At 29.0% G+C, this 57671-nt stretch carries 56 protein-coding genes (2 of these 56 only partly in view); 6 read left to right on the top strand and 50 right to left on the bottom strand.

Annotated elements, in window-relative coordinates; genetic code table 11:
- The 3 genes in view from mltG to dapF are tightly spaced (at most 29 nt apart) and all read right to left on the bottom strand, a layout consistent with a single transcriptional unit that may run on beyond the window.
- Positions 1-616: the 5' portion of an endolytic transglycosylase MltG gene (gene mltG, locus ABNT14_RS07845; protein WP_101902784.1), read on the bottom strand. The gene continues 413 nt to the left of window position 1, outside the view; 616 of the gene's 1029 nt are visible here — the first part of the coding sequence; its start codon is at positions 614-616; the stop codon falls past the left edge of the window.
- A gap of 29 nt (positions 617-645) precedes the next feature.
- Positions 646-1182, bottom strand: coding sequence for a GNAT family N-acetyltransferase (locus tag ABNT14_RS07840; RefSeq protein ID WP_101902785.1), 537 nt, complete (start codon positions 1180-1182; stop codon positions 646-648).
- Between the two features lie 6 nt (positions 1183-1188).
- Positions 1189-1962 (bottom strand): diaminopimelate epimerase, encoded by a 774-nt coding sequence (gene dapF, locus ABNT14_RS07835; RefSeq protein WP_101902786.1) that lies wholly within the window; start codon positions 1960-1962, stop codon positions 1189-1191.
- Positions 1963-2099: 137 nt separating this feature from the next.
- On the opposite strand from dapF, the gene ABNT14_RS07830 reads away from it, so the two are divergent.
- The 3 genes from ABNT14_RS07830 to ligA all read left to right on the top strand — a co-directional run bounded on the left by ABNT14_RS07830 (position 2100) and on the right by ligA (position 7116).
- The gene (locus tag ABNT14_RS07830; RefSeq protein ID WP_101902787.1) at positions 2100-3488 is read left to right on the top strand and encodes a trypsin-like peptidase domain-containing protein; all 1389 of its coding nucleotides are present in this window, start codon (positions 2100-2102) and stop codon (positions 3486-3488) included.
- A 91-nt stretch (positions 3489-3579) separates the two neighbouring features.
- Complete coding sequence (locus tag ABNT14_RS07825; RefSeq protein ID WP_101902788.1) at positions 3580-5022, top strand: glyceraldehyde-3-phosphate dehydrogenase; 1443 nt, start codon at positions 3580-3582, stop codon at positions 5020-5022.
- Positions 5023-5118: 96 nt separating this feature from the next.
- The gene (gene ligA / locus ABNT14_RS07820; RefSeq protein ID WP_101902789.1) at positions 5119-7116 is read left to right on the top strand and encodes an NAD-dependent DNA ligase LigA; all 1998 of its coding nucleotides are present in this window, start codon (positions 5119-5121) and stop codon (positions 7114-7116) included.
- A gap of 171 nt (positions 7117-7287) precedes the next feature.
- Here the strand turns inward: ligA and ABNT14_RS07815 are convergent, their stop codons facing one another.
- Entirely contained in the window at positions 7288-7884 is a 597-nt protein-coding gene (locus tag ABNT14_RS07815) for a hypothetical protein (protein ID WP_101902790.1), read from the bottom strand.
- Between the two features lie 90 nt (positions 7885-7974).
- Between ABNT14_RS07815 and ABNT14_RS07810 the strand changes: the two genes are divergently transcribed.
- Entirely contained in the window at positions 7975-8625 is a 651-nt protein-coding gene (locus tag ABNT14_RS07810) for a lysoplasmalogenase (protein ID WP_101902791.1), read from the top strand.
- 26 nt (positions 8626-8651) lie between these two features.
- On the opposite strand, the gene ABNT14_RS07805 is transcribed toward ABNT14_RS07810, so the two are convergent.
- Both ABNT14_RS07805 and ABNT14_RS07800 read right to left on the bottom strand, forming a co-directional pair.
- On the bottom strand, positions 8652-9146 hold the full coding sequence (locus ABNT14_RS07805; protein WP_101902792.1) for a hypothetical protein: 495 nt from the start codon (positions 9144-9146) through the stop codon (positions 8652-8654).
- 25 nt (positions 9147-9171) lie between these two features.
- Positions 9172-9714 (bottom strand): mechanosensitive ion channel domain-containing protein, encoded by a 543-nt coding sequence (locus tag ABNT14_RS07800; RefSeq protein ID WP_101902793.1) that lies wholly within the window; start codon positions 9712-9714, stop codon positions 9172-9174.
- A 232-nt stretch (positions 9715-9946) separates the two neighbouring features.
- Here ABNT14_RS07800 and ABNT14_RS07795 point away from each other — a divergent pair, with 232 nt between their 5' ends.
- Both ABNT14_RS07795 and buk read left to right on the top strand, forming a co-directional pair.
- Positions 9947-10855, top strand: coding sequence for a bifunctional enoyl-CoA hydratase/phosphate acetyltransferase (locus ABNT14_RS07795; RefSeq protein WP_101902794.1), 909 nt, complete (start codon positions 9947-9949; stop codon positions 10853-10855).
- Between the two features lie 4 nt (positions 10856-10859).
- Positions 10860-11924, top strand: a complete 1065-nt coding sequence (gene buk / locus ABNT14_RS07790; RefSeq protein ID WP_101902799.1) for a butyrate kinase — start codon at positions 10860-10862, stop codon at positions 11922-11924.
- Positions 11925-11967: 43 nt separating this feature from the next.
- Here buk and ABNT14_RS07785 read toward each other — a convergent pair whose 3' ends face one another.
- The 44 genes from ABNT14_RS07785 to ABNT14_RS07570 all read right to left on the bottom strand — a co-directional run.
- Positions 11968-12129: a hypothetical protein gene (locus ABNT14_RS07785; protein ID WP_214984021.1), complete on the bottom strand. Its 162-nt coding sequence runs from the start codon at positions 12127-12129 to the stop codon at positions 11968-11970.
- 20 nt (positions 12130-12149) lie between these two features.
- Positions 12150-12608, bottom strand: a complete 459-nt coding sequence (locus ABNT14_RS07780) for a helix-turn-helix domain-containing protein (RefSeq protein WP_214984020.1) — start codon at positions 12606-12608, stop codon at positions 12150-12152.
- 223 nt (positions 12609-12831) lie between these two features.
- Positions 12832-15459: a carboxypeptidase-like regulatory domain-containing protein gene (locus ABNT14_RS07775; RefSeq protein WP_101902279.1), complete on the bottom strand. Its 2628-nt coding sequence runs from the start codon at positions 15457-15459 to the stop codon at positions 12832-12834.
- On the bottom strand, positions 15459-16295 hold the full coding sequence (locus tag ABNT14_RS07770) for a GLPGLI family protein (RefSeq protein ID WP_159459524.1): 837 nt from the start codon (positions 16293-16295) through the stop codon (positions 15459-15461). Before ABNT14_RS07770 ends, ABNT14_RS07775 begins: the two co-directional genes overlap by 1 nt.
- A gap of 58 nt (positions 16296-16353) precedes the next feature.
- Positions 16354-16566 (bottom strand): hypothetical protein, encoded by a 213-nt coding sequence (locus ABNT14_RS07765; protein WP_101902281.1) that lies wholly within the window; start codon positions 16564-16566, stop codon positions 16354-16356.
- A 234-nt stretch (positions 16567-16800) separates the two neighbouring features.
- Positions 16801-17805, bottom strand: coding sequence for an IS30 family transposase (locus tag ABNT14_RS07760; protein WP_214986491.1), 1005 nt, complete (start codon positions 17803-17805; stop codon positions 16801-16803).
- A 614-nt stretch (positions 17806-18419) separates the two neighbouring features.
- The gene (locus ABNT14_RS07755) at positions 18420-19268 is read right to left on the bottom strand and encodes an IS3 family transposase (protein WP_348719405.1); all 849 of its coding nucleotides are present in this window, start codon (positions 19266-19268) and stop codon (positions 18420-18422) included.
- Positions 19214-19672, bottom strand: a complete 459-nt coding sequence (locus ABNT14_RS07750) for a helix-turn-helix domain-containing protein (protein ID WP_214984020.1) — start codon at positions 19670-19672, stop codon at positions 19214-19216. The genes ABNT14_RS07755 and ABNT14_RS07750 overlap by 55 nt, the downstream gene beginning before the upstream one ends.
- A 205-nt stretch (positions 19673-19877) precedes the next feature.
- A complete protein-coding gene (locus ABNT14_RS07745) occupies positions 19878-20630 on the bottom strand; it encodes a hypothetical protein (protein WP_101902748.1) in 753 nt (250 codons plus the stop codon).
- A gap of 1049 nt (positions 20631-21679) precedes the next feature.
- Positions 21680-22288, bottom strand: a complete 609-nt coding sequence (locus ABNT14_RS07740; RefSeq protein WP_101902156.1) for a TIR domain-containing protein — start codon at positions 22286-22288, stop codon at positions 21680-21682.
- A gap of 4 nt (positions 22289-22292) precedes the next feature.
- On the bottom strand, positions 22293-22949 hold the full coding sequence (locus ABNT14_RS07735; protein WP_101902157.1) for a hypothetical protein: 657 nt from the start codon (positions 22947-22949) through the stop codon (positions 22293-22295).
- Between the two features lie 235 nt (positions 22950-23184).
- Positions 23185-23331, bottom strand: a complete 147-nt coding sequence (locus ABNT14_RS07730) for a hypothetical protein (protein ID WP_180947639.1) — start codon at positions 23329-23331, stop codon at positions 23185-23187.
- A 294-nt stretch (positions 23332-23625) separates the two neighbouring features.
- Positions 23626-24021 carry a hypothetical protein gene (locus tag ABNT14_RS07725; protein ID WP_101903798.1) on the bottom strand — a complete coding sequence of 132 codons (396 nt, stop codon included), beginning with the start codon at positions 24019-24021 and terminating at the stop codon, positions 23626-23628.
- On the bottom strand, positions 24022-24831 hold the full coding sequence (locus tag ABNT14_RS07720) for a hypothetical protein (protein WP_101903799.1): 810 nt from the start codon (positions 24829-24831) through the stop codon (positions 24022-24024).
- Positions 24832-25129: 298 nt separating this feature from the next.
- Complete coding sequence (locus tag ABNT14_RS07715) at positions 25130-25276, bottom strand: hypothetical protein (RefSeq protein ID WP_180947639.1); 147 nt, start codon at positions 25274-25276, stop codon at positions 25130-25132.
- Between the two features lie 121 nt (positions 25277-25397).
- Entirely contained in the window at positions 25398-28313 is a 2916-nt protein-coding gene (locus ABNT14_RS07710) for a UvrD-helicase domain-containing protein (RefSeq protein WP_348719379.1), read from the bottom strand.
- Positions 28314-28470: 157 nt separating this feature from the next.
- Positions 28471-29274 (bottom strand): hypothetical protein, encoded by an 804-nt coding sequence (locus tag ABNT14_RS07705; protein ID WP_101902729.1) that lies wholly within the window; start codon positions 29272-29274, stop codon positions 28471-28473.
- A gap of 682 nt (positions 29275-29956) precedes the next feature.
- A complete protein-coding gene (locus ABNT14_RS07700) occupies positions 29957-30103 on the bottom strand; it encodes a hypothetical protein (protein WP_348719363.1) in 147 nt (48 codons plus the stop codon).
- Between the two features lie 1187 nt (positions 30104-31290).
- A complete protein-coding gene (locus ABNT14_RS07695; RefSeq protein WP_348719378.1) occupies positions 31291-31797 on the bottom strand; it encodes a lecithin retinol acyltransferase family protein in 507 nt (168 codons plus the stop codon).
- A gap of 74 nt (positions 31798-31871) precedes the next feature.
- Positions 31872-32681, bottom strand: coding sequence for a hypothetical protein (locus tag ABNT14_RS07690; protein ID WP_348719377.1), 810 nt, complete (start codon positions 32679-32681; stop codon positions 31872-31874).
- A 665-nt stretch (positions 32682-33346) separates the two neighbouring features.
- The gene (locus ABNT14_RS07685) at positions 33347-34678 is read right to left on the bottom strand and encodes a hypothetical protein (RefSeq protein ID WP_348719376.1); all 1332 of its coding nucleotides are present in this window, start codon (positions 34676-34678) and stop codon (positions 33347-33349) included.
- 608 nt (positions 34679-35286) lie between these two features.
- Positions 35287-35643 (bottom strand): helix-turn-helix domain-containing protein, encoded by a 357-nt coding sequence (locus ABNT14_RS07680; protein WP_101902747.1) that lies wholly within the window; start codon positions 35641-35643, stop codon positions 35287-35289.
- 1 nt (position 35644) lies between these two features.
- A complete protein-coding gene (locus ABNT14_RS07675) occupies positions 35645-35938 on the bottom strand; it encodes a type II toxin-antitoxin system HigB family toxin (protein WP_101902746.1) in 294 nt (97 codons plus the stop codon).
- Positions 35939-36146: 208 nt separating this feature from the next.
- Positions 36147-36599, bottom strand: coding sequence for a hypothetical protein (locus ABNT14_RS07670; protein WP_101902745.1), 453 nt, complete (start codon positions 36597-36599; stop codon positions 36147-36149).
- A 1375-nt stretch (positions 36600-37974) separates the two neighbouring features.
- Entirely contained in the window at positions 37975-38457 is a 483-nt protein-coding gene (locus ABNT14_RS07665; RefSeq protein WP_348719375.1) for a hypothetical protein, read from the bottom strand.
- Between the two features lie 600 nt (positions 38458-39057).
- Positions 39058-39435: a helix-turn-helix domain-containing protein gene (locus tag ABNT14_RS07660; protein ID WP_101902713.1), complete on the bottom strand. Its 378-nt coding sequence runs from the start codon at positions 39433-39435 to the stop codon at positions 39058-39060.
- A 15-nt stretch (positions 39436-39450) separates the two neighbouring features.
- Positions 39451-39747: a type II toxin-antitoxin system HigB family toxin gene (locus ABNT14_RS07655; protein ID WP_058885311.1), complete on the bottom strand. Its 297-nt coding sequence runs from the start codon at positions 39745-39747 to the stop codon at positions 39451-39453.
- 715 nt (positions 39748-40462) lie between these two features.
- Complete coding sequence (locus ABNT14_RS07650) at positions 40463-40747, bottom strand: addiction module antidote protein (protein ID WP_101902711.1); 285 nt, start codon at positions 40745-40747, stop codon at positions 40463-40465.
- Between the two features lie 3 nt (positions 40748-40750).
- Complete coding sequence (locus tag ABNT14_RS07645; protein ID WP_101902710.1) at positions 40751-41050, bottom strand: type II toxin-antitoxin system RelE/ParE family toxin; 300 nt, start codon at positions 41048-41050, stop codon at positions 40751-40753.
- 726 nt (positions 41051-41776) lie between these two features.
- Positions 41777-42370 (bottom strand): hypothetical protein, encoded by a 594-nt coding sequence (locus ABNT14_RS07640; protein WP_101902743.1) that lies wholly within the window; start codon positions 42368-42370, stop codon positions 41777-41779.
- A gap of 1088 nt (positions 42371-43458) precedes the next feature.
- Entirely contained in the window at positions 43459-44307 is an 849-nt protein-coding gene (locus tag ABNT14_RS07635; protein WP_317192776.1) for an IS3 family transposase, read from the bottom strand.
- Positions 44253-44711: a helix-turn-helix domain-containing protein gene (locus ABNT14_RS07630; protein ID WP_251007500.1), complete on the bottom strand. Its 459-nt coding sequence runs from the start codon at positions 44709-44711 to the stop codon at positions 44253-44255. Before ABNT14_RS07630 ends, ABNT14_RS07635 begins: the two co-directional genes overlap by 55 nt.
- A 194-nt stretch (positions 44712-44905) precedes the next feature.
- On the bottom strand, positions 44906-46006 hold the full coding sequence (locus tag ABNT14_RS07625; protein WP_101902740.1) for a serine/threonine-protein kinase: 1101 nt from the start codon (positions 46004-46006) through the stop codon (positions 44906-44908).
- A 149-nt stretch (positions 46007-46155) separates the two neighbouring features.
- Positions 46156-47859, bottom strand: a complete 1704-nt coding sequence (locus ABNT14_RS07620) for an ATP-dependent nuclease (RefSeq protein WP_101902739.1) — start codon at positions 47857-47859, stop codon at positions 46156-46158.
- A gap of 156 nt (positions 47860-48015) precedes the next feature.
- Complete coding sequence (locus ABNT14_RS07615; protein WP_159459534.1) at positions 48016-48711, bottom strand: CPBP family glutamic-type intramembrane protease; 696 nt, start codon at positions 48709-48711, stop codon at positions 48016-48018.
- Positions 48712-48873: 162 nt separating this feature from the next.
- Positions 48874-50271: a GmrSD restriction endonuclease domain-containing protein gene (locus ABNT14_RS07610; RefSeq protein WP_101902737.1), complete on the bottom strand. Its 1398-nt coding sequence runs from the start codon at positions 50269-50271 to the stop codon at positions 48874-48876.
- A gap of 161 nt (positions 50272-50432) precedes the next feature.
- A complete protein-coding gene (locus ABNT14_RS07605; RefSeq protein WP_101902736.1) occupies positions 50433-52397 on the bottom strand; it encodes a DUF2075 domain-containing protein in 1965 nt (654 codons plus the stop codon).
- Positions 52398-52558: 161 nt separating this feature from the next.
- On the bottom strand, positions 52559-53368 hold the full coding sequence (locus tag ABNT14_RS07600) for an abortive infection family protein (RefSeq protein WP_101902735.1): 810 nt from the start codon (positions 53366-53368) through the stop codon (positions 52559-52561).
- A gap of 124 nt (positions 53369-53492) precedes the next feature.
- The gene (locus ABNT14_RS07595) at positions 53493-54341 is read right to left on the bottom strand and encodes an IS3 family transposase (protein ID WP_348719404.1); all 849 of its coding nucleotides are present in this window, start codon (positions 54339-54341) and stop codon (positions 53493-53495) included.
- Positions 54287-54745 carry a helix-turn-helix domain-containing protein gene (locus ABNT14_RS07590; protein ID WP_348719374.1) on the bottom strand — a complete coding sequence of 153 codons (459 nt, stop codon included), beginning with the start codon at positions 54743-54745 and terminating at the stop codon, positions 54287-54289. Before ABNT14_RS07590 ends, ABNT14_RS07595 begins: the two co-directional genes overlap by 55 nt.
- 234 nt (positions 54746-54979) lie before the next feature.
- Complete coding sequence (locus ABNT14_RS07585) at positions 54980-55303, bottom strand: type II toxin-antitoxin system PemK/MazF family toxin (protein WP_101902429.1); 324 nt, start codon at positions 55301-55303, stop codon at positions 54980-54982.
- Complete coding sequence (locus ABNT14_RS07580) at positions 55294-55539, bottom strand: AbrB/MazE/SpoVT family DNA-binding domain-containing protein (RefSeq protein WP_101902430.1); 246 nt, start codon at positions 55537-55539, stop codon at positions 55294-55296. The genes ABNT14_RS07585 and ABNT14_RS07580 overlap by 10 nt, the downstream gene beginning before the upstream one ends.
- 198 nt (positions 55540-55737) lie before the next feature.
- Positions 55738-57222 (bottom strand): S41 family peptidase, encoded by a 1485-nt coding sequence (locus ABNT14_RS07575; RefSeq protein WP_101902431.1) that lies wholly within the window; start codon positions 57220-57222, stop codon positions 55738-55740.
- A 156-nt stretch (positions 57223-57378) separates the two neighbouring features.
- Positions 57379-57671, bottom strand: the 3' end of a protein-coding gene (locus tag ABNT14_RS07570; RefSeq protein ID WP_101902432.1) for a DUF4917 family protein. It continues 763 nt past the right edge of the window; only the last 293 of its 1056 coding nucleotides appear in the window; the start codon falls outside the window, past its right edge; the stop codon is at positions 57379-57381.

Below are 57671 nucleotides of genomic sequence, written 5' to 3'. Positions count from 1 at the left end.
CCAAGGTACTCACTTCTTTTTTTGATAAGTTTAATTTTTTCGCTTTTTCTAATCTTGATGAGTTCCAAAAACGCTTGTATTCACGCAATATTTTATTGCGAAATTTTTCAGCAGATGTATTCCAATAAAATTCATAGCTGTTAGGAATGTACATTGCTAAGGCATTTTTTTGATTAAAATTATTTTCTGATAAAAAAGTAGCATCTGTCATTGCGTTTACTAAAGAAACCGAGTCAGCTTCAATTTGTTGGGCAATTCTTCCAGCTAATTTTTCTAAGGAATCTTGGTTGTTAAAAGACAGTTTTATCGGTGTTTGATTTCCGCTTCTAAGTAAATTTACAAGATTGTTTAAATTCATGCCTTTTTTCAGCTGATATTTTCCACCTTTAGGTTTTGTAAACTTTTTGATGTTGGCAACCCAAATAAAATGTTGAGGTTTGGCAATATAAGTAGCAAGCTGTTTTTTTACATCTTCAAAAGTATCGGTATTTTTTATATAAATAGCCCCATTTTTAGTAATTGCTTTTGCGTAAATTTTCTGATAAAGATTAAAACCAATAAATCCACCGATTAAAAATATCGAGGCGATAATTCCGTATATTATTTTTTTTTTCATAGTTGTTTTTGATAAAATTATTTCTGAAATTATATATGAATTAATTGAAATAAAATTTCGTCTTTATAAGTTCCGTTAGTAAAAATCCACTCTTTTTTGATGCCGATTTGTTTAAAATTATGTTTTGTAAACAGCCGAATACTATTTTTGTTATCCGCAGTAATATTTGCATATAATTGATGCAATTGCAAATGTGTAAAACAATAGTTTATTAATAGTTTTAGTGCTTCAAAGGCAAGTCCTTTTTTTTGATACTTCGGATGAATTAAAATACCGACACCCGCTCTTTTATGCTGCGGATTAAAATCAAAAAGATCAATCATTCCGATAGCTTCTTTTTTATCTTCACTTTTAGTACTTACTTCAATAACCAACCGCAATTGCTTTGCCTGATAAATATCTAAATGTGCATTTTCGAGATATTGTTTTAAAATAAATCGTGAAAATGGCGCTTGTGTGTGGCTAACTTCCCAAAAAGACTCGTTGTTTTCTATAGCAAAAAGAAAGGCTAAATCTTCGGGTTCGATGGCTCTTAAATTTAGAACATCGCCTTTTAAAGTTGTCATTTTAAATTAAATTTTAATTGCTCCTTTAAAAACCAATTCGGCTTTTCCTTTTAAGAAAATATCGGTATAATTTCCGTCTTTTTCATTAAAACTAACTTCTAATAAACCACCTTGAACAGGTAAGCTAATTATATTATCTGTAGTTTTTTTGGTAGCGTGCATAGCAATGGCAACAGCCGTAACACCTGTTCCGCAAGCTAAGGTTTCATCTTCTACACCTTTTTCGTAGGTTCGAACTCTAAAAGTATTCTTGTTTATTTGCTGTACAAAATTTACGTTAGTTCCTTGAGCTCCGTAGTCGTTATATCTGATTTTTTTACCATTTTCAAAAACAGGGTAATTGTCTAAATTATCGACTAACTCAACATGATGTTGCGTACCAGTATTGGCAAAAACAGCATGTTGTTTGATAATAATTTCATTTACATTTATCATCTGTAAAGAAACGATACCGTTATTTATTTGGGCATAATGTTCGCCATCAAAAGCGGTAAAAGTTGTTTCTGTATCAATAATACCTAATTCTTTGGCAAAAGCGACTGCACAGCGTCCGCCATTTCCACACATGGTTTGGCTTGCATCGGCATTAAAATAAAACATTTTAAAATCGGTGATAGCATCATTTTCTAGAAGAATAACACCATCGGCACCAACACCAAAATGTCGATGACATAGTTTGCTAATTAATTTTGCATCGTTTTTAGGGAAATTCTCGTTTCGATTATCGATAATAACAAAATCGTTTCCTGTTCCTTGGTATTTGTAAAATTGTAAATTCATAGAAAGCAAATATACATATTTTATCAACTAAATAGAAGTGTTAAATACAGGTTAAACTCCGTTAAAATGACGTTAAACAGATTTGTTGCAGTTGTTTAAATCTTATCTTTGGTATAAACATTATACGCATAAAAAAGATGATAAAAACACTTAAAACCTTAGGGATAGCAGTAATAGGCGGTGTAATAACACTTGCAGGCTATAAAATAGTACTTGAACAGCAGTTAATAAATACTGCCGAAAATAAAATTGAAAATCAAGCAGAAGCTTTACAAACAACGCCTGTAAATTATATGCCAACAGTGGTTAATTCAATAGCAGCTCCAACCGATTTTACTCAGGCAGCATCAAAAACGGTACATGCTGTGGTGCATGTTAAAAATACGGCGGTAAGAACACAACGCAATCCGTATGCGCAACTTTTTGGAAGAAATGAAACACAAAAATATCAGCAAGTAGGAACGGGTAGCGGGGTTATTATTTCGCCAGATGGCTATATTATTACCAATAATCATGTAATAGCAGGTGCTACAGATATTGAAATTACCCTAAATAATCGAAAAAAATTAAAAGCAGTTTTAATTGGTGCCGATAAAAGCAATGACATCGCCTTGCTAAAAGTTGAAACGGATGAAGCGTTACCTAATTTAGCTTTCGGAAATTCCGATAATGCCAAAATAGGCGAGTGGGTTTTAGCCGTTGGTAATCCATATAATTTAACATCGACTGTAACGGCAGGAATTGTAAGCGCCAAAGGGCGTGATTTAGACGGAAATAAAAATATTGAAGCTTTTATTCAAACCGATGCGGCTGTAAACCCAGGAAATAGTGGAGGAGCTTTGGTAAACACTCGTGGTGAATTAATTGGAATTAATACGGCAATTTCATCAAAAACAGGTTCTTTTATAGGGTATTCGTTTGCTGTACCTTCTAATATTGCTAAAAAGGTGGTAGATGATTTATTAGAATTCGGAATTGTACAACAGGCAATATTAGGCATCAGTATTGATGCAACTGTTAAAGATATTGAAGGCGTAAAAATAGGCGCAATTACAAATAATAGTGAGGCTAAAAAAGCAGGTTTGCAACAGGGCGATATTATCACCAAAGTAAATGCTGTTAAAATAGCGAAGTTTTCTGATTTAAAAGGACAATTAACGGCAAAACGACCAGGGGAATATGTGAGTGTAACCGTACTTAGAAATGACAAGGTTTTAACTAAAAATGTAAAATTAGGTAAAAAAGATACTTTTACATCGCTTTCTTTTGGGGTGCAGCTAAAGGATTTAACATCCGAAGAAAAAAAGAAATACAAGCTAAAAAGTGGGGCGAAAATAACAAGGACAAATAATAAAGGATTTCAATATTATAAAGTAGGCGAAGGGTATATTTTAACAAAAATAAACGGAAAAGAGGTGCAGGGAGCTTCGCAGGCGGTTTCAATATTAGATACCTATACAGGCGAAGCGCAAATGTATTTAGAGTTATTAAGCCCTAGTGGAAAAATTGAACGCTATCGTTTTTAAAAGATGTTTTTATTTTATAAAACCCTAAGTAAGCCATTTGAAATTCTTATTTTTGTAGGAAATTTTTTTAAAATTTAGTTAACACACAACTATGTCAACAATAACAAATTACGAAAAAGAAGTAGTAGATCAAGCGCAAGTAAGACGTGCTACCGTTGAATTTATTAATATCGTGAACGATTTATGGTACGATAAATCAATCGAATTAGTTTTATTTAGAAATCCTTTAGTAGATAAAAGAGCGAGTGAGGTTTTAAACTTAATCGACTATGCTAAAGAGTTTGTAGCAAAGCCAATTTCAATTAACGATGCTCTAGAAATAGCAAAAGCAATACAAAATATTGAATTACCAGCATCAAAATTAGATATCGGTAAATTAGCGTACGAATATCATTTACAAGATGATGCGACTACTGATAAATTATCTTTTGTAAAAAATAAATTAAAAGATGCAACAAAAGCATCAGAAATTGCACCAAAGGATGTTGTTTTATACGGTTTTGGACGTATCGGACGTTTATTAGCACGTGAGTTAATGAGCAAAATGGGTAAAGGTTCTCAGTTAAGATTAAGAGCTGTTGTTACTCGTGGCGAAATTAACGAAGCAGTTTTACAAAAAAGAGCGTCGTTATTAAGTATCGATTCTGTTCACGGAGATTTCTTAGGAACTGTTGAGGTAGATACCGATAACAATGCCTTAATTATCAATGGAACTACCGTATATATGATTTCTGCTGGGAAACCAGAAGATATCGATTATACTGCTTACGGAATTAACGATGCCTTAATTATTGATAACACAGGAGCGTTTAAAGATAAAGAAGCATTAAGCCGTCATTTAACTCCAAAAGGAGCTAGTAAGGTATTATTAACTGCACCAGGAAAAGGAATTCCTAATATTGTTCACGGTGTAAATCACGAAGAAAATAATCCTGATGTTGTTGATATTTTCTCAGCAGCTTCATGTACTACCAATGCAATTACACCTGTTTTAAAAGTTTTAGAAGATAACTTCGGAATTAAAAAAGGACACTTAGAAACGATTCATGCGTATACGAATGATCAGAACTTAGTAGATAATATGCACGGTAAATACCGTAGAGGTAGAGCAGCAGCTTTAAACATGGTAATTACTGAAACAGGTGCAGGAAAAGCAGTTGCAAAAGCATTACCAGCTTTAGAAGGTAAATTAACTTCGAACGCAATTCGTGTACCAGTTCCTAATGGTTCGTTAGCTATTTTAAACTTACAATTAAATACTACAACAACTGTTGATGCGGTAAATGCTATTATGAAGCAATATGCTTTAGAGGGTAATTTAGTAGAGCAAATTCAATATTCAATGAATAACGAATTAGTTTCTTCGGATATTGTTGGAACTACAGCTCCTTCAATTTTTGATAGTAAAGCAACCATCGCTGATGGCGATACAATTGTTATCTATGTATGGTACGATAACGAATACGGATATTCGCACCAAGTAATGCGTTTAGCAAAACATATTGCTAAAGTTCGTAGATTTACTTATTATTAATGGTTTATATTAATAAATAATAAAAAAACCGAAACTTTTGTTTCGGTTTTTTAGTTTAAAATACTCTTGTAAATATACTTTGTAAATTGTAAAACCATGAATATTCAACAAACAATACAAGCGCTTCGCGATGAACTAAACCAGCATAATTATAATTATTATGTGTTAGATAATGCCACTATTTCAGATTATGATTTTGATATCAAACTAAAAAAATTAGCTAATTTAGAATCCGAGCATCCACAGTATTTTGATGCCAATTCACCAACTCAAAGAGTAGGCGGAGAAATTACCAAAAACTTTGATACTGTTACCCATAAAAACAGAATGTATTCTTTAGATAATTCTTATTCAAAAGATGATTTATTAGACTGGGAAAAGCGACTTCAAAAAATGCTAGGAACGGATGAAATAGAGTATACCTGTGAGTTAAAATATGATGGGGCATCTATCAATTTAACTTTTGAAAATGGTAAATTTATAAAAGCAGTAACCCGTGGCGATGGTTTTCAAGGAGATGAGGTAACGGCTAATATTCGTACTATAAAATCAATTCCGTTGCAGGTAAATAAAAGTTTTTTAAGCGATTTTGAAATGCGTGGAGAAATTATTTTACCGCTTGAAGGATTTCATAAAATGAACCAAGAACGCCTTAAAAATGATGAAGAACCGTATAAAAACCCACGAAATACCGCAAGTGGAAGTTTAAAATTACAAGATAGCGCTGCCGTTTCAAAGCGTCCGTTAGATTGTTTGTTATATCAAGTTGTAACAGAAGATAGAACCTATAAAACACATTTTGAAATTTTAGAAAATGCTAGAAATATTGGCTTTAAAGTGCCTAAAACTATTACGTTAGTAAATTCTATTGATGCGGTTTTTGAATTTATCAATCATTGGGATATCGAACGTCATAATTTGCCTTACGAAACCGATGGCATTGTTGTAAAAGTAAATAATTTACAGCAACAAGAAGAACTAGGATACACCTCAAAAGCCCCACGTTGGGCAATTGCCTATAAGTTTAAAGCTGAGCAAGTATCTACAGTTTTACATGAAATTAGCTATCAAGTTGGGCGAACAGGAGCTATTACACCTGTCGCAAATTTAGAGCCTGTACAATTAGCGGGAACCATTGTAAAACGAGCATCATTACATAATGCCGATCAAATTGAAAAATTAGACATCAGAATAAACGATACTGTTTTTGTAGAAAAAGGCGGGGAAATTATCCCGAAAATTATAGCCGTTGATTTATCTAAAAGACCAGCTGATTCTGAGCCTACAAAATACGCAACCAATTGCCCTGAATGCGATACTGAATTGGTAAGAAGCGAAGGCGATGCCAAACATTATTGCCCAAATGAATTTGGTTGTGCGCCACAAATAACGGGGAGAATCCAGCATTTTATCAGCAGAAAAGCCATGGATATTGATGGTTTAGGCGGTGAAACGGTTGATTTATTACGTAAAGAAGGCTTAATTAAAAATTATGCCGACTTATACGATTTGAAAATCGAACAGATTATTCCGTTAGAAAGAATGGCAGAAAAATCAGCACAAAATATAATTGCAGGAATTGAGAAATCAAAAGAAATTCCATTTGAAAAAGTATTATTTGCTTTAGGAATTCGATTTGTTGGTGAAACAGTAGCTAAAAAACTAGCAAAACATTTTAAATCTATTGATAAATTAATGACTGCCGATTTAGAAACACTAATTTCCGTAGATGAAATTGGTGATAGAATTGCAGAAAGTATTACCGAGTTTTCAAATGATGTAGGAAATATTGAATTAATTAACAGGTTAAAATTACACGGCGTACAATTAGAAGTTTCTGCGGAAAGTTTAGAAAATCAAACCGATAAACTTGCCGAAAAAGTATTTGTTGTTTCTGGTGTTTTTCATCAGATGACAAGAAACGAACTTAAAAAAGCCATTGAAGATAACGGTGGAAAAGTAAGTAGTTCAATATCTAAAAAAACAAGTTTTATTGTTGCTGGCGATAACATGGGACCGAGTAAATTAGCGAAAGCCGAAAGTTTAGGTATATCGATAATTTCAGAACAGGAATTTATTGATATGATTGGGTAGAGGTAGAATTATATTTTAAATAAGAAGGGGAGAATTCCCTTTCTTATTTAAAATATATGTTTGCTAGGCTTTTTTGATGAGATATATATATAATGATTACTAGTTTTGGAGGTAGTTTTATTTAATTATCATAGAGCAAATTAGAAGGCTTATTTGAGTAATAATTAATATCTAAAGCAATTTTAATGAAGGTTTTGTGGTTTCTGCGATAAAATCATTAAACTTGTTTGTCAAAAAATCAGATAAATTTAAATTTTCATCTTGAAAATCAATTTCATCAAGTTTTATTTTATTAAATCCAAAGTTAATAATCTTACGTTGTAATTTAGACGTATCATTGTCATTTTTTGTTAACTGCAATATTTTTGCTTTTAAAATTGCTTTATCGGTAAGTTCTTTTTTCCACCCTTCTTTTTCTGTTAATTTTTTAGTTACATTTTCTACTTTTGAAGAAATATAATTTCCCGCTTTTCCTTCCCATAATAGATATATTGCATTTTGAATTGAAATTTTATTTGCAATTATAAAATAGATAGCAATAAAAACTGGAGATCCAAAAATAAGTAGAAAAGTAAAGATATTTGTTGTTAGTAGTCCTGTAAATAAACCTATAATACTTCCATGACCACCACCTGATAACCCAATATTTCCATATAAAGCGATAAGAAATGTTATTAAGGTTACTATATTTCCTAATGAAAAAATAAAAATCCATTTAAGAGCTGTTTTACCACTTATCTTTACTGCTATTTTAATATTTTCTTTCATTGTTTTTTAACAAATCTAATTGATTTAAAACTATTACAGTTAATATAATTATAAATTGTTGTAATTTCCCTTAAAATTAGAACTAAACAAATGAGAATAAAAATAGTATCAATTATTTTTTTAATAATTGCAATTTTAGATGTTTATGCAGTAATTACACAAAATAAAAGTTTAGAATTTTTTTGTAAACCTTTATTGATGCCAAGTTTAGTTGTATTATATTTAGTAAGTATAAAAAAAGATGGAAAAGCTAATTTATGGCTGTTTTCAGCATTGTTTTTTTCTTTTTTGGGTGATGTATTTTTATTAGATAAAACAAATTATTTTGTATTCGGATTAGGCTCTTTTTTAGTTGCACACATTATGTATATAAAAATGACCGCAAATTTTTTAAGGAAAACAGCCGTTGTAAAAATTGTAAAATCAGCAATTATTTTTGTAGCTTTATTTGTAAGTGTTTTTTTGTTGATAAAAGATAATTTAGGCGAAATGTTAGTGCCTGTATTAGTTTATGGAACGGCAATTTCAGGTTTTGGAACTTGTACTTTGTTAAATTACCAGCAAGAAAAATCAATAAAAAACACGGTATTGTTATTAGGTGCAATTTTATTTATTGCTTCAGATAGTTGTATTGCTTTAAATAATTTTTACAACCCAAAGCATTTTTTTGATATCACTATAATTATACTCTATGTATTGGCGCAATTTTTAATTGTAAAAGCAATACTGTTTCGAAAATAGTGGTTTTTATGGTTGTATTATTGTCTTTATTCCAAATCATCATCTTCTATTCTGTCAATTAAGGTATCTATTTCTTTAATTGTAGCTTTTCTTTTTTCTTTTGCTTTCAGTATTATTTCAGTCGTGTTATTAGGGTTTGTAATCTGAATATTATAATAATCAATTAATGTTTTGAGTGCATTTAATTTCGATGCAGTTTTCATTTGTTCTACTTGCTCAATCAATGCTTTTTCTGAATTTTTTTGTGCTTTAGCTCTTTTTTTTAATTCTAGTCTATTTAAGCCAATTTCATTCCGCTGCAATTCTAAATCTTGTTTTTGTAATACGATTGTATAAATTAATCCTGCAAAAGCTAATCCAGAAAATAACGCATTTACTGCACCAAATAAATCACCAAAACTACCTCTGTTAGACCAATTGTCAAGCCCAAAAAATATTAAAATTGTTGAGGCACTCCAAATAATTATAACTAAAAAAATCATCTTGGTTAAGAGTCCAACATTAGCTTTATGCTCGTTCATTTGTTATGTTTTTTGAAATTAATAATTATTTTATATGATTTTCATTAGTGATATTGGCTTCTTTTTTGGTTTCTTTGGTAATATTTTTAATACTTTTTAAAATAAAAATATTGTTAGGTAACGTTATTTCTCCCGATTCTTTTGTTTGAAGTGTTATAAAAAATAAACCAATATTAATAACTCTCCCTTCAATCACATAGTCTTTAGCTTCTAAAATAACGATAGAATCATTTAACTTTACAGGATGATTAAAAAATAAGATTATACTAGACGTTATATTAGAAAGCAAAGACCATTGTGCGAAAAATGCAACTCCAACAAATGTAAGTACTGAACCTATAAACACTGCTAAATCAGATTGTTTTACTCCCCAAATTAGTGAAATAAAAATAAGAAAAATTAAAGATAAAATTATGTTAATAATTTTCTTAATTATCATTCCTCTTGAGCTATGAATAAATTTATCTGAAAGTGTTTTATTGATAATTTTTATAGCATTTTTTCTTAGAAAAAAATACAATATGATGGTAATAACAGATTCAAGGATTTTTATATAATATATTTTCATTTACAGGTATGTTCTTAAATAATAGATTCTGAGTATTTTATTTATGTTTTAATTAAAATATAAATAAAATTAATAAATATACATTTTTTTATTAACAACTTTCTTGTTATCTCTTTAATAGATTGTTTTTATTAAGGAAACTCTTATTTTTTTAGATGATTCTATAAAACCAATTTCAGTACTAGAATTAACGTATCTAAAAGACTATTTTTGCAAAACAAAACAAACACAAATGGAATTTACCCAATTATCTGATTTAAAAAAAATTGTAGATCAACAAGCTGTTAAGAAAAGAATAGTATTGTGTTCTGCGGCAGATGAACATGCTTTAGAGGCTATAAAAAATGCTTATGAAAAAGGAATTATTACGCCAGTATTAGTAGCTAAAAAAGAAGACCTTTTAGCTTGTGCTAAAAATTTAAATTTTGATTTAACAGATATTGAGTGTCATTTTGAACGTGACTTACCTGCTATTATTAAAAAATCAATATCTATGGTTACTGCTAAAAAAGCAGATATTTTAATGAAAGGTAAATTATCTACGGCAGAACTTTTATCAGGTGTACTTAATAAAGAATGGGGATTAAAAACAAGAAAATTCTTATCGCATTACGCAATTTTTGAAATTCCAGAATACCACAAACTTTTAGGAATTACAGATGTTGCTTTTAATATTGCTCCTGGGCTAAAAGAAAAAGTTGCAATCGTAAAAAATGCCGTAAATTTTTCTAAGCGTATAGGAGTTATTAACCCAAAAATTGCCGCTGTTGCCGCTGTTGAAATGGTAAACGAAAAAATGTCTGCAACTACCGATGCAGCTTTACTGTCTATTATGCAACGCCGTGGACAAATTAAAGACTGTTTAATTGATGGACCTCTTTCTTTTGACAACGCTATTAGTTTTGAAAGTAAAAAATCAAAAGGATTAGAAGGTCCTGTAGCTGGAGATGCCGACATTATTTTAGTTCCTAACATCGAGGCAGGAAATATGTTGTATAAATCCTTTGTGTTTTTTGCAAATGCAAAATTATGTGGTATCGTATTAGGTGCGCCTTTTCCAATAGTATTAACCTCTAGAGCCGATTCTAAAGATACGAAATATAATAGTATTTTATTAGCTTCTGCTGCTTCTAATGAATAAAAAAATGAAAAACTATATTTTAGTAATAAACCCAGGATCTACTTCTACAAAAATTGGACTTTTTAACGGAGATATGCCTGTTTTTGAAGAAAATTTTCATCATAACCCCGAAGATTTACAAGAATTTTCAAGTATTTTAGACCAAGCTCCATATCGAAAAACCTTGATTTTAAATTTCTTAAAAAAACAAAACATAACGCCAAGCTCTTTAAAATTAGTGATGGCTAGAGGAGGCCTTTTAAAGCCTGTTGTTTCAGGAGTTTATCAGGTGAATAAAGCGATGCTTAACGATTTGGTGAATGCACCAAAGCAACACGCAAGTAATTTAGCCGCAATTATAGCGAATGATATTGCTACCGAAAACAGTATTAAAGCCTATATAGCAGATCCTGTAGTTGTCGATGAATTATGTGAATTAGCACGATTTACAGGACACCCAGAATTGAAAAGAATTTCTATTTTTCATGCTTTAAATCAAAAAGCAGTAGCTAGAAAATTTGCTGAAAAAAATGCTAAAAAATATGATAACCTAAACCTTATTATAGTACATATGGGAGGGGGAATAACTGTTGGTGCACATCAAAAAGGAAAAGTTATTGATGTAAATCAAGGTTTTGATGGTGAAGGCCCTTTTTCTCCTGAACGTACAGGAACATTACCTACGGGCGATTTAATTAAGCTTGCAATGAGCGGTAAATATACGCTAGAGCAAATGCAGCAATTCATTGTAGGAAAAGGAGGTGTAAACGCATATTTGGGAACTAACGACATGAGAATTGTTGAAAACAAAGCGCTTACAGATGATAATTATAAAATTGTTTTAGATGCGATGTGTTTTCAAATAGCAAAATACATTGGAGCGATGGCAACAGTGTTAAAAGGAGATGTAGACGCTATTTTATTAACCGGTGGAATTGCTTATAGCAAATACGTTACGGAACAATTAAAAGACTACACAAACTACATTGCAACTACAGAAATATATCCGGGTGAAGACGAATTAGAAGCACTTGCTTTTAATGGAAATCTAGTTTTAGAAAATGCGATAAACTTAAAAGTTTATAAATAGCTTTATAGGTTGAAATTTATACAAAACTAACTATCCTTGTTTTTTATAAATAAGGATAGTATTGTAAGTTATGAAGCCTTAAAAATCGATAAAACTGATCTCTACCGATGTTAATATTCTGATTAACCATGTCGTTTTTTAATTCCGTATAGAGTTTAATTCCTCCAGTTTTAGAACCTACAGTTTTACGATATTGTTGCACCATTTTAATTAGTTTCTTATCATTTAACTGTTTGTTTTCTTGTTTTTTAATTCTTTTGTAGAAGGCTTGTTTACTAATCCCAAAACACTGATAGAACCATTTTCTTTTAAAATGTTTTTCTTCTTTATTTCTATCTCTTTTGCTAATGTTTCGGGCAACGACTTTTTTGACATATCAACTCCAGTAATGATTTCCATATCGGCAATAACATCTTGCTGAAAGTCTTTTACAAACTCTAGTTCTTCAATTCGTTCCTTTAGTTTTTTAATTTCATCTAATTTACTCATACCATTATTTTGTTGAGCTAAGATACTATATTTTCTAATCCAATATGAAATAGTAGTTCTAGGAACATCATATTTTTTGGAGGCAAAGTTTGTAGAGATTTGACCATTTTGAATTTGGTCAACGATGAATAATTTGAGTTCTAATGTTACTTTTTCGTACGTTTTTTTTCGCCAGGGTTGTTTTTGTAATTTCATAAGTGACTATCAATAATTGATGAATTTTTAGTCAAGCTATTTCAGTAAAATTCTTCTATTCCATTAATTACAACGTTGTTGTATAAGATTAGTTGCGTGTTTCAAGCACTAAAGTTAGTAAATAAAACACAGATTTAAAGTCTGCGAGAACTTTTCTAAATAAGCTAAAACCAGCAATTAATTTTATACGGTGTTGGTAGCCGTTTTTTTTATTCCGAAATTGTTATAATGAAAACTTGACTTTAAACAATACTTGTGTAGGTCTTAAAATAAAATTAGATTCCAAATAACTAAAATTATTAATATTTACAGTTCTGTAATTTTCTGTGTTAAAAATATTATTCCATTGAATCTCAAAATCAATGTTTTTCTTTTTCCAAGTATAGCGATAAACTAAATCTGCAAATAAATTTTTAGTATTTTCAGAGAATAAATTATTCTTGATAAGTTCAGTTTTTAAACTTAAGTATTGATTTTCTTTTGGGTAAATGTTAATATTGAATTTATGAAATTGTTGAGTTATTGTTTGATTTTTCTGTTCTTGGATTTGATTGTTTGAAAATTGAAAAGTAGATGTTAATTCTGTATTTAACGAATCAGTAATATCGATATCTACCTTTCCATTAAAACCCCAATTTTGATTAGAGATATCTGTTATATTAGAATTCAAAATTTGCTGAAAATATTGTAGACTATAATTGACACTCATCGTTATATTTGTGTTTATTGAACTAATATATTTGCTCAATTTCGTAGAAAAATTATGAGATTGTCTTTTATTGTCTTGTTCAATAGCTTGAAACTCAATTGCACCATTATTTAAAACTTGTGTATTGTAAAGTAAGTTATTATTTGTTGTCGTATTTGAATAAGTTAAGTTTAAAAATAAAGCATTAATAGGGTTTCTATAACCTATAAATGCAGAATAATTAATAGTTTGTTTTTCAGGTAAAGGTGCATCTATACGTTGTATGTTTCTATAATTTAGCAAGATGTAATTATAATATACTTGATTTATAGCCCCAAATTGATTGCTAAAACTGGCTGATGAAACAATACTCCAAAAATTAGTGATATCATAATTTAAAGAGAAGCGTGGTTCAAAAGTTAATCGATTGAGGTTTTGATTTCGCAATAAAGGTTTGTCTTCTAATTGGTAATTATGAAAATTAACTGGCGTTGTCAATTCCATTCTCCATTCATCTTTTTTATATTGTGTTTTTAAATTAAAATACAATTTGGCACGTCTCCAATCTAAATTGTTTTCAAAATTTGAGATTTGATTTGTGTTTGATGTTAAAATTTTACTTTTTAAATCTTGCTTTTCAAACTGAAAACCAACTTTAGGGCTAAAACTGAATTGTTTCCAACCTTTTGTGAAACCTAAAGACTTATTAGTGTAAAACGTATTAAGTTCAACGTTTTGAATAACTTTTTCATAAGCATTACCATTATTTAATAAGTCGTTAAACTGACCTGGGTGAATAATTAATGATTGTGGTGTTTTATTAAATCCTATATAAGAATTTAATGAAGCAATCTGTTTACCAATTGAGAATAGAGTTTTAAATTTATTTGATAGTTTAAAATATCTATTACTTAAACTTTGACCAATATTACTATTATTGAGTTGAATATTGCCTTGTTGATTATCCCAAAATCCTTGAAATTGTAAACTGTTTTTTAAAAAGTTTTTATTAGTATTCTTTTGAAGTGTTAGATTTGTTTCTAAAGTATTTATATAAAGTTGGTTATATTTCTGCTCAAATAAATTAATAGTGTCATTTGAAGTGAAAAATTGAGTATTTGTAATTCCGTTTTGTTGCTGATAATCATTAATATAAGAAACATTTAACCGCAATTTATAATCGTTTTTTAATTTTTGTAAATAATTATTTGTGATTAAATGAATGTTGTTATCTAACCAACGTTTTTCTGAAAAATTGGGTGTTTGAAGTTTTTGAATAGATAACCAATCTTGTTTTTCATTATTACTTTCAAATTGTTCTAATAAATCTTCAATTGTTAAAGTTTTTAATTGCGAAGCCACATCGTTTCCAGTATTATTAGATTGATAAGAACTTAACATTTGTTTTTTCTTTGAAAATAATATAGGCGTTACATTCACATCCCAAAGTAAAGGCGATAATCCATTACCAATTTCTGCTTGCCCCGTAAAAGTGTAACTATTTTTAAGTTTAATATTTATAGCTGATTGGTCAGAAAAAACTAAAGTATCCAACATCTTTATTGGTTGATGATTTTCTAAAACTTGAACTTTAGTAACTTCTTTATAAGGTAAGTTTTTATTTGCTAAATTATACTTACCTTCTAATAAATCCAACCCTTCAATATAATATTTATTAATAGGTTTACCCTGATACAAAATTTTTCCATTATCTAAAACTTGAATACCAGGCATATTTTTTAAAACATCTGCAATAGTTCTATCCTCTTGTTTAGAAAATGCACTTACAGAATAATTTATAGTATCGCCTTTACGAGTAATAGGTAAAGATTTTACAATAACTTCTTTTAATTCGGTTATTTCTTCTTCTAAAACAAAATTTAAAGTTTGAGTTTTATTTTCAATAATTTTGGAAACATTTTTAAAACCCATTGACCTAATTTTAAGTTGAATTTTTTCTGTTTTAGAATTTATTCTAATTGAAAATTCTCCTTTATTATTAGAAATACCATAGTTTAAAATAGTATTTAATAGCCTAATTGTTACACTAACACCAGAAACTGGTACACCTTCTATAGTTTTTAAATTACCATTAATTGTGCTTTGAGAAAAACTAAAAATTGAAAAAAGAAAAAATATACCAAAACTTATAAATAACTTCATTAATCAATAATTTCTATAGGGTTATATGGTATTTTTTTGAAATTTGCACTTCCTCTAATAGTTCCTGTAATAAAATTTTCAGGCTTTTCATAAAAATTTCTTTCAGCTTTAAAAAAGTTTTCTTTTGATGTTTCTATTGTATTTTTTTTAATTGACTTATAAATTTCTTTTTGTTTATTATCCACACCAATAGCTATAAAATGGAAGTTTTTTTTATCATCATACAACTCTAAAATTAAACCAGGTAAATTACCAAAAACATAAGGACCTAAATTAATTGGTACTTCTTCTGTATACCAAGCTATCCATTTTCTACCTCCATAATTTATAATTGCTTTTTTTACTTTATAATTTAAAATTGTTTTATTTCCTTTTACAAGCTGCCAATTTAAACTATTTTTTTTCTCTTTATACTCATAATTTTTTTTGTAAATTTTACTTTGAATTGTTAAGGAGTTATTTTTTAAATCTTTAAAAATATTTTTTTTAAACCCTATTTTCGCCCTTATAGCGAGTAACTTATTTAATTCAACTGCGCCTAAGTTTTTATAATAGCTAAATTTTTCTTCTATAGAATCTTTTTTTAAAGTATTAAAATCTACAAATTTTGACCAATTTTGACCAATTTGGAGTAAAGTTAAAGAAGACTTTGTTTTTTCTGTTTTTTTAGGGTTTGAAATATATGTATAATTATAATAAATGTTTTGTTTTGTTTGTTCTAATTTTTCTGCATTATATTCGATAGGAGGAAAACTCATATTACCCTTAATTTGAATTTGTCCAATAACGTTGCTCGTAAATAAACAGAAAAATAATACTTTTAAAATTTGTTTCATATTTAATAATTGTATTTGATTAAATGTGCGCAAAATTAATTTGCGCACAAAAAAATAATTAACATCTTCCATTTGAGAAATACCAAGCATCTTCTAATACTTGTTTAAACGTTTGATCATCTGTGCATAAGGAAAAGTTATTGTCGCATTCAACATTCACTTCTACCCAATTACCACAAACAAATTCCTCTGTAGTTGCACTTTCTTTAACATCTGTAGTTCCACTAAATGATGCTAATAAAAATGTTAATCCTAAAAATAAACTTTTCATAATTTTTCTTTTTTATGAAATTTTCCAACTTAAAAAAGTTGGTTTGGGAAATATTCCCGTTTTTGGTATTCATTCAATTCTACTATTTTGTTTACTTTCAATGTTCAAATCTCTTTAAGCGAGTGACTTTTATTTCCTCAATTTACAACCTTTCCTTTTTATAAACATTTAATTTTAACGCAATCTTGGATTCAATGTTCTAACGCAACAAAGCGTTGTTAATTTTTGATGGTACTAAGCTATGTTTTTTATTTCAATATCCATCATTTCTTTAGGAGTTTTGTACGCTATAATTTTCCGAGGTCTATTGTTTAATTTTTGTTGAATAATTTGTAGTTGATTTTCGCTAATTTCATTAAAATTAGTACCCTTAGGCAGATATCGTCTAATGAGTCCATTTGTGTTTTCATTGGTGCCTCTTTCCCATGAAGAATATGGATGTGCAAAGTAAATTTTCATACCTGTTTTTTGCGTTATTTTTTGATGCCTTGCCATTTCAATTCCGTTGTCATATGTCATTGATTTTTTATAAATAGGATTTAATTTATTCAATATTTTACTAAACTGATTGGCAACTTCCATCGCTTTTTTCGATTTTAGTTTGATGATTAAAGTGAACCTTGTTTTGCGTTCAACAATTGTTCCGATAGCACTTTTATGGTCTTTTCCAATGATTAAGTCCCCTTCCCAATGTCCAACTTCATCTCTAAGTTCAATATGCTTAGGTCTGTTGTCAATACTAACTTGATTGATTATTTTAGAGCCACCACCACGTTTTTTTTTATGAGGTCTCCGCCTTGTTTTTTTACGAACTAGAAGTTTTATTAATTTTTTATTTAAACTAGCTTGTGGTCTGGTGTAAATGTGTCTATAGATAGCTTCATGTGAAATAGACATTATTGGGTTTTTTGGATATAACTCTTTGAGTCTTCCTGAAATTTGTTCAGGAGTCCAGTTAGATAAAAGTCCTTTATAAACAAAAAATTTGAGTAGGGAATAGGTGCTTATTTTATCAAGGTTTCTTTTGTTCGCATAATCATCTTTAGCGTTCCAATGTGCTAATTCAGCATCATATTTATCTTCTTTATTTTGTACCCATTTAGAGACTTCTCTAAAGATTGTTGAACGTGCTCTTTTTAATGTTTTAGCGATATAAGATTTAGACTTTTTTTCATTTAAAAGAGTCTGAATAATAACTCTTTCTTTTAGAGTTAAACGTCTATGCTTTTTTATTTCCATTTTACAAATCTATAATTTTAGATTTGTTGCGTTAAGTTATTGAATGGAGCGGTTTTTTTTTAGCTTGCACCTAACGCCATGTGTATGTGGCGTATTTTTCCGCCAGGAAAATATGCGCTCATACACTTTGTTAACGTGCGTTTTTTCTTTTTTAATTAAAATACCGTTATAAAATCACACATTTTTCAGCGTTTTTATTCGGCGTTTAACTTGTCTAAATTTTCATATAAACTTACGCTAAAAAATCTAACATCGGGAATATTCCGAACATTTTTTCATTTTTATTTTCGATTGCGTAAACGAGCTAAAAAGTCCGCCATTTTCATTTCGGAATTATAAGCAAAATCTTACGTGATATTTGTCAAAATCTACTGTTTTACGATTCCGTTTCTATTGCGTAAACGAGCTAGAAAGTCGGCTATTTTCATTACAAACAGATTCACGCAATCTTTGTCAGGATTTTACTTTTCGAAAACGCTTAATTCCGTTAATATTCCGTGTAATTTTTGTATTATACTGATATAGGTTGACCTTTTTTAGGTTAATTTATATCGTTCAAACTATTTTTTTTTAGCCGTTTATAATGCAAAAAATAATTTGAACTAGCTTTGTTTTTAAATAGTTAGTTCGGGTAAATTTACATTATTTTTTCGATATGATTTATATTTTATATTCGGATTTAAATGTACTTCTGCGGGTTTTCTTAAATTTAGGCTAAAATGTGTTCTTAAATTATTGTATATATCTACGGCTTGTTTTGTGATTTCTTGAGCTATAGCTGTATTTTTGATTGTTTCTTTTAAAGCATATTCGTACTTTAAAGTTCTGTTTATTCTTTCAGCAATAGCATTTTTGTAGGGATCATATTTTTCGGTCATACTCATGATAATTCCATTACTTTCAGCAAACTCAGTGTATTTAGGATTACAATATTGGAATCCTCTGTCAGAATGATGTATAAGTTTTTCATGAGGATATTCTCTATTTTTAATAGCCATAGCGAGCGCATCTGTACAAAGTGATGTCTTCATGTGATTGTCGAGTTTATACCCCATAATTTTCTTGGAATAGGCATCCGTAACGATTGCTAAGTAGTTGTGTCCATTTTCAGTTTTGATGTATGTAATATCAGCTACCCAAAGTTGCTCTGGTCGAGTAGGAACGTGGTGTTTTACAATGTTTTTATATTTTCTAAAAAGATGTTTAGAATTTGTTGTTGTTACATAGTTTTTTCTTTTAGGAATAAGTAAGTTATGAAGCCTTAAAAATCGATAAAACTTATCTCTACCGATGTTAATATTCTGATTAACCATGTCGTTTTTTAATTCCGTATAGAGTTTAATTCCTCCAGTTTTAGAACCTACAGTTTTACGATATTGTTGCACCATTTTAATTAGTTTCTTATCATTTAACTGTTTGTTTTCTTGTTTTTTAATTCTTTTGTAGAAGGCTTGTTTACTAATCCCAAAACACTGATAGAACCATTCTCTTTTAAAATGTTTTTCTTCTTTATTTCTATCTCTTTTGCTAATGTTTCGGGCAACGACTTTTTTGACATATCAACTCCAGTAATGATTTCCATATCGGCAATAACATCTTGCTGAAAGTCTTTTACAAACTCCAGTTCTTCAATTCGTTCCTTTAGTTTTTTAATTTCATCTAATTTACTCATACCATTATTTTGTTGAGCTAAGATACTATATTTTCTAATCCAATATGAAATAGTAGTTCTAGGAACATCATATTTTTTGGAGGCAAAGTTTGTAGAGATTTGACCATTTTGAATTTGGTCAACGATGAATAATTTGAGTTCTAATGTTACTTTTTCGTACGTTTTTTTTCGCCAGGGTTGTTTTTGTAATTTCATAAGTGACTATCAGTAATTGATGAATTTTTAGTCAACCTATTTCAGTAAAGTTCAATTCCGCCGTTAAACATAACGTGATTGTATATGGTTTGTTGCGTGTTTCAAGTAACTAATTTAATAAATAATTACCGACCAAGAAAGTCCGAGAGGACTTTCGTAAGTAGGAGAGAAGCCAGCAATAAATTATATACGGTGTTGGCAAAAGTTATTCATCATTCAGTTCGAATTCTTTCGGAACTAATCTTGTCATTTCATAAACTCTAGATATTGGCATTGTTATTATAATTATAGGTATAAATAGTGGAAGTGTAATGAAAAAATAAACTTTCCACCAAAAACCTTTTAATTTATCTCCTAGTCGCCCTAAAGTTTTACCATAGACTAAATCAATCAAATAATCCTTTTTAATTTCTCCTTTCTGTATTTCTTTAACCCCTTTTATTGTTCCGTTTAATTCTAATTCACTACTTGAAGTTCCTGTGTGATATAATTCGATAACGACACCTTCATTAAAATGAAAATAGTCAAAATCTATCTTTAAAGAACTTTGAGATTTATTAAGGTTAAGACTGAAGTTGTTAGCAATCTTCTTTTGATAAATGATATTTGCATTTAGAATTTTATGATTTTTAGCAATATCAATTCTAATTTTATCTTTTGGTGCAATGTCTGAACTATCTATTGTCTCTTTCCCTTTGTTCCAAAGAGATAGTTTACTTACAGTTAAGTTGTTAATAACTTTTTCGTCATATAAAATTTTGACTTGCTCAATTTTTGAAACCTTTTCCTTTACAAGATTAAAGCTCTTAATTATATAAGTTGGCTTTTTTGATTTTTTGGACTTTAAATACAATAAATATGAAACAACAATACTTGAAATAGCGAGTAGTAAAAACACCAAATTTAACCATTGATTATTGTTCAAATATTCTGCTAACTCTTTAATTAATTCTTTCATTCTCTAATTTTTGCCAACGCCTAGTGTATGTGGCGTATTTTTCCGCCAGGAAAATATGCGCTCATACACTTTGTTAACGTGCGTTTTTTTCTTTTTTAATTAAAATACCGTTATAAAATCACATATTTTTCAGCGTTTTTATTCGGCATTTAACTTGTCTAAATTTTCATATAAACTTACGCTAAAAAATTTAACATCGGAAATATTCCGAACATTTTTTCATTTTTATTTTCGATTGCGTAAACGAGCTAAAAAGTCCGCCATTTTCATTTCGGAATTATAAGTAAAATCTTACGTAATATTTTTCAAAATCTGCTGTTTTACGATTCCGTTTCTATTGCGCAAAGGAGCTAGAAAGTCCGCTATTCTCATTACAAACAGATTCACGTAATCTTTGTCAGAATTTTACTTTTAGGAAACGCTTAATTACGTTAATATTCCGTGTAATTTGGCTTAATGCAGGTTAACGCCATGTGTATGTGGCGTATTTTTCCGCCAGGAAAATATGCGCTCATACACTTTGTTAACGTGCGTTTTTTCTGTTTTAATTAAAATACCGTTATAAAATCACATATTTTTCAGCGTTTTTATTCGGCGTTTAACTTGTCTAAATTTTGATATAAACTTACGTGAAAAAATCTAAAATCGGGAATATTCCGAACATTTTTTCATTTTTATTTTCGATTGCGTAAACGAGCTAAAAAGTCTACGGTTTTATTTCGGAATTATAAGCAAAATCTTACGTAATATTTTTCAAAATCTGCTGTTTTACGATTCCGTTTCTATTGCGTAAACGAGCTAGAAAGTCCGCTATTTTCATTACAAACAGATTCACGTAATCTTTGTCAGGATTTTACTTTTCGAAAACGCTTAATTACGTTAATATTCCGTGTAATTTGGCTTAATGCAGGTTAACGTTGTTGTATAAGATTAGTTGCGTGTTTTAAGTACCAAAGTTAGCAAATAAAACACAAATTTAAATTCCGCGAGGACTTACGTAAATTGGCTAAAACCAGCAATTAATTTTATACGGTGTTGTGCGTTCGTATTTATTTTTCCTTTGTTAAGTCGTAATCTTCTGAATTTTCACTTTTTCCAAATGCGTTTTCAATATATGTATTTGGGTCAATAAGAAAAGACTCTTCGTCAATGTATGATATGTAAGAAGCAGTTGATTCAGTAACTATTTTACACGTTTCACAAGAGTAAACTTTCGGTTCTTGGTTAAATCTATTTTTATTTATAATGTCATATACTAATGCTGTTGAATAAGAAGATGAACGACAGCCGTCATTTTGTTGGCTAATTGTCTTAAACCAATCATACCTGCCATTAACTTTTTGTATGACAGCAACAATTCCGTTTGTTTGTGAAGTTCTTCCTTTTCGAGTAATGTTTTTTAAACAATATTCAATTTCCCAATCAATCCACTTACTTTTCTTAATGTTTGGCGATATTATGACTATAGTAACAGAAGTATTGTACATTTTATCTTTTAAATCCTTTTTAATATTTTCGGTAGAAGTGTCAGTTAAATCCGCAGATTCGGAAGTTTCTCCTTGGTAATAAGTAGCATCTTCTCCAAGGCTTTCAAGAATTTCGTCTCTTAAATTTTGAGCCTCACTATATTTATATGAGATGAATGTTTTTCTTGCCATAGATTTATTTTTTTTTGAGTTTATTAATTTTAATTGGTTTTGATATTTCTTTAATTTTTAAAGTGTCAGAAGAAATTATTGTTGCATTAACATCAATTGGATTTATATTGAAATTTTTTGAATTAGTTATTGTTGCATTTATATTCAAAGGTTTTGCTTCTTCAGTTTTATTTAAAGTTTTTAGACCGTAAAAAGTTATAAGAGTTAATAGAATTAAAACTAAATAAAACCATCTAATTGTATAAGAACCAATAACTGAAATCCAATTATTCCTTTTCAGTTCTTTAAATTGAACAAAATTCATTGAATAATCTGTGACTGAATATTCTTTAGCGGTTATTGTTGGGTCATTATCTAAAACTTTCCTTATTTTCTTTTTCAGTTGCTCTTTAGGTATTTTTATTTTATTTCCTTTTGCTACACAAGAGTATAATGATACAAAACACCTTTCATTTGCAAGAAACATTGAATCTAAAATCCAAAACATTATTATAGGCCCAATTGCTATGAAACATAAATAAGGTTCTTTAATTGTTCCTGTAAGAGCAAATATTGCAGAAGTAATTGTAATTGCCCAACCCTTAATTTTAAAAGAATTCGAATTATGTCTATTTATAACTCCTTGAATAAATTCTAAATGTTTTTCGTTTATAGCACTCATTTTGTTGGTTTGGTTATATGACGCACAACGCCATGTGTATGTGGCGTATTTTTCCGCCAGGAAAATATGCGCTCATACACTTTGTTAACGTGCGTTTTTTCTTTTTTAATTAAAATACCGTTATAAAATCACATATTTTTCAGCATTTTTATTCGGTGTTTAACTTGTCTAAATTTTCATATAAACTTACGCTAAAAAATCTAACATCGGGAATATTCCGAACATTTTTTCATTTTTATTTTCTATTGCGTAAACGAGCTAAAAAGTCCGCCATTTTCATTTCGGAATTATAGACAAATTCTTGCGTAATATTTTTTAAAATCTGCTGTTTTACGATTCCGTTTCTATTGCGTAAACGAGCTAGAAAGTCCGCTGTTTTCATTAGAAACAGATTCACGTAATCTTTGTCAGGATTTTACTTTTCGAAAACGCTTAATTACGTTAATATTCCGTGTAATTTGGCTTAATGCAGGTTAACGTTTCGTGTATGGTTTAGTGCGGGAATAGAAAGTCAGAGGACTTTCAATTTAGCACGAGGCAAAGCATTTTGTTTGCCTTTATTTTTTTCTGTACTAAAGTCAAATCAAAATGATTTGACGGACTTAGTAAATATACACAAAACTTTTGGTTAAGCACTTAACCCGCATTAACTATACACATTGTTGGCAACAGTTTTTTACATTTTTAAAATTATATATGTTCCAATAAGAAGTAATATTAAATATAATGGAAAAATAGTTTCACCAAAACAACTTCTCCAAAAAGCACATTTCCCTTTATTGAATTTAGATGCATCCATAGAAAAATCTATTACATTATTTTTTTTTAACCTAACTTCATTATAAAGTTCTCTATATCTCCTCTCTTGCATTAAAAAAAAGGCATTTAAATACCAAAAAAAAGGAGCTATAAAATATACTAAATAAGCATAGTTTTTGTTTGATTCATTTGCAGAAAAAGCAAATAAGGCTGTAATAATTGCTACAGACCACCCTTTAACAGTAAAGGAATTGGTACTCATTCTTGTAATTGTATTTTGTATAAATTCTAGGTGTTTTAATTTATTTTCCATTTAATAAAGTTGCTTATATTTTTGATTATTTTTAATGGGAAACATTTTGTACAAACTATCTAAAGGACTTAGAGAATAAATATTATTTCCTAGAATCCATCTTCTAAAGCTTTCAAAATCAATATCCATAAGATGTGATAAATCAATATCATATTCAATTAAAAGTTCTGAACGTTTACTTTCGTTTAATTGAGCTTCTGTCGAAAACATTTTATATTCAGATTTAAGTCTTTTTGGTGTCTTTTTTTTAATTATTTGAGTTGTACAAATTTCCGAATAAATCCAAGGAGAAAAAGTTCTACTTTGTTTAATGAAATTTTCAGAAGAAATTGAATTAGGTGTATTTAAGAAAAAGATACATTCACAATTATCTATCATTTTGTTTAATGAATTAAGCAACATTAAATTTACATGAGAGCAAGTATTGTTAGATGTTCTATAATCATAAGTTTTTTTCTCTTCATTATAACAATAATCGTAATTTAATGCATCAATTAAATTATCAGCATAACCCCAAACTGCTGAATCAATAAATGTTGTTAAACCTAATTTTTTATAAATCCAACCAGCAATTATGAATGCAGTTTTTTCGTCTTTATGAGAATGAGATAAGAATATATCAGCTTTTACGTTTGGAAACCAATCATTAATTATAAGGTTGGCACTAAGGTTTCCATTATTAAGAGAATATGAATCTATTTTGTTTTTGATTTCTTTCCTGAAATTATTAAAAATTTCTTTTCCCTGCTTTTCATATTCTTCAGATTCATTATCATTTAAGGTAAAGTTTAAATTAAATCCTCTATACATAGTATTTTTTTAAAAAATATAGTTATTGTCAATCTTTTATTTAGTATTTATTCAAACTTTTTTTCTGGGGTATGAGTAGAATTGTTGCCAACGCCATGTGTATGTGGCGTATTTTTCCGCCAGGAAAATATGCGCTCATACACTTTGTTAACGTGCGTTTTTTCTTTTTTAATTAAAATACCGTTATAAAATCACATATTTTTCAGCATTTTTATTCGGTGTTTAACTTGTCTAAATTTTCATATAAACTTACGCTAAAAAATCTAACATCGGGAATATTCCGAACATTTTTTCATTTTTATTTTCTATTGCGTAAACGAGCTAAAAAGTCCGCCATTTTCATTTCGGAATTATAGACAAATTCTTGCGTAATATTTTTTAAAATCTGCTGTTTTACGATTCCGTTTCTATTGCGTAAACGAGCTAGAAAGTCCGCTGTTTTCATTACAAACAGATTCACGTAATCTTTGTCAGGATTTTACTTTTCGAAAACGCTTAATTCCGTTAATATTCCGTGTAATTTGGCTTAATGCAGGTTAACGGTCTGTATAAGAATAGTGGCGGGATTAAGACCACAACTTTTTAAATCTAGACCAAAAATTATTACTTGTACTATCTACGTGTTTTTCTGGATCTCCGCCATTATTTTTATACTTTGTTGGGCTTAGTACTTCTTCATTAGCTTTCAACTCAGTTTTTTCTCTTTCAATTCGTTCGGCTTCTTCTTTGGCTTTCAATTCAGACTTTTCTCTTTCAATTCGTTCGGCTTCTTCTTTGGCTTTCAATTCAGACTTTTCTCTTTCAACTCGTTCAGCTTCTTCTTTGGATTTCAATTCAGCTTTTTCTCTTTCAACTCGTTCGGCTTCTTCTTTGGCTTTCAATTCAGACTTTTCTCTTTCAACTCGTTCAGCTTCTTCATTAGCTTTCAATTCAGCCTTTTCTCTTTCAATTCGTTCGGCTTCTTCTTTGGCTTTCAATTCAGACTTTTCTCTTTCAACTCGTTCAGCTTCTTCATTAGCTTTCAATTCAGCCTTTTCTCTTTCAATTCGTTCGGCTTCTTCTTTGGCTTTCAATTCAGACTTTTCTCTTTCAACTCGTTCAGCTTCTTCATTAGCTTTCAATTCAGCCTTTTCTCTTTCAATTCGTTCGGCTTCTTCTTTGGCTTTCAATTCAGACTTTTCTCTTTCAACTCGTTCAGCTTCTTCTTTGGCTTTCAATTCAGCCTTTTCTCTTTCAACTCGTTCGGCTTCTTCTTTGGATTTCAATTCAGCTTTTTCTCTTTCAACTCGTTCGGCTTCTTCTTTGGTTTCATCATTTTTTTCGGCAGGCACATCTATTATTGACAGCCCTCTAAATTCAAAATTTATTGGTTTAACCTTTAATGTTTCAGAGAATTCAATTTGATACTCACCTTTGTCTTCGTTTACTTCAATAATTTTTCCTTGTTTCCAAATAGCATGATTTACTATATCTCCAACTTCAAATCTTTTTTGCATAGATTGGCGAGTTGAATCTAATTTGAGTTGTTCTTTGGCTTCATCTATAATTTCTTGACTTAATTCACCTTTACGAACAAAATAGTTATCGCTTATTTCAAAGAGAAAGCGTGAAGGGTATTTATTTAGACCTGTACTGAAATTGAAACCTTCAGATTCGGTCATATAAAATGCTTTTTCAGCTCTTGTTATAGCAACATAGGTCAAACGTCTTTCTTCTTCAATGGCTTTTGCTCTTCTTTCCTTAATTGACATTGCACTCGGTAAAACCCCTTCTGTAAAACCGCAAAGAAAAACGTAAGGAAATTCTAAACCTTTAGAAGTATGAATGGTCATTAATTTAACTCTATCATTTTTATCGTCTTCAATATCCATATTTGTATAGAGTGCTATTTCTTGCAAATACTCAGTAAGATTTATTTGTTCTTCATCCTGTGTTTCTAATAAAATAATAGAGTTTTGAAGTTCTTTTACATTGTCTAATCTATCTGTGTCTCCATCAGTTCTATAATACGCAGAAAGACCACTTTCGTCCATTATTTCTTTGGTTAAATCTGAGATAATTAAATCATTTTTTGTTTTTTTAAACTTTTCGATTAATTCTATAAATTCTATGGCTCCTTTACGACTTAAATCCTTTTGTGATATATTTTCTTTTAATGCTGAGTAAAGAGAAATATTTTCCTTTTCGGCAATTTTGGCTACATTTTCAATAAACTTTTTACCTAAACCTCTGCTTGGAGTATTAACTACTCTTAGAAAAGAAAAATCATCCCCAAGTTCAACCAATCTTAAATAAGCAAGTACATCTTTAATTTCTTTACGTTCAAAAAATCTAATGCCACCAAAAACAGAATAAGGGATATTCTCTCTAATTAGAGATTGTTCGATGCTGCGTGAAATGTGATTGGCTCTATATAAAATGGCAAAGTCTGAATGTTTACACGTTTCGTTAGCTACAAGTTTCTTAATTTCATTTGCAACCCATAAACCTTCCTCATAATCATTTTTACCGTGAAAATGGACAACTTCGACTCCTTCGGGATTTTGAGTAAACATATCTTTATCAACCCTAATCTTGTTGTTTTTGATAATATGATTTCCAAGGTTTAATATATTCGGTGTGGAACGATAATTTTGATTCATTATAATTGTCTTTGAATCAACGAATTGTTTATCAAAATCAACCAGAATTTCGGGTTTAGCACCTCTCCATTCATAAATAGTTTGGTCTGGGTCGCCAACAACAAAAAGATTTTCATGAATTTGTGAGAGCATCTCAATTAACATAAATTGTTTTTGCGAACTATCTTGAGTTTCGTCTACTTGAATGTAATGCAGTCTTTTCTGCCACTTTTCAAGAGTGTCTGGATTATTTACAAATATATAAAGTGCAAAATTTAGTAGGTCGTCAAAGTCTAAAGCAAAATTCCGTTGTTGTTTTTCTAAGTATCTTATAAATACTTTTTCGATTTCATTATCGGTTTCTTTTTTCTTGGATTCAAGTATATATTGCAAATATTCTTGTGAGTTTTTTTGTTTACTTATATATCTTAATACTTGTTTGAAAGTGAATACTTTTGATGTTAAACCAAGTTCATTATATACTTGACGAAGAACGGTCTTCTGATCTTCAACGTCCATTATTATGAAGTTCTTAGGGTACTTTAGCTTGTTTATGTCCTCTCTTAAAACTCTAACGCAAAATCCGTGATAAGTAGTTATATAACTCAAATCTGAATTTTCTCCGACTAATCTTTTTACTCTTTTCCGCATTTCTTGTGCAGCCTTATTTGTAAAGGTTACACAGAGGATATTAGAAGAGTTAATTCCTAATGCTTCAACTATATATGCATATCTTGAAGTAAGAGCTTTTGTTTTTCCCGAACCTGCACCTGCTATTACTCTAACAAAACCTTCAGTTTCTGTTACAGCTTCTAATTGTTGTTCATTTAAATTTTCTTTCAGCTTCTCAATGCTATTCATTTGAGTTGTTTTTTCGTATTAAGCCCAACGTTTTGTATATGATTTGTTGCGTTTCGAGCAACTAATTTAGTAAATAAAAACGGGATAGAAAATCCCCTAAGGATTTTCGTAAGTAGGTGAGTACTAGCAATAAATTATATACGGTGTTAGTGGCAGTTTATATTATCGTTTTTATATGCTCTTTAAGGTTTTCAACTTTGTATTTACCATATTCTGCTGAAATCAATATTTCGTCAGCCGTTGCATTTTTAGGAGTTTTTATATTCGTAATTTTAGTAATTATCAATGGTTCAATTTGTTTTTCTATTTTAATTTTTTTCTTTTGGTTTATTTGATTTGATAAAACCCAATTAATGGAAATCCATTCATAAGAAATCCAGCCACCATAAATTTTACTTTCATTATAGATAAATTCAATTAATGGACTCATAAACATATGAGTATATTTATGAGATTTCATTATTTCCATATATTTTATTATCATTCTTATATGTTCTTTAATCTCAAATTGTAATGTGAATGTTTCAGGTATTTTACCTTCAGTGATAAATTTAGATAAATCAGATAAGTCTATTTTATTATGGATACTTTTTAATCTGCAACCTGAATGTTTAGCATAATATTTGTATAAGTTCGATTTTTCATTTTGCCAATTCTCTCCATAAATTTGTTCAAAATCAATATAATTTTGATTAAATAACGTTTCATAGTTTTTTTCGATATATCGAGCAAACTTATCATACGCATTATCGTGTGGTCGAGTTAAATTATTATTACATTCAATACATAAAATATTATTGAATTTAATTGATTTATCTTTATAGGTGTTTAAAGGTTTTATATCATTTGAAATAAATTTTGCTTTAAACTTTTTTCCTAAATTTCTTTTTATATCAGATGCTTTAAACTTATGTTCATCAGAATTTGCTTCTTTTTTTTCACATATCCAACATTTTATCATGAAGTTTTTTCTTTAATTGCTACTAACGCCTAGTGTATGTGGCGTATTTTTCCGCCAGGAAAATATGCGCTCATACACTTTGTTAACGTGCGTTTTTTCTTTTTTAATTAAAATACCGTTATAAAATCACATATTTTTCAGCATTTTTATTCGGCGTTTAACTTGTCTAAATTTTCATATAAACTTACGCTAAAAAATCTAAAATCGGGAATATTCCGAACATTTTTTCATTTTTATTTTCGATTGCGTAAACGAGCTAAAAAATCTACGGTTTTATTTCGGAATTATAGACAAATTCTTACGTGATATTTTTTAAAATCTGCTGTTTTACGATTCCGTTTCTATTGCGTAAACGAGCTAGAAAGTCCGCTGTTTTCATTACAAACAGATTCACGTAATCTTTGTCAGGATTTTACTTTTCGAAAACGCTTAATTACGTTAATATTCCGTGTAACTTGGCTTAATGCAGGTTAACGCCTAGTGTATGTGGCGTATTTTTCCGCCAGGAAAATATGCGCTCATACACTTTGTTAACGTGCGTTTTTTTCTTTTTTAATTAAAATACCGTTATAAAATCACATATTTTTCAGCGTTTTTATTCGGCGTTTAACTTGTCTAAATTTTCATATAAACTTACGCTAAAAAATCTAAAATTGGGAATATTCAGAACATTTTTTCATTTTTATTTTCGATTGCGTAAACGAGCTAAAAAGTCCGCCATTTTCATTTCGGAATTATAGACAAATTCTTGCGTGATATTTTTCAAAATCTGCTGTTTTACAATTCCGTTTTGATTGCGCAAATAAGCTAGGAAATCCGCTGTTTTCATTACAAACAGATTCACGTAATCTTTGTCAGAATTTTACTTTTCGAAAATGTTTAATTACGTTAATATTTCGTGTAATTTGGCTTAATGCAGGTTAACGGTTTTATATATGGTTTGTTGCGTGTTTCAAGTTCTAAATATATTAAATAAAAACGGAATAGAAAATCCCCTAAGGATTTTCGTAAGTAGATAAACACTAGCAATAAATTATATATGTTGTTGCAATTAGTGATTTTCTAACTAAATTTCTCATTTCTTAATTTTCAATTTTTCCGTTTTATTTCTATTTCTTTTTTTTACGTTTCTACTTAAAACTCCGCTTTAATTAATTTCCTCCTATTTATTCACGCTTTATTTTCAGCGTTCAATTCTGTTTTTTTCACGTTTCAGCTTAAAACTCCGCCCTAATTAATTTCCGCTTATTTATTCACGCTTTATTTTTCAGCGTTCAATTCTGTTTTTTCTCTTTTTTAGGGTTTACTATCTAAAAATAGAGTAGCAGTCATTTTCAATTTTTCCAGCGCAATATTATTCAATATTAATTTCTAGAAAAGATAAATCACTAATTAGGAATTTCAGGCTGAAATTCCGCCATTAATTGCAACGTCATGTGTATGTGGCGTATTTTTCCGCCAGGAAAATATGCGCTCATACACTTTGTTAACGTGCGTTTTTTCTTTTTTAATTAAAATACCGTTATAAAATCACACATTTTTCAGCGTTTTTATTCGGCGTTTAACTTGTCTAAATTTTCATATAAACTTACGCTAAAAAATCTAAAATCGGGGATATTCCGAACATTTTTTCATTTTTATTTTCGATTACGTAAACGAGCTAAAAAGTCCGCCATTTTCATTTCGGAATTATAAGCAAAATCTTACGTGATATTTTTCAAAACCTACTGTTTTACGATTCCGTTTCTATTGCGCAAACGAGCTAGAAAGTCCGCTATTTTCATTACAAACAGATTCACGTAATCTTTGTCAGGATTTTACTTTTCGAAAACGCTTAATTCCGTTAATATTCCGTGTAATTTGGCTTAATGCAGGTTAACGGTTTGGTGTATGATTAGTTGCGATGTTCAAGTAATAAATTTAGTAAATAAAAATCGAACGCTGAAAATCCGTAGGATTTTCCAAAGTGAGCCGAAACCAGCAATTAATTATACACGGTGTTGGCTGTAGTACTTTTTAATTGTTAGATAGTTTCTTTAAAATTCCTCCAAGGATGATAATACTTGCGCCAACAATAGCAGTAGTCTTATTTTTTTTAGCTAAACCAATTGTACCAACTGTTAACCCCGTTACTATAGCACCGTTTCCTACGGCATTTACTTGTTTGCTGTAATTTTCGCCATAATGAACCCAATTTTTAAAGTGTTCACAATTATTACTTACATAATTATATGCTTTTTCTCCAATTCTTGAGACCGCTCTTTTAAAGGCAATTGCCCTTTCTTCGTAACTTCCTTGAAAACGCTCAATTCTTTCAGGTTGATATTTATTTAAATATTTTTGGATTTCATAGTAAGGGATCTCTTTTATACCATCTTGAAAGTTTGCTATGAAAATAGGTCTATTTTCTCGTTTACCCATATATATAACATAATGGTCAACCATTCCTAAAAAAGATTTTTTTAAAACAATCGCATCTGTTTCTTCTAATTGATAATTAGTTGTAAATGTTGTTAAATTCATTTTATTTTTTTTGATTAGTTCACAAATCTACTATATAAATACACTAATATTTAATAGACAATTATACTTGTCCACTAATTGTCAATAATTGATTTAACCCATTTGCTGATTTTTTCTTTATCATTATTATATTTTATTCTATTTCTCTTTAGTATTTCGTGATGTTTATTAGGTTCTTTTTTAAATGAAAATTTTCCTTGATTGTCTATTCCGTATTTAAATAAAGGTTTTAAGTAACCATTTGTGTTTTTAGGAGATATAATTTTTAACTCGTAAAGAATTACAAAAATTAGAAGTAACTCGTCAATTTTTGAGCAATTTATAGTGTAATGATTATTCCCTTTTTTTTTGAAGAGTGATTTAAACTCTTTAATACTATTGATAATTTTTCTATCTTTTAAATCCTTGACAAAAGTATCTAATTCATAGTCTTTTTTATTCCATTGATAGTATATTTTGTTTTCTATTTTCTCTACTTTTTTAATATCAAGATTAATATTAAAATCTAATTTTAGAAGTTGTATTAATTCATCAAAATCATATCCTGATAATTCACAGGTTCTTTTAAAGTTTTGAATTAGGGAAGGTATGAAATCCTTAGACATATTTTTATCTAAGTTTATGATATAGTCGTTAAAAATATGGCTTAATAAGTATTTTATAGTTTTTTTATCATTACTTGACTTTATTCCTTTTAGATTTTCATTAACATTTGTCAGAATTGTGTTTGATATTGAAACTATATCTTCTTCGTTTTTTGTGTTTTCAATAGTTGTTATAACTTTATTAATGAAATATTCAAGTTTATATTTTTTAAGTATTAAAATATATTTATCGGCATCAATATATTTTTCCTCCAATCTTTCTTCAAGTAAACTTTTCATTAATTAGTTAATTTTTGGTATTACAGCCAACGGTTAGTATATGAAAAGTGCTGTTTTGTGTACGAGGATTTTCCGCAGGAAAATCAGATGTAGCAAAACGGCACTGACTTTTGTATTATGACTAAATTAAGCATTTTTTATATACGTTGTTAGCTTTTCGTTAATTTTTTTTACAATTAAAATACTGTTATAAAATCACATATTTTCAGCGTTTTTATTCGGCGTTTAACTTGTCTAAATTTTCATTCCTAATTTCGCAAACAGGCTAAAAGTCCGCCATTTTCATTTCAGAATTACAGACAGATTCTTGCGTAATATTTGTCAGAATCCCACAGTTTTTCATTTCCGATTGCATAAACAGGCTAAAGTCTGCCGTTTCTATTTCATAATTGCGGACAGATTCTTACGTAATATTTTTCAAAATATTCTGCGTTAAAATTCCATTTCTAATTGCGTAATATTTATCAGGATTCTACTTTTTTAAACCGCTTTATTTTTTCAATTTTTGCGTATTTTTTGTTAATGAAAGCTAACGTTTTGTATATGGTTTGTTGCGTGTTTCGAGCAACTAATTTAGTAAATAAAACGGAATAGAAAATCCCCTAAGGATTTTCGTAAGTAGGCTAGCACTAGCAATAAATTATATACGGTGTTACCACACGTTTTTATTGAACTTTTGTTAATTTAACAATACGTTCTGCAACCTCTATTAAATCTTTAAAATTTATCTCTTTTGTTTCAGTTGGTTTTGTTTTTTCTCTTTTTCTTAATGGGTCTTTATGAATTTCAACTAGAGCTGTTTTAATGTAATGAACATATTCTCCATTACCTTCTGTTCCATTTTTCTTTAATTGTTCAGAAAAACCTACTATTGCCTTTGAAAGAACCATTTTATAAGCGTAATCTTCAATTATGTTTTTCTGTTTAGTAAATTGATTCGCACAGAATATTGCTCCTATAATTGGTAGTGGTAAAAGTGATATTCTACCAATTATAATTCCAATACTATCATTGCTATTCTTTAAAATCCAAATTCCTAATGCTATTGTCCCTAGTAAACAAACAACTGCTCCTAATATCCAACTTCCAAGTATTTTCAAACTGTTTGAATTTTTATACTGTTCTTGAAAAGAAGCACTAATACCCTCAGCTGTTGTGTAGTTCAAAGCTTTTTTAGAAGATTCAATTAATTGATTTGCTTGCTTTAAAATCGATTTTCTTTCCGTTTCATATTCCGCAAGCTTTTCATTATTTGTTTTAGTGTTTAATTCTAATTCGTCTAACCTTTTCTCTCTGTCTTGTACTTTACTTGCAAATGAAGTAATTAATTTTTCGTTTCCTTTGCTTTCTGTTAATGAGGTTGTTATTTCGTCTAAGTTTTCAGAAGCACTTTCCTTAATTGCTTTTAGTTCTGTATTTATCGTTTGAAGAGTTTCTGATTCTTCAATTAATTCGTTTTTTCTTCCTGTTATTTTTTCTAATTCTGTTTCAATTTCAGTAAGTTTTTCAGTACTACTATCTAGTTTATCGTCAATTGATTCTTTTCTTTCGTCAATACTACTATTTACTTCTTTTACTTCTACTAGAATTTGTTGAAGTTGTAATTTGACTTTTCTAACTTCTTCAATTTCTTTTTCAAACTCTAAATGTCTTTCACTAAAATATCTTACGTCATAATTTCTCAAAAGAATTTTTAAAGCCTCAAAATGTGTTATATAATTATTTGGGCTTTCTATATAAGAATTTATTGTAGTTAAATAGGCTCTTATGTTTGTTCGTTCTGTATAAGTTGAAACTTTCACAAATTTGCTTGGATACTGAGTTAAAGTAGATATGTCAGTTAATAATGCTTCAATACCACCAACTAAACCACGAAAATTATATTCATTTTCATTTCCGTATTCTAATGATTTATATTCGTTCAAGTTTAGAGATTTAATACTTCCTCGTATTTGATTTCTCAGTTCTCTAATTTCATTAATTGTGGTTAGTTCCATTGTATTTTTTCAAATGTGTGGTAACGCCTAGTGTATGTGGCGTATTTTTCCGCCAGGAAAATATGCGCTCATACACTTTGTTAACATGCGTTTTTTCTTTTTTAATTAAAATACCGTTATAAAATCACATATTTTTCAGCGTTTTTATTGGGCGTTTAACTTGTCTAAATTTTCATATAAACTTACGTGAAAAAATCTAAAATCGGGGATATTCCGAACATTTTTTCATTTTTATTTTCGATTGCGTAAACGAGCTAAAAAGTCTGCGGTTTTATTTCGGAATTATAAGCAAAATCTTACGTAATATTTTTCAAAATCTGCTGTTTTACGATTCCGTTTCTACTGCGCAAATGAGCTAGAAAGTCGGCTATTTTCATTACAAACAGATTCACGTAATCTTTGTCAGGATTTTACTTTTCGAAAACGCTTAATTACGTTAATATTCCGTGTAATTTGGCTTAATGCAGGTTAACGGTTTTATATATGGTTTGTTGCGTATTTCAAGTTCTAAATATATTAAATAAAAACGGAATAGAAAATCCCCTAAGGATTTTCGTAAGTAGATAAGCACTAGCAATAAATTATATATGTTGTTAGCACCAGTAATTTTAATAATCTTGTACTAAAACTTCAGTAGGAATGTGTAATTTTAAATTTAAGTTTCTAATCATTTCCAATGTCAATTTTCTTTTTTTATTTAAAATTTCACTAACTCTACTTTTAAACCCAACAACTTCTGCTAAATCTTTTTGTTTCAACCCCATTTGTTCCATTCTAAATTTAATAGCCTCAATTGGGTCAGGAAATCCAATTGGAGAAGTTTCGTTTTCGTATTTGTCAATTAGTATTGAAAGTATTTCTAACTCATCTCCTTTTTTTGTTCCTTTTTTTGCGTCAAAAATGACTTCAAGTCTTTCAAGTGCGTTTAAGTAATCTGTTTCGTTTTTTATTGGTCTAATATTCATCTTAAATTTCGTTTGCGTTTATTTTATCATATTCGGCGTGAGTTCCTATAAATCTTATCCAACAAATTTGATATTCTAAATTAAATTTAACAATTAATCTATAATTATTTCCTTTGATGTTAAATACAACTCTATTTTCTTTCAAAATACTAGCACTTGGATATTCTTTTTTTAATTCGTTTAAGGATTCCCAATTTGCTTTTTCGGTTTCTCTGTACCAAGCTGTTAATTGTTGTTCGGAATCTGAATGTTTAGTCCAGAAATCTCGTAAAGTTCGTTTTGCAATAATTCTCACATTCTATTAATTTATGCAAATATAATAAAAAGTTACCAATTTGGTTATTTTTTTGGTTTTTTTATTGGTGCTAACGTGTTTGTGCATGGTTTCGTTGCGGAATTATAGCACTAATATAGTTTAAAAACCTCAAACTTCGACGTGTGCGAGAATTTTCCGAAGGAAAATGAACAAGCAATGAACTATGCACGGTGTTGGCAAATCGTTTTTATTCTACAAGTATTTTATAAATTCCAGTTTGACTGTCTAATTCAAATTCTGAATCTGTTAAATTAATTTCATCATATTCTGTATGACTGCAACAATCTTCTATTCTTTCTGCTTCAACGTAAAAATTAAAAATATGATTGTCAGATATGTCAATTTTTAGATTTACAATTTCAGTTACCCAACCTATTGAACGGATTTGAATCAAATTGATATTATTTTCAGATATAAACGAAAATTCAACAGACTCATTATTATTCAAATTGTCAGTTATCGTAATTTTATTAGAGTCAAATGTTTCATTTGTGAATAAATTCTCTCCGTTTTCTTTATCGACAATTTCAAATTGAAAAGGTTGTGGTGGTGTAAAGCATAGTTGATTACATTCATCATCATCTTTACAACCTTGGAATACTATTGCAATTAGAACAAGTAATAAATTAATTTTTTTCATTTGTATTTAGTTTTTTATATAGATGATATTGAGATTTCTCTCAAAAGGTTGCGTTCAAATGTTTGCCAACGGTTTTGTGTATAAAAAGTGCTGTTTTGTGTGCGAGGATTTTCCGCAGGAAAATCAGATGTAGCAAAACGGCACTAACTTTTGTGTTATGACCAAATTAAGCATTTTTTATATACGTTGTTAGCTTTTCGTTATTTTTTTTACAATTAAAATACTGTTATAAAATCACATATTTTTCAGCATTTTTATTCGGCGTTTAACTTGTCTAAATTTTCATTTCTGATTGTATAAACAGGCTAAAAGTCCGCCATTTTCATTTCAGAATTACAAACAGATTCTTACGTAATATTTGTCAGAATCCCACAGTTTTTGATTTCCGATTGCATAAACAGGTTAAAAGTCCGCCGTTTTCATTTCAGAATTACAAACAGATTCTTACGTAATATTTGTCAGAATCCCACAGTTTTTGATTTCCGATTGCATAAACAGGCTAAAAGTCCGCCGTTTTCATTTCAGAATTACAGACAGATTCTTGCGTAATATTTATCAGGATTCTACTTTTTTAAACCGCTTTATTTTTCCAATTTTGCGTAATTTTTTGTTAATGAAAGCTAACGCCTAGTGTATGTGGCGTATTTTTCCGCTAGGAGAATATGCTCTCATACACTTTGTTAACGTGCGTTTTTTCTTTTTTAATTAAAATACCGTTATAAAATCACACATTTTTCAGCGTTTTTATTCGGCGTTTAACTTGTCTAAATTTTCATATAAACTTACGCTAAAAAATCTAAAATCGGGAATATTCCGAACATTTTTTCATTTTTATTTTCGATTGCGTAAACGAGCTAAAAAGTCCGCCATTTTCATTTCGGAATTATAAGCAAAATCTTACGTAATATTTTTCAAAATCTGCTGTTTTACGATTCCGTTTCTATTGCGTAAACGAGCTAGAAAGTCGGCTATTTTCATTACAAACAGATTCACGTAATCTTTGTCAGGATTTTACTTTTCGAAAACGCTTAATTACGTTAATATTCTGTGTAATTTGGCTTAATGCAGGTTAACGTGTTTATATATGGTTTGTTGCGTGGTTTAAGCAACTAATTTACTAAATAAAAACTAACCTAGAAAATCCGTGAGGATTTTCGTAAGTAAGCGATTTGCTAGCAATAAATTATATATGGTGTTAGCAAATGTTTTTTTCATACACATATTTCGATATCCAAACTTTTCCTTTTTTTTTAAGAAATATTCAGCAATTTAGATTTCTTAATTTCCATAATTCAAACCTTGAGTGGAAATTCCCTAATTTTTTTTCAGTTTGAGTAAATTCCTGCGTTTTATAATTCTTCTTTTCCTAAATTAATTACCTTTTTTTTGTATAAAGAAATAATGCTAAACTTCCGGCAACTGTTGCAAAAGTAGTTAAGACTAATTTCCAGGTATTGTTATTGTTTTTTTGCTGTTTTCGGTTTATTTCGAGTATTTTTTCATATTTATCAGCAATTTTTTCAGAAGTCTCAAGAACTTTTATTTGAACTTCATCACTTGATGCGTTAGTGGCTATTATTTCTAAAATTTTAGATAAACTCTTTATACTTTCAATTATTGGGTCAAGTGCCTTTACTTGAACATCTTTAATATTTTTAGTCATTTCAGCAAATGATTTTACAACTTCAATTTGCATTTTTACAAATTCAGGAGTTACTTTCACTAAAGCTTCTATTTGAGATTTACTTATTTCATTTCTACCTTGCATTTCGGTAATTCTCAATATTTCATCTTTTGTAAGATTTTTATAATCTTTAATTTTAGCTTTTTCAATTAATTGTTTTAATTCCTTTTCCATTTTTTTGTAATATTTGCTAACGCCTAGTGTATGTGGCGTATTTTTCCGCCAGGAAAATATGCGCTCATACACTTTGTTAACGTGCGTTTTTTCTTTTTTAATTAAAATACCGTTATAAAATCACATATTTTTCAGCGTTTTTATTCGGCATTTAACTTGTCTAAATTTTCATATAAACTTACGCTAAAAAATCTAACATCGGGAATATTCCGAACATTTTTTCATTTTTATTTTCGATTGCGTAAACGAGCTAAAAAGTCCGCCATTTTCATTTCGGAATTATAAGCAAAATCTTACGTGATATTTGTCAAAATTTACTGTTTTACGATTCCGTTTCGATTGCGTAAACGAGCTAGAAAGTCGGCTATTTTCATTACAAACAGATTCACGTAATCTTTGTCAGGATTTTACTTTTCGAAAACGCTTAATTCCGTTAATATTCCGTGTAATTTGGCTTAATGCAGGTTAACGTTTTTGTATATTATTTGTTGCGTATTTCGAGCAACTAATTTAGTAAATAAAAGCGGAATAGAAAATCCCCTAAGGATTTTCGTAAGTAGGATAGTACTAGTAATAAATTATATACGGTGTTACCCTTTGTTATTTTCCAGTTCGTAATAGATTATAATTATTTACTAATACAGAAGCAGATATGTTTAAAAGATGTTCTAATTCTCGTATCATTTCTACTGTTAGTTTTTTCTTTTTATTTAATATTTCAGATACTCTACTTTTTCCACCAATTACTCCAATTAAATCTTTTTGCTTAAGATTCATTTCTTCCATTCTAATTTTGATAGCTTCAATTGGGTCGGGAGCTTCAATAGCATAGTGTTTATTTTCATAATTTTCAATTAATAAAGATAATATTTCAGCTTCATCTCCCTTTTTTGAATTAGCATCTGCATCAAATATTAACTCAAGCCTTTCAATAGCTTTGTCGTAATCTTGTTCTGTTTTTATAGGTTTAATGTTCATAATTTGATGTTTTTATTAAATAGTGTCAGCGTTAATTTTGTCATATTCAGCATGAGTTCCAATAAATCGAATAAATGCCCATTGTCTAACATAGTTGAACTTTACAATAAGTCGATATGAGTTTCCTTTAATATTAAAAACAACTCTACTATCTTTCAAAATACTTGCATTAATATAAGTTTCCTTAACTTCATTTGGAGAATTCCAATTAGAATTTTTAGCAGTTTCGTACCAGGTTTTTAAATATTGTTCAGATTCCGCATGTTTTTCCCAAAATTCACGCAAAGTTTTTTTAGCTATTATTCGCTTCATATTTTATTATCTGTTGCAAATATAAATAAAATGTTCTCATAATACGAACTTTTAATCTTTTTTTAATAAAGGGTAACGGTTTTATATATGGTTTGTTGCGTATTTCAAGTTCTAAATATATTAAATAAAAACGGAATAGAAAATCCCCTAAGGATTTTCGTAAGTAGATAAGCACTAGCAATAAATTATATATGTTGTTGCAAGTAGTGATTTTCTAACTAAATTTCTCATTTCTTAATTTTCAATTTTCCCGTTTTATTTCTCTTTTTTTACGTTTCTGCTTAAAATTCCACTTTAATTAATTTCCGCCTATTTATTCAGGTTTTATTTTCAGCGTTCAATTCTGCTTTTTTTCACATTTCAGCTTAAAACTCCGCCCTAATTAATTTCCGCTTATTTATTCACGCTTCATTTTTTAGCATTCAATTCTGTTTTTTTCTCTTTTTTAGGGTTTATTTTCTAAAAATAGAGTAGTAGTCATTTTCAATTTTTCCAGCGCAATATTATTCAATATTAATTTCTAGAAAAGATAAATCACTAATTAGGAATTTCAGGCTGAAATTCCGCCATTACTTGCAACGTTTTATATATGGTTTGTTGCGTGTTTCGAGCAACTAATTTAGTAAATAAAAACGGAATAGAAAATCCCCTAAGGATTTTCGTAAGTAGGTTAGCACTAGCAATAAATTATATATGTTGTTGTGGTGCGTTATTTTCAGGCAGATGCTGGATTTACTTGTATTTGTCCTCCGATAGCTTTTAATACTTTCATAATTGTTGCAAATTGAGGTTTCGCTCCATCTGATAACGCTTTGTACAAACTCGGTCTGCTTAAACCAGTTTCTTCTGCAATTTTTGTCATTCCGATAGCTTTAGCAATATTCCCGATTGCATTAATTACATCTGCATTATTGCCTTCTTCCAAAACTGTGTTAAGGTATTCGGCAATCATTTCCTTGCTTTCCAAATAATCAGCTATTTCAAATCTTGAAGTTCCCATTTTTTATTTATTTAATTTTTTCCAAATTTCTTTCGCTTTCGTAATATCCTTTTGTTGTGTTGATTTATCTCCACCAATTAACAGAATAATTACTTTTCCATCTTTTTCCTTGAAGTAAATTCTGTAACCTTTTGCAAAATTTATTCGCATTTCCCGAATTCCATCACCAACAGTTTTACAATCTCCAAAATGTTCGTCAGATTCCAATTTTTGAATTCTGAACAAAATTTTAGCTTTTGCTTTGAAGTCTTTCAACTTTTTCAGCCATTTGTCAAATTCGGTTGTTTTCTCAATAAAGAACATAATATTGTATCTACTTGGATACAAATTTAAGAATAATTTTTAGATTAGTTACTATAAAATTCAGTTTTTGGTAGATTTTTATTTTTAATGCACCACAACGCCATGTGTATGTGGCGTATTTTTCCGCCAGGAAAATATGCGCTCATACACTTTGTTAACGTGCGTTTTTTTTCTTTTTTAATTAAAATACCGTTATAAAATCACATATTTTTCAGCATTTTTATTCGGCGTTTAACTTGTCTAAATTTTCATATAAACTTACGCTAAAAAATCTAAAATCGGGAATATTCAGAACATTTTTTCATTTTTATTTTCGATTGCGTAAACGAGCTAAAAAGTCCGCCATTTTCATTTCGGAATTATAAGCAAAATCTTACGTGATATTTGTCAAAATCTACTGTTTTACGATTCCGTTTCTATTGCGTAAACGAGCTAGAAAGTCGGCTATTTTCATTACAAACAGATTCACGTAATCTTTGTCAGGATTTTACTTTTCGAAAACGCTTAATTCCGTTAATATTCCGTGTAATTTGGCTTAATGCAGGTTAACGTTATTTATATATGGTTTGTTGCGTTTTCCATGTACTAAATTTAGTAAATAAAACGCAATAGAAAATCCCTAAGGATTTTCGTAAGTAGGCTAGCACTAGCAATAAATTATATATAGTGTTGGCAAATCGTTTATTATTATCATTATTAAAAAAAATAAAATTATTATGAATAAACTTATTCAACGTTTATATAAGGTTCCTTTTTACTGTTTTCTTTTTTATACAATGGTTTTAAATTCTCTTGTTTTAACTTATCTTTTAGTTGATACACACTGTCTTTATAAGACAAAAGTTCAGTTCTTACAATCAAATTATGATTTGTTAGAGAATCGTTTTCTTTCTTTAAATTCGATTGATTTATCTTCAAATTGTAATTTGCATTTAAAAAATAAACAGAAACAGATCCAAATAAAATAGGAACTATGATAGCAATTATTTTATACCAGTCTAAAGTTTTTTTATTTAGAGATTTATATAATTCACTAAAACCTCCATTTTTCTGGAAATTTAAAGTGTTTTCATTTGTACGAGCAAATTCGCAATCTTCTTCAAATTTACATTCACAAACATTATATTCTTTTAATATACCTAATAATCGAATAAATTCTTGTTTTGAATTTAAGTCAATTGAAAATGTAGCACTTTCATTATTTACTTTAATCAATTTCGCATTAATTAAGTCATTAATACTAACTGCATTTCCAGTTTTAATACACTTATCAATAATAAAATCTAAAACAGTAATATCTTCTTTAGCTAATTTATTCATTTTTCTAGGTGTGATTGGTAATGTTTGCCAACGGTTTGTATATGAAAAGTGCTGTTTTGTGTGCGAGGATTTTCCGCAGGAAAATCAGATGTAGCAAAACGGCACTAACTTTTGTGTTATGACCAAATTAAGCATTTTTTATATACGTTGTTAGCTTTTCGTTATTTTCTTTACAATTAAAATACTGTTATAAAATCACATATTTTTCAGCATTTTTATTCGGCGTTTAACTTGTCTAAATTTTCATTCTTAATTTCGCAAACAGGCTAAAAGTCCGTCGTTTCCATTTCAGAATTACAGACAGATTCTTGCGTAATATTTGTCAGAATCCCACAGTTTTTCATTTCCGATTGCATAAACAGGATAAAGTCTGCCGTTTCTATTTCATAATTGCGGACAGATTCTTACGTAATATTTTTCAAAATCTGCTGCGTTAAAATTCCATTTCTAATTGCGTAATATTTATCAGGATTCTACTTTAGGAAAACGCTTTATTTTTCCAATTTCACGCATTTTTTTTGTTAATGAAAGCTAACGGTTTGTATATGAAAAGTGCTGTTTTGTGTACGAGGATTTTCCGCAGGAAAATCAGATGTAGCAAATGACTTTTGTATTATGACTAAATTAAGCATTTTTTATATACGTTGTTAGCTTTTCGTTATTTTTTTTACAATTAAAATACTGTTATAAAATCACATATTTTCAGCGTTTTTTATTCGGCGTTTAACTTGTCTAAATTTTCATTTCTGATTGCATAAACAGGCTAAAATTCCGCCGTTTTCATTTCAGAATTACAGACAGATTCTTGCGTAATATTTGTCAGAATCCCACAGTTTTTGATTTCCGATTTCATAATTACAAACAATTTCTTGCGTAATATTTGTCAAAATCTGCTACGTTAAAATTCCATTTCTAATTGCGTAATATTTATCAGGATTCTACTTTTTTAAACCGCTTTATTTTCCAATTTTTGCGTATTTTTTGTATTATACTGATATAGGTTGACCTTTTTTTAGGTTAATTTATATCGTTCAAACTATTTTTTTAGCCGTTTATAATGCAAAAAATAATTTGAACTAGCTTTGTTTTTAAATAGTTAGTTCGGGTAAATTTACATTATTTTTTCGATATGATTTATATTTTATATTAGGGTTTAAATGTACTTCTGCAGGTTTTCTTAAATTTAGGCTAAAATGTGTTCTTAAGTTATTGTATATATCTACCGCTTGTTTTGTGATTTCTCGAGCAATAGCTGTGTTTTTAATGATTTCTTTTAAAGCATATTCGTACTTTAAAGTTCTATTAATTCTTTCAGCAATAGCATTTTCGTATGGATCATATTGTTCGGTCATACTCATTATAATTCCATTATTTTCAGCAAACTCAGTGTATTTAGGATTACAATATTGGAATCCTCTGTCAGAATGATGTATAAGTTTTTCATGAGGATATTCTCTATTTTTAATAGCCATATCGAGCGCATCCGTACAAAGTGATGTCTTCATGTGGTTATCGAGTTTATATCCCATAATTTTCTTGGAATAGGCATCCGTAACGATTGCTAAGTAGTTGTGTCCATTTTCAGTTTTGATGTATGTAATATCAGCTACCCAAAGTTGCTCTGGTCGAGTAGGAACGTGGTGTTTTACAATGTTTTTATATTTTCTAAAAAGATGTTTAGAATTTGTTGTTGTTACATAGTTTTTTCTTTTAGAAATAAGTAAGTTATGAAGCCTTAAAAATCGATAAAACTTATCTCTACCGATGTTAATATTCTGATTAACCATATCGTTTTTCAATTCGGTATACAGTTTAATTCCTCCAGTTTTCGAACCTACAGTTTTACGATATTTTTGTACCATTTTAATTAGTTTCTTATCATTTAACTGTTTGTTTTCTTGTTTTTTAATTCTTTTATAGAAGGCTTGTTTACTAATCCCAAAACACTGATAGAACCATTTTCTTTTAAAATGTTTTTCTTCTTTATTTCTATCTCTTTTACTAATGTTTCGGGCAACGACTTTTTTGACATATCGACTCCAGTAATGATTTCCATATCGGCAATAATATCTTGCTGAAAGTCTTTTACAAACTCCAGTTCTTCAATTCGTTCCTTTAGTTTTTTAATTTCATCTAATTTACTCATACCATTATTTTGTTGAGCTAAGGTACTATATTTTCTAATCCAATATGTAATAGTAGTTCTAGGAACCTCATATTTTTTGGAAGCAAAGTTTGTAGATATTTGACCATTTTGAATTTGGTCAACGATGAATAATTTGAGTTCTAAAGTTACTTTTTCGTACGTTTTTTTTCGCCAGGGTTGTTTTTGTAATTTCATAAGTGACTATCAGTAATTGATGAATTTTTAGTCAACCTATTTCAGTAAAGTTCATTTGGTTAATGCACGCCAACGTTTTTGTATATTATTTGTTGCGTATTTTAAGCATTAAATATAGTAAATAAAAACGGAATAGAAAATCCCCTAAGGATTTTCGTAAGTAGGCTAGTACTAGCAATAAATTATATACGGTGTTAGCTACAGTTTTTTATTTCATCAAGTAATAATTCGCAATTTTTAGTTCTCAAATTTATATTTGCAAGACAGTTTATAATACAATTTATATAATTTTCATTAATTCCTTCAATTTCTTTTAAAGATTCCAAAATAGAAGTTCCAGCTGGAGGTTGACCTGTAATCATAGTAAACCATATTGCTCCTAATGAATAAATGTCTGACCTTTTATCTATAAGTTTAGGATTTTCGACTAATTCGGGAGCGTTATAATACCCGCTAATAGTTGCTTCTCCTATTTTTGTTAATCTAGAATGTAATTCATTTTCAATAAAAATTCCTAACCCAAAATCTATTATTCTAAATTGATTTGGAATAGAAGCCATAATATTACTAGGTTTTAAATCACGATGAATAATTCCAACTTCTTCGTGAGCATATTTCATTCCAGAAACGATACTTTTCATCATTATCAGAGCTTTTTCAAGAGTTAATCTACCGTGTTTACTTAATATTTCGTTAAGGTTTAAGCCTTCAAAATATTCCATTCGAATAAAAGGTCTTTTGCCTATTAAACCCGCATCATAAACTCGAATAATTGAAGGGTGATTAAGTTTAAAAAGCATTTTAGCTTCTTGAAAAAATCTTTCAAGTTCTTTTTCTCCACCTTCATAGAAAGCTGGAGCAAAAACTTTGACTGCAAAAGGTAGTTCTAATAATTTATGTTCGTATAAATACACTAATCCAAATCCACCTTGTCCAATAATTTTTTTTTCTTCATAGTTTTTTTGAAATTCAAGAGAACCTTCGCTTGTTTCGTATTCAACAATTTCTAAAATAGGATTTATTGCTTCTCCAATTATTAAACGTCTATCCGAATAAGTTCCAGCTTGGGCTTTAATCCAACTCCAAAATTCATCAGTTGTTCTGCAAAGTTTTAAAAACCTTGGAATTACATTTTTAATATCGGGAATGTTTAAAACAAGTTTTCTTAAACGACTATATTCTTTTTGTTCAAATTCACCACCAGTTGCATTTGCAATTAATCCAATTTTCAGTTTCTCAACTTGAAGAAGAATATCATCTTCCTCTGAAATATTTTGTAATTCTTGGACTTTCATTTTTTTATAATTGTAGCTAACGGTTAGTATAAGAATAGTAGCGGATTTTCAAACACTAAATTTTCGGTTAAACACAGCTCTTTTTTATATTTACTTACTTTCGTTTTAGCGATTAAACCGCTATTATTTTTATACATTGTTAGCTACTGCTATTTTATTTTTTCAATCATTCTTTCTAATGTTTTTACTAATGCATCAATCGAACCTCTTTTATGAGTACATAAAGCATTTTCTAGATTCTCTTTAATAGATTCAGCTACGGTATGCTTAACTCTTGCTTCAACATTTTCATTCCAATTTTTGCCTTGTGAAAGAAAGACATTTCTCATTCTATCCGACCATTTAGAATTTCCTCTAAATTGAGTTACATTAATATCAACACCATAATCATTTAGAATATTTTCTGCATACACGACTTTATTTAGACAATCTTCAAACTCTGAATTTGTCATACCATTGCAGATTATAAAAGTTGCATCTTTTTGCTTAAGCATTCCTTCTTTTTCAGCTTTCTCAAAAGCTTCTTTACCTGCTGAATCATTATCTAAAAGAACGTGATTGGTGCATAATGCATTTTTTAATAGAGATAATTTATAACCCAAATTACTTGCTCCACCTAACTTATCAATTACTAAATAATGATTTTTTAAAGCTTTAGATAATTTATCACTTAAATGTGGTAAGAGTGACTTTAATGCAATTACATCTTCTTCACCTTCAACAACAAGAACATAGCTTGCATTTAATAAATTATCTGAAGCTTTCACTCCAATTAATTCTCTTATTTCTTTAATATTTTTGGACGCTTTTGCTTTTCCTGAATCAATAATAATATTTCCTTTGATATTGTTTCTATTTACAAATAATGGATTGTGAGTTGAAACAATAACTTGATTTGAGTTAGCTAAATCATAAATTGTATCTTTTAAGATATGTATAGCTCCTGGGTGTAAGTGTGATTCTGGTTCTTCAATTGCGACAATAGATGCAGTTCCTTTATCTAAGGTTATATCCTTTAAAAGACCTAATGCAGACAGACTTTTTACTCCATCACCTTTATACTCAAGGTTTGTTTTATTCCCGTCATCAATCATTACATCAAACTGTTGACGTAATGCAAAACGTCTTCTTCTTTCTTGAATTTCAATATTAACTTCTTTTATATTGGGTATGAATTCTATCAAGGATTCTTTAATGTTATTTGATAGTTTAGCAAGTATGGGTGCTTGTAAGTCTTTAATAACTTGTAATGCTTCTTTATATTCTTCTTCTCTTTCAAGAATAGATAATTCTTTTGAAAGCATATCGTCTACTACATCCATTGCTTCTTTGTCTGTTCTAACAGCAGGAATATAGTTGAAAACTATTCTTCGAGCAATATATTCGGCAATTCGGCTAGATTTTGAATTAAGAGTTTTAGAACCACGCCCCGTTTTAATCACTTTAATTTTGGGCTCTAAGTCTTTACCTATTCTAATTTCAATAGGTAATGTACCGTTTAGATTACTTTTGATTTCTTTTTTAAATTCAACGACTTCATCTTCCGTTAATTCAAATTCAAGTCTGAAAATTGATTGAGTATTAGTTTTTCTATTTTGTATTGAGATAGGAAAATCTCTTTCCCAATCATATGACATTCCATTTCTCCTTCTCCTAGCTAAACTATTCAGATAAGAACTTCTTCTATTTGAACCGTGAATTCTCAAAATTTCCATTGAAACATTCAGTGCCTTAAGCATATTTGATTTTCCTTCATTATTTTTTCCGATTAGAACAGTAATTTCGGAAATTGGAATCTTATAAGCTTGTGTTATACTTCTATAGTTTGTAACAGAAAATTTTACAATATTCATAGTTTGTTTTAGTTGTAGCTAACGTTTTTGTATATTATTTGTTGCGTATTTCAAGCATTAAATATAGTAAATAAAAGCGGAATAGAAAATCCCCTAAGGATTTTCGTAAGTAGGTTAGTACTAGTAATAAATTATATACGGTGTTACCACACGTTTTTATTTAGCTATTATTTCTATTATTGAAAAAAAACTATTGTTGAACGAATGAAATAAAATTGCAGATAAAATTCCAGAATTCAATCTAATATAAGATAATAAAATACCGTCTAAAATTCTAGGTAAAAGAAATATAGGAGAAAATATTAATAATTCTATTGTTAATTCATAGTTTTTTAAATGCAAGAAACTAAATATTAATAAAAAAGAATAAAAAATTGGTAGTTTATTTTTAGACGAGAAATCGAGTATGTTTTTTAATCTTTTTTCATTTAAAACCAAGTAAACAATTATTCCTACTGTAATCGATAAAATAAGTGAATATTCATATTTCAATTCTGCTAAAACTCTGCAAAAACTTAGTGAAAGACCAATTGAAGCAATAGTTAAATTCCATTTTGAAAGTTTAAGAGGAAGTCTAAAAGACAATTCTTCTAATATAGGTGCGTATATAGAAGCTAGTATTAGTATTTCAATTTCTGAAAATGATTCGAGTCCTGTTTCAATCAAATTTAGAGGTATCTCAAAAACTCCTAACCAGCTTAAAAAGGAAATTAGACCTAATGATATTATTTTGAAAACTAGTAATATTAAAAGTATTTTCCCTATGAAAATAGACATTTGAAAAGGACTTCTTTTTTTGTTTTCAACAGAGCCTGTTTTTATAAGGTTCCAAATTTTTGTTAGTTCACTCAATTTTTTTAAAAAATGTTTGGTAACGTGATTGTATATGGTTTGTTGCGTGTTTCGAGCAACTAATTTAGTTAATAAAAACGGAAAAGAAAATCCCCTAAGGGATTTTCGTAAGTAGGCTAACACTAGCAATAAATTATATACGGTGTTAGCCACAGTATTTTTTTACGCTTCAACTCTCGCACCTTTCTGTGCATTATGATATCTACATAATATTTGTCCGTTTTCAATGTCTGTTATTCCACCTTTTGCGTGAGGAAAAACATGGTCAGCTTGATATTCACTCCAACTTACTGTTGATTCCTTTTCTCCTTTGTTTTCTCTCAAACATTTTTGACAAAGTCCTTTATCTCTACGATAAATTTTAATTCTATCTGCCTCACTAAACATTCGTCTGTCGTCTTTTGTCGTTAATGAAAGTTCATTTTTATCTAAATACTCAAAAAATAGTTGACGAAAAATCATGTCTCGTTCTTTTAAATTATAAGCGCTTTGTTGTCTGTTATTACTAAAATGTATGATATCTAAATCGTCTCCATTTTGTTTGCTCCAACGTTGATAGAAAGAAAAGAAAGAGTCTTTAATCCATTGTTTTTCTTTGTCGTCAATTACGTAATGATTTCTCAAATGTCTAACTAATTGATAGACTGAAATAATTACATATTCACGACTTAATTCTTTAATTCCGTTCTTTTCGTCAATCATTGTGTCGTTGCCAAAAATATCAAAAAGTAAATTCAGAGTTCGGATACAACTTTTAGCTGTTTCTGTATTTTCAAAATCTTCATTCCCAATTCCATCTACCCTTATATACTTGTCTATAAAATCAAAGATTACTTTGTCTCTAACATCAATATAATCGTTTTCCTCTTCTAAAATTAAGAACCTTGTAAAAAGTGCCAAATGTTGCATTCGGTCATTTTTTCGATCTATTATTTTGAAAAACTTATGTTTATTTTTGTTTGAGTCGATTGGTTTATAATTCTCAAAATCGAAAGTTATATCATCACTATATTTTACAACAAAATTCCTTGCAGTTGAAGCTAATTGAGCGTGAGCAATCTCCATAAAATTTAGACTTTCTCCTTGTTGAAGTCTCCAAAAAATCTCGGTTGCAATTTTTTGATGTTTTGGGTTTTTTGGGTCTTCAATACTTTTGATTACATCTCCGCTTATGTGAAGATTTTTGTCAATGAACATTCTAAACTCAGGTGACAAATCTTTAAAATACTTTCCTGGAAGTTCTGGGTGAATTTCTGCAAGTGATTTTGGTAATTTGAAAATGTTGTTAAAGAAATTTTGAATTGAGGTAATTCTTTGTTGTCCGTCAATAATTTCATTTACAGTTTTTTCATCTGAAAGTCGTACTTCTCTAATTACTAACTTTGGAACATAGTAACGTCTAAAAACACTATCAATTAGAGCTTGTTGTTTTTTTACACTCCAAACAGCTTTTCTTTGGTAAGGTGGTCTTGTGATATAGTAATCGGTATAATCGTGAAAATCTTTCAGTCGTATTTTATCTTCTACGATTAAATATTCTTGTTTTGGGTTAAATGACATTCGTTTTCTCGGTTTATATATTGTGGCTAACGGTTTTATATATGGTTTGTTGCGTATTTCAAGTTCTAAATATATTAAATAAAAACGGAATAGAAAATCCCCTAAGGATTTTCGTAAGTAGATTAGTACTAGCAATGAATTATATATATTGTTGTACTGCGTTATTTTTCTTCTATCCCGATTTCTTTAAAATAATTCCAGGTGCCATCATAAAATGATTTAGGTCTTGTATGATCTATTTCAGACCCATTTGGAATAAATATAATCATTCCTTGTCTAGATCTAGTTAAAAGAACTCTATATGTGTTTTTAAGATATTCTTTACTTATTTCTTGATTTATATTTTGCCATTTGCTGCCTTTGAAATTTTGAAAACACCATTTTTTATTTTCAATATGAAAATTAGCACCCCAAGCTAAGCAAGTCCAATCTATTTCTAAACCCTGAATATCAAACTCTGTAGCAATCTCTTCTAAAAAATAGGAAGACCTAATATCTTCTTTTGAGTTTAAGAACCAATTAGGAGCTTTAATTTCATTCTTTACGTCAATTCCTAAAGGTCTCAATCTTCTTGCTCCTGAAGACGCAATTAAACCAGTTCTTTCAGAACCTTTAGCTTGTTCTCTAACCCATTTTTTTGCTATAGATAGATCCCTAGTAATATAAATTGGAAAGTCATTTTTTATTTCTTGATAAATAGTACTTGCATTATCCGTATTTAAATTTAAAAGTTCATGTACAAAAGTAGCAAGTTTTTCAGATCTAAAAGACCTAACAGAAACAGATAAGTGTAATTCTTTTTTAGAATTTGCATTTGATTCAAGCCATTGTTTTTGATTCTCTGTTTTTATGTAATTCTTACTATCAGTTATTAAGTTTGAATAATGAATATTCCAGTCAGAATAATTATTTTCAAATACATTGATCCATTCCTCAAGTCCAGCTTCTCCTGTGTTTATTTCTTGACCACCACCAATAAGACAAATGATAGTACACCAATCTTTATGTCTATTCATTACGTCAATCAAAAATTCAGGTTCCGACATACCAAAATTTTCAATTCCTTTTTTACGTTTCATAAAAGAACTTACTTGTTTTTCATTCCAAGCTCTTTGAGCTTCATCAAAAACAACAACCTTTTCTGTTGGTTCAATATTGTATTTTAAATATTCATCTCTAAAGTGGTGTATATTCTGAATAAATGCATTGGTTTCTCGTTTTGCATTTTCTTTAGTTATAGATTCTCCATTTTTTTTTGAACTTTTAACTAAATCACGAGCTAATGCTTCTCTAAGAACATCTACTAAAGGGCCATTTCCTGAGAGAAATACCGCATGTTCATTTTCATCTGCTTTCATTCTCTCGTTAGCAATATTAAGTCCAGCAAGAGTTTTTCCAGCACCTGGAACACCAGTTACAAAACAAATAGTTTTTTTGTTATTAATTTTAGAATCTTCAATTATTCTATTTAAACAACTTGTAGTTTTAGATAGATTTATAGTTCCCGAATCTGATCTTGATATTTCTTCTACATTATGTCCTTTGTATAAAGCTTGTGCAGCTTCAACAATAGTTGGAGTGGGTTTGTAAATCGAATTTTCCCAAGAATTATAATTAATATAATTTTTTGATTCATTTAAAAACTTCTTTAAAGTTTCTTTTAAATTCTCTTTGTTAGTTTTTGCTACATCTTTAAGATTCGAAATTTTTATTATTTCAGATTCTTGACTTTGTGCATTTGTAGCAACTAAAACTGGAATTAATTTAGCATTATGACTTCCTTCGTGAAAATTTTTTAAATCTAGAGTATAATCAAGTACTTGTGCTTGTGCATAATTTTCAAAACCTCCATCACCAACTTTGAATTCAATTACAAATATTGAATCTTTAATTATTATAATATTATCAACTCGTTTCCCCATTCTTGGAATAGCAAATTCAAAATATATCTGCCCTTCAAAACCAGTTAATTGAACTTTTAAAATTTCAATTTGTTTAACCCACGCATTTTTTTGTAAGTCTTCTAATTGTCTGTTTGAATGGTTTAGACTTAATTGTCCTAATATTGAGTTTTTATCCTCTGTAATAAATTTTGAAATTGAATTTTTATAGTAGGCTCTATTCATTAATTTTATTTTTTAATGCAGTACAACGTTGTTGTATATGGTTTGTTGCGTTTTTGAAGCACTAAATTTAGTAAATAAAAACGGAATAGAAAATCCCCTAAGGATTTTCGTAAGTAGGCTAGCACTAGCAATAAATTATATATGGTGTTAGCAAATGTTTTTTAGAAAGGAAGATTTTCAGGTTCATCTATATTACAATTATTATCTGTTTTTTCTTCAATTTCTTGAATAAACTTAATTAAACTGTTTACATTATTTAAAATTAAAATACTTTCAGAATAATTTATAATTGATTTATTATGATGAGCAAAACTTTGATTATTTCTAACATAATTAAAAGAATCTAAAATTGAAATAGAGAATTTTAATATTCTAATTGTCATTTCAGATTCGATTACATTTTTTTGGGTTAATACTTTTACATATTTTCCAAAAATAGCATTTAAAGACTCTTTCTTTTCATAATGAATTTGATGTTTTTCACATAAATTTCTTATATATCCAACAATATACGTGTGTAATCTATCTAAACCAGCTTCAGGCTGATTTTTTAATATGTGATTTTTTATAGACTCTGATAATAATTTATAATCTCGAGTATTTTCAATTGGTTTTATTGCATCAATTTCAGCAATATCTATTTCATCTTTTAATTTGTGACCAATTTTATAGCATTCTTCAAGAGTTTCATAAGGTTTATTGTAAGAATAACCAATTTCTTTACTGTAATCAAGTAATTCAATTATAGATTTTCCAACTAAATAATTATTCTCTTTTTTCCAAAACTCTCTTAATCTGTTTGCTTTTGAGCCACTATTTCCACTATTGTATTTTTCATTATATATTTCAATATTAAATGACTCTAAAAAAAAATCTTCAAATGTTCTGTTAACAAAATCTAAAACATATCCTTCTTCCATATCGAGGCATTTTTCTAATTTTTTTCTTTCAATTCGAGTAATTTTAGACATTTATTTAGAGTCTCTTTTTGTATTATACTGATATAGGTTGACCTTTTTTTAGGTTAATTTATATCGTTCAAACTATTTTTTTAGCCGTTTATAATGCAAAAAATAATTTGAACTATATTTGTTTTTAAATAGTTAGTTGGGGTAAATTTACATTATTTTTTCGATATGATTTATATTTTATATTCGGATTTAAATGTACTTCCGCAGGTTTTCTTAAATTTAGGCTAAAATGTGTTCTTAAATTATTGTATATATCTATCGCTTGTTTTGTGATTTTTTGAGCAATAGCTGTATTTTTAATGATTTCTTTTAAAGCATATTCGTACTTTAAAGTTCTGTTGATTCTTTCAGCAATAGCATTTTCGTAGGGATCATATTTTTCGGTCATACTCATGATAATTCCATTACTTTCAGCAAACTCAGTGTATTTAGGATTACAATATTGGAATCCTCTGTCAGAATGATGGATAAGTTTTTCATGAGGGTATTCTCTATTTTTAATAGCCATAGCGAGCGCATCGGTACAAAGTGATGTCTTCATGTGGTTATCGAGTTTATATCCCATAATTTGCTTTGAGTATGCATCCGTAACGATTGCTAAGTAGTTGTGTCCATTTTCAGTTTTGATGTATGTAATATCAGCTACCCAAAGTTGCTCTGGTCTAGTAGGAACGTGTTGTTTTACAATGTTTTTATATTTTCTAAAAAGATGTTTAGAATTTGTTGTTGTTACATAGTTTTTTCTTTTAGGAATAAGTAAGTTATGAAGCCTTAAAAATCGATAAAACTTATCTCTACCGATGTTAATATTCTGATTAACCATATCGTTTTTCAATTCGGTGTACAGTTTAATTCCTCCAGTTTTCGAACCTACAGTTTTACGATATTGTAGCACCATTTTAATTAGTTTTTTATCATTTAACTGTTTGTTTTCTTGTTTTTTAATTCTTTTGTAGAAGGCTTGTTTACTAATCCCAAAACACTGATAGAACCATTTTCTTTTAAAATGTTTTTCTTCTTTATTTCTATCTCTTTTGCTAATGTTTCGGGCAACGACTTTTTTGACATATCGACTCCAGTAATGATTTCCATATCGGCAATAATATCTTGCTGAAAGTCTTTTACAAACTCCAGTTCTTCAATTCGTTCCTTTAGTTTTTTAATTTCATCTAATTTACTCATACCATTATTTTGTTGAGCTAAGGTACTATATTTTCTAATCCAATATGCAATAGTAGTTCTAGGAACCTCATATTTTTTGGAAGCAAAGTTTGTAGATATTTGACCATTTTGAATTTGGTCAACGATGAATAATTTGAGTTCTAAAGTTACTTTTTCGTACGTTTTTTTTCGCCAGGGTTGTTTTTGTAATTTCATAAGTGACTATCAGTAATTGATGAATTTTTAGTCAACCTATTTCAGTAAAGTTCATTTTTTTTAATTAAGCACAACGTGTTTGTATAAGATTAGTTGCGTGGTTTAAGCACCTAATTTAGCAAATATAAACCGAATAGAAAATCCACAAGGATTTTCGTAAGTAGGCGAGAACCAGCCATTAATTATACATGTTGTTGCCATTAGTACTTTTCATTTTTTGTTCAAAATCCAGTTTTAATCCACAAAAGTTTCTCTTATAATATCTTTACATTTCTCTATTTCAGATTTCGATAATTGGTCAAACGTTTTTAATATTCGAGATTTGTCAATTGTCCGGATTTGGTCAATTGCAATCATTCCTTTCTTTCCGTTATGTTTTACTTTAATTCTGGTCGGATAATTTTTCAAGTTAGTCGTCATTGGTGCAACTACGATTGTTCTTAAAAACTTATTTATCTCGTTAGGTGAAACAATCACACAAGGTCTTGTTTTTTTAATTTCGCTACCAATTGTTGGGTCAAGATTTACGAGTATGATTGAATATTGTTCTAATTCCATTCCTCAAAATTTTCGTCTTCAAAAACATCATTGAATAATAATCGGTCGTCATTATTCTCACGCATTTCTTCAAATGCTTTTCCCCAGTTTTTTCTTGGACTACTAATTGGTTTTAGGATTATTTGCCCTCTTTCCAAAATCATTTCGACTTTGTCTTTAATATTATACTTTTCCAAAACAGTCTTGCTTAAACGCAGACCTTTAGAATTTCCGATTTTTATAATTGCTGTTTCCATAATTTATATTTGTAATTACAAAGTTAGTACAAATTATTCAGTCCGCAAAGTTTTTTCGTATTAATGGCAACGTTTACTGTATGGTTAGTGGCGTATTAAAAGACTAAAAATTTCGGTAAGTAATGAACTTTATAAAAAAGTACTTTACTTTAAGTTTAGCAGTTAGTAGCCATTAACTATACAGATTGTTGTAGCCAGTTATTTTTCGTTTTCAATCTGTTTTAAAATATATTCTAAAGGTGCGTTTACATTACTTATGTATTGCTCAAAATTCGGTATAACTTTATGGTCAGGAATTACTCCACTTCCAAACGGTAGTTTTTGTTCAACATTCATAACAAATTGTAAAGCAGGAATGTCTATTTCAATTTTCGAGTTTGGCAAAGTAAGTTCTTGGCTATAACCACTTGTGTTTCCCAAATATCCTCCTCCAGTTTCTTGCCCTACAAAAGTCCCTTTATTATTTGAATAAACCATATTGCTAAATTCACTTCCACCAGAATAAGTTATTGGGCTGATGATAACATATACCTTTCCTGAAAATTTGTTTTTCGGCGCTTTTTTGTACGCCATTAAACCGTATCCAATCCATTGTCTTCTTTCTAAAGAGCCATCTGTCATTTTTTTGTTTACAAATGTTCTTTCTAAAAATCCAAATGTTTTTAATGTTATTGGCTTGTCAATACCATTATCAAGAACTGCTTTTTGAGTTTTTGCTCTGACTTTCTTATATTTTTGATAATTGTCTCCTAAGTATGAATAAACGATTCCTTCATTGCCTTCTGTTCCACCTCCGTTTTCGCTTACATCAATTATTAGATTTGTAATATTATTATTTGAAATTGACTCAAAACTATTTTTTAAAAATTTACTCAAGCTTCTTTCTTTAGTTTCCTTTTTTATATCAGAGTTAGAAAACGAATGAAGTCCTAAATAAGCAGTTGTTTTGTTTAGTATTTTAAACTCTAATAAGTCTTTTTCTTTATCATCTTTATTGTTTGAATTTCTTGAACGTAAATGTTTGTTGATATTTTTAATTTTTAAAGGCCTAATAATTAATGGGTTATCTAATTCTTTAAATTTAATATTTACTTTTTTAATGTTACCGTAGTAGTAAAAATAATATTTAGAGAAATTAAACCCTTTTAGGTCACTATATTTAACTGTTTTTATAAAACCATCTGAAGCAAATAAGCTTCCAATTTTTCCAACAATATCGATAGGTTTCTCTCCATTTATAGATTCAATTTCCTTTCCTTCAATTTCCAATTCTTGATAATTCGAACCATTTTTGACACAATATAGTTTTGTGCCAAGAAAGACAAAAGTTAAAGGGATAAAAGTAGATTCTTTATTTATCTTTTCTTTTACACTTTTCGGTAAATATATATCTGTATGGTCTTCTCTTGAAAGTGCTACTAAAGGTGCAATGAGTTTATGAAATTCAAGCACATTTATATCTTTATTTATTTGGGCTTTTACTTTTCTGAAAGCATTATCTACACTGTCTTTTGGTGTATACCAATACATTCCAGAGTGGAACTTATTTAATCCTTGATAGAGAATCTCTAAATCGTTGTGTAGTTTTTGTTTCTCAATATTCGGAAAATCGCCAAAATTTTGACCAAAAGAAATTTTAAACGATAAAGTCAAAATAATTAAAAGGATTGATATTTTATTCATTAGCGGTTTTTTTTAATTGGCTACAACGTTTTGTATATGGTTTGTTGCGTTTTTAAAGCACTAAATTTAGTAAATAAAAACGGAATAGAAAATCCCCTAAGGATTTTCGTAAGTAGGCTAGAACTAGCAATAAATTATATACGGTGTTATATACCGTTATTTATTCCAAATTTTTGCGGTACTTGCATTATATATATTCACTTTACAATCAAATTTATCTTTAATTGATTCAATATGTTTTAAATCTGATTCTGAATATACTCCAATGTAAATACTGAATAATTTACCTGTACTTCTATTGTCTTTATTAAATTTTGATGCTTTATTCAAAGCTTCAATAATATGATTATCATATTCTCCAAAATTAAACCCAAACGTTACTAATGAACCTGAAATACTCGAAAGTTCATCATAAGTGTCAGTTAAATATTTATTATGCGAAATATGAT

Source organism: Tenacibaculum dicentrarchi (assembly GCF_964036635.1).
Lineage (GTDB): Bacteria > Bacteroidota > Bacteroidia > Flavobacteriales > Flavobacteriaceae > Polaribacter > Polaribacter dicentrarchi.
The sequence above is the reverse complement of the archived record's forward strand: the minus strand, read 5'-3'. Positions and strand labels throughout refer to the sequence as shown.

Coding starts and splice junctions, on each gene's coding strand:
- ABNT14_RS07840 (WP_101902785.1), bottom strand. CDS start 1,182: ATGACAACTTTAAAAGGCGATGTTCTAAATTTAAGAGCCATCGAACCC.
- dapF (WP_101902786.1), bottom strand. CDS start 1,962: ATGAATTTACAATTTTACAAATACCAAGGAACAGGAAACGATTTTGTT.
- ABNT14_RS07830 (WP_101902787.1), top strand. CDS start 2,100: ATGATAAAAACACTTAAAACCTTAGGGATAGCAGTAATAGGCGGTGTA.
- ABNT14_RS07825 (WP_101902788.1), top strand. CDS start 3,580: ATGTCAACAATAACAAATTACGAAAAAGAAGTAGTAGATCAAGCGCAA.
- ligA (WP_101902789.1), top strand. CDS start 5,119: ATGAATATTCAACAAACAATACAAGCGCTTCGCGATGAACTAAACCAG.
- ABNT14_RS07815 (WP_101902790.1), bottom strand. CDS start 7,884: ATGAAAGAAAATATTAAAATAGCAGTAAAGATAAGTGGTAAAACAGCT.
- ABNT14_RS07810 (WP_101902791.1), top strand. CDS start 7,975: ATGAGAATAAAAATAGTATCAATTATTTTTTTAATAATTGCAATTTTA.
- ABNT14_RS07805 (WP_101902792.1), bottom strand. CDS start 9,146: ATGAACGAGCATAAAGCTAATGTTGGACTCTTAACCAAGATGATTTTT.
- ABNT14_RS07800 (WP_101902793.1), bottom strand. CDS start 9,714: ATGAAAATATATTATATAAAAATCCTTGAATCTGTTATTACCATCATA.
- ABNT14_RS07795 (WP_101902794.1), top strand. CDS start 9,947: ATGGAATTTACCCAATTATCTGATTTAAAAAAAATTGTAGATCAACAA.
- buk (WP_101902799.1), top strand. CDS start 10,860: ATGAAAAACTATATTTTAGTAATAAACCCAGGATCTACTTCTACAAAA.
- ABNT14_RS07785 (WP_214984021.1), bottom strand. CDS start 12,129: ATGGTGCAACAATATCGTAAAACTGTAGGTTCTAAAACTGGAGGAATT.
- ABNT14_RS07780 (WP_214984020.1), bottom strand. CDS start 12,608: ATGAAATTACAAAAACAACCCTGGCGAAAAAAAACGTACGAAAAAGTA.
- ABNT14_RS07775 (WP_101902279.1), bottom strand. CDS start 15,459: ATGAAGTTATTTATAAGTTTTGGTATATTTTTTCTTTTTTCAATTTTT.
- ABNT14_RS07770 (WP_159459524.1), bottom strand. CDS start 16,295: ATGAAACAAATTTTAAAAGTATTATTTTTCTGTTTATTTACGAGCAAC.
- ABNT14_RS07765 (WP_101902281.1), bottom strand. CDS start 16,566: ATGAAAAGTTTATTTTTAGGATTAACATTTTTATTAGCATCATTTAGT.
- ABNT14_RS07760 (WP_214986491.1), bottom strand. CDS start 17,805: ATGGAAATAAAAAAGCATAGACGTTTAACTCTAAAAGAAAGAGTTATT.
- ABNT14_RS07750 (WP_214984020.1), bottom strand. CDS start 19,672: ATGAAATTACAAAAACAACCCTGGCGAAAAAAAACGTACGAAAAAGTA.
- ABNT14_RS07745 (WP_101902748.1), bottom strand. CDS start 20,630: ATGAAAGAATTAATTAAAGAGTTAGCAGAATATTTGAACAATAATCAA.
- ABNT14_RS07740 (WP_101902156.1), bottom strand. CDS start 22,288: ATGGCAAGAAAAACATTCATCTCATATAAATATAGTGAGGCTCAAAAT.
- ABNT14_RS07735 (WP_101902157.1), bottom strand. CDS start 22,949: ATGAGTGCTATAAACGAAAAACATTTAGAATTTATTCAAGGAGTTATA.
- ABNT14_RS07730 (WP_180947639.1), bottom strand. CDS start 23,331: ATGAAAACAGCGGACTTTCTAGCTCGTTTACGCAATAGAAACGGAATC.
- ABNT14_RS07725 (WP_101903798.1), bottom strand. CDS start 24,021: ATGGAAAATAAATTAAAACACCTAGAATTTATACAAAATACAATTACA.
- ABNT14_RS07720 (WP_101903799.1), bottom strand. CDS start 24,831: ATGTATAGAGGATTTAATTTAAACTTTACCTTAAATGATAATGAATCT.
- ABNT14_RS07715 (WP_180947639.1), bottom strand. CDS start 25,276: ATGAAAACAGCGGACTTTCTAGCTCGTTTACGCAATAGAAACGGAATC.
- ABNT14_RS07710 (WP_348719379.1), bottom strand. CDS start 28,313: ATGAATAGCATTGAGAAGCTGAAAGAAAATTTAAATGAACAACAATTA.
- ABNT14_RS07705 (WP_101902729.1), bottom strand. CDS start 29,274: ATGATAAAATGTTGGATATGTGAAAAAAAAGAAGCAAATTCTGATGAA.
- ABNT14_RS07700 (WP_348719363.1), bottom strand. CDS start 30,103: ATGAAAACAGCGGATTTCCTAGCTTATTTGCGCAATCAAAACGGAATT.
- ABNT14_RS07695 (WP_348719378.1), bottom strand. CDS start 31,797: ATGAATTTAACAACATTTACAACTAATTATCAATTAGAAGAAACAGAT.
- ABNT14_RS07690 (WP_348719377.1), bottom strand. CDS start 32,681: ATGAAAAGTTTACTTGAAGAAAGATTGGAGGAAAAATATATTGATGCC.
- ABNT14_RS07685 (WP_348719376.1), bottom strand. CDS start 34,678: ATGGAACTAACCACAATTAATGAAATTAGAGAACTGAGAAATCAAATA.
- ABNT14_RS07680 (WP_101902747.1), bottom strand. CDS start 35,643: ATGAATATTAGACCAATAAAAAACGAAACAGATTACTTAAACGCACTT.
- ABNT14_RS07670 (WP_101902745.1), bottom strand. CDS start 36,599: ATGAAAAAAATTAATTTATTACTTGTTCTAATTGCAATAGTATTCCAA.
- ABNT14_RS07665 (WP_348719375.1), bottom strand. CDS start 38,457: ATGGAAAAGGAATTAAAACAATTAATTGAAAAAGCTAAAATTAAAGAT.
- ABNT14_RS07660 (WP_101902713.1), bottom strand. CDS start 39,435: ATGAACATTAAACCTATAAAAACAGAACAAGATTACGACAAAGCTATT.
- ABNT14_RS07655 (WP_058885311.1), bottom strand. CDS start 39,747: ATGAAGCGAATAATAGCTAAAAAAACTTTGCGTGAATTTTGGGAAAAA.
- ABNT14_RS07650 (WP_101902711.1), bottom strand. CDS start 40,747: ATGGGAACTTCAAGATTTGAAATAGCTGATTATTTGGAAAGCAAGGAA.
- ABNT14_RS07645 (WP_101902710.1), bottom strand. CDS start 41,050: ATGTTCTTTATTGAGAAAACAACCGAATTTGACAAATGGCTGAAAAAG.
- ABNT14_RS07640 (WP_101902743.1), bottom strand. CDS start 42,370: ATGAATAAATTAGCTAAAGAAGATATTACTGTTTTAGATTTTATTATT.
- ABNT14_RS07630 (WP_251007500.1), bottom strand. CDS start 44,711: ATGAAATTACAAAAACAACCCTGGCGAAAAAAAACGTACGAAAAAGTA.
- ABNT14_RS07625 (WP_101902740.1), bottom strand. CDS start 46,006: ATGAAAGTCCAAGAATTACAAAATATTTCAGAGGAAGATGATATTCTT.
- ABNT14_RS07620 (WP_101902739.1), bottom strand. CDS start 47,859: ATGAATATTGTAAAATTTTCTGTTACAAACTATAGAAGTATAACACAA.
- ABNT14_RS07610 (WP_101902737.1), bottom strand. CDS start 50,271: ATGTCATTTAACCCAAAACAAGAATATTTAATCGTAGAAGATAAAATA.
- ABNT14_RS07605 (WP_101902736.1), bottom strand. CDS start 52,397: ATGAATAGAGCCTACTATAAAAATTCAATTTCAAAATTTATTACAGAG.
- ABNT14_RS07600 (WP_101902735.1), bottom strand. CDS start 53,368: ATGTCTAAAATTACTCGAATTGAAAGAAAAAAATTAGAAAAATGCCTC.
- ABNT14_RS07590 (WP_348719374.1), bottom strand. CDS start 54,745: ATGAAATTACAAAAACAACCCTGGCGAAAAAAAACGTACGAAAAAGTA.
- ABNT14_RS07585 (WP_101902429.1), bottom strand. CDS start 55,303: ATGGAATTAGAACAATATTCAATCATACTCGTAAATCTTGACCCAACA.
- ABNT14_RS07580 (WP_101902430.1), bottom strand. CDS start 55,539: ATGGAAACAGCAATTATAAAAATCGGAAATTCTAAAGGTCTGCGTTTA.
- ABNT14_RS07575 (WP_101902431.1), bottom strand. CDS start 57,222: ATGAATAAAATATCAATCCTTTTAATTATTTTGACTTTATCGTTTAAA.